Origin of the sequence: Pseudomonas frederiksbergensis, assembly GCF_003732275.1 — a bacterium.
Lineage (GTDB): Bacteria > Pseudomonadota > Gammaproteobacteria > Pseudomonadales > Pseudomonadaceae > Aquipseudomonas > Aquipseudomonas frederiksbergensis_H.
Genome location: NZ_MOBM01000005.1, coordinates 1 through 56,100, shown reverse-complemented (window position 1 = coordinate 56,100; position 56,100 = coordinate 1). Strand labels below are relative to the sequence as shown.

General features: G+C 59.3%; 54 protein-coding genes, 1 tRNA gene and 2 pseudogenes (1 of these 57 only partly in view). 24 read left to right on the top strand and 33 right to left on the bottom strand.

Features of this window, described 5'->3' with window-relative positions; all coding sequences use genetic code 11:
* The 3 genes from BK662_RS03230 to BK662_RS03220 all read right to left on the bottom strand — a co-directional run.
* Nucleotides 1-1,729: the 5' portion of a fumarate reductase/succinate dehydrogenase flavoprotein subunit gene (locus BK662_RS03230; protein WP_123356840.1), read on the bottom strand. It extends 2 nt beyond the left edge of the window; the window shows 1,729 of its 1,731 coding nt (coding positions 1-1,729); it begins with the start codon at nt 1,727-1,729; the stop codon is cut by the window's left edge — 1 of its three bases falls inside, at nt 1.
* A gap of 20 nt (nt 1,730-1,749) precedes the next feature.
* Entirely contained in the window at nt 1,750-2,502 is a 753-nt protein-coding gene (locus tag BK662_RS03225; RefSeq protein ID WP_123356654.1) for a GntR family transcriptional regulator, read from the bottom strand.
* A 313-nt stretch (nt 2,503-2,815) separates the two neighbouring features.
* Entirely contained in the window at nt 2,816-3,703 is an 888-nt protein-coding gene (locus BK662_RS03220) for a Dyp-type peroxidase (RefSeq protein ID WP_123356652.1), read from the bottom strand.
* Between the two features lie 199 nt (nt 3,704-3,902).
* On the opposite strand from BK662_RS03220, the gene BK662_RS03215 reads away from it, so the two are divergent.
* Nucleotides 3,903-5,528 (top strand): NADP-dependent glyceraldehyde-3-phosphate dehydrogenase, encoded by a 1,626-nt coding sequence (locus BK662_RS03215; RefSeq protein ID WP_123356650.1) that lies wholly within the window; start codon nt 3,903-3,905, stop codon nt 5,526-5,528.
* Nucleotides 5,529-5,572: 44 nt separating this feature from the next.
* Nucleotides 5,573-6,616 carry an FUSC family protein gene (locus BK662_RS03210; protein ID WP_123356647.1) on the top strand — a complete coding sequence of 348 codons (1,044 nt, stop codon included), beginning with the start codon at nt 5,573-5,575 and terminating at the stop codon, nt 6,614-6,616.
* Nucleotides 6,617-6,624: 8 nt separating this feature from the next.
* Here the strand turns inward: BK662_RS03210 and BK662_RS03205 are convergent, their stop codons facing one another.
* Nucleotides 6,625-7,518, bottom strand: a complete 894-nt coding sequence (locus BK662_RS03205; RefSeq protein ID WP_123356645.1) for a DMT family transporter — start codon at nt 7,516-7,518, stop codon at nt 6,625-6,627.
* 135 nt (nt 7,519-7,653) lie between these two features.
* Here BK662_RS03205 and BK662_RS03200 point away from each other — a divergent pair, with 135 nt between their 5' ends.
* From BK662_RS03200 to BK662_RS03190, 3 genes are read left to right on the top strand one after another with little or no spacing between them, the layout of a single operon-like run.
* Nucleotides 7,654-8,091: an Lrp/AsnC family transcriptional regulator gene (locus BK662_RS03200; RefSeq protein ID WP_008006559.1), complete on the top strand. Its 438-nt coding sequence runs from the start codon at nt 7,654-7,656 to the stop codon at nt 8,089-8,091.
* Between the two features lie 57 nt (nt 8,092-8,148).
* Complete coding sequence (locus tag BK662_RS03195) at nt 8,149-8,478, top strand: YceK/YidQ family lipoprotein (protein WP_123356643.1); 330 nt, start codon at nt 8,149-8,151, stop codon at nt 8,476-8,478.
* 11 nt (nt 8,479-8,489) lie between these two features.
* Nucleotides 8,490-8,882, top strand: coding sequence for a VOC family protein (locus BK662_RS03190; RefSeq protein WP_123356641.1), 393 nt, complete (start codon nt 8,490-8,492; stop codon nt 8,880-8,882).
* Between the two features lie 72 nt (nt 8,883-8,954).
* Here BK662_RS03190 and BK662_RS03185 read toward each other — a convergent pair whose 3' ends face one another.
* Nucleotides 8,955-9,626, bottom strand: coding sequence for a Bax inhibitor-1/YccA family protein (locus tag BK662_RS03185; protein ID WP_034147218.1), 672 nt, complete (start codon nt 9,624-9,626; stop codon nt 8,955-8,957).
* Nucleotides 9,627-9,749: 123 nt separating this feature from the next.
* On the opposite strand from BK662_RS03185, the gene BK662_RS03180 reads away from it, so the two are divergent.
* Nucleotides 9,750-9,837 (top strand) — tRNA-Ser (locus tag BK662_RS03180).
* Nucleotides 9,838-10,248: 411 nt separating this feature from the next.
* On the opposite strand, the gene BK662_RS03175 is transcribed toward BK662_RS03180, so the two are convergent.
* Nucleotides 10,249-11,142 carry a DMT family transporter gene (locus tag BK662_RS03175; protein WP_123356639.1) on the bottom strand — a complete coding sequence of 298 codons (894 nt, stop codon included), beginning with the start codon at nt 11,140-11,142 and terminating at the stop codon, nt 10,249-10,251.
* 155 nt (nt 11,143-11,297) lie between these two features.
* On the opposite strand from BK662_RS03175, the gene BK662_RS03170 reads away from it, so the two are divergent.
* Nucleotides 11,298-11,879, top strand: a complete 582-nt coding sequence (locus tag BK662_RS03170) for a helix-turn-helix domain-containing protein (protein ID WP_123356637.1) — start codon at nt 11,298-11,300, stop codon at nt 11,877-11,879.
* Nucleotides 11,880-12,058: 179 nt separating this feature from the next.
* A pseudogene (locus tag BK662_RS35125) lies at nt 12,059-12,160 on the top strand (IS110 family transposase); the annotation flags it as partial.
* 115 nt (nt 12,161-12,275) lie between these two features.
* Here BK662_RS35125 and BK662_RS03165 read toward each other — a convergent pair.
* Together BK662_RS03165 and BK662_RS03160 are read right to left on the bottom strand one after the other, a co-directional pair.
* Nucleotides 12,276-12,917 carry a LysE family translocator gene (locus BK662_RS03165; RefSeq protein ID WP_123356635.1) on the bottom strand — a complete coding sequence of 214 codons (642 nt, stop codon included), beginning with the start codon at nt 12,915-12,917 and terminating at the stop codon, nt 12,276-12,278.
* Nucleotides 12,918-12,974: 57 nt separating this feature from the next.
* Entirely contained in the window at nt 12,975-14,654 is a 1,680-nt protein-coding gene (locus BK662_RS03160) for an MFS transporter (protein ID WP_259695873.1), read from the bottom strand.
* Nucleotides 14,655-14,797: 143 nt separating this feature from the next.
* Here BK662_RS03160 and BK662_RS03155 point away from each other — a divergent pair, with 143 nt between their 5' ends.
* Nucleotides 14,798-15,709, top strand: coding sequence for a LysR family transcriptional regulator (locus BK662_RS03155; protein WP_123356633.1), 912 nt, complete (start codon nt 14,798-14,800; stop codon nt 15,707-15,709).
* 63 nt (nt 15,710-15,772) lie between these two features.
* Here BK662_RS03155 and BK662_RS03150 read toward each other — a convergent pair whose 3' ends face one another.
* From BK662_RS03150 to BK662_RS03135, 4 genes are all read right to left on the bottom strand, one after another.
* On the bottom strand, nt 15,773-16,102 hold the full coding sequence (locus BK662_RS03150; RefSeq protein WP_038983683.1) for a DHCW motif cupin fold protein: 330 nt from the start codon (nt 16,100-16,102) through the stop codon (nt 15,773-15,775).
* A gap of 200 nt (nt 16,103-16,302) precedes the next feature.
* Nucleotides 16,303-17,202 carry a DMT family transporter gene (locus BK662_RS03145; RefSeq protein WP_123356838.1) on the bottom strand — a complete coding sequence of 300 codons (900 nt, stop codon included), beginning with the start codon at nt 17,200-17,202 and terminating at the stop codon, nt 16,303-16,305.
* Nucleotides 17,123-17,620 (bottom strand): fatty acid desaturase family protein, encoded by a 498-nt coding sequence (locus BK662_RS03140; RefSeq protein ID WP_259695872.1) that lies wholly within the window; start codon nt 17,618-17,620, stop codon nt 17,123-17,125. Before BK662_RS03140 ends, BK662_RS03145 begins: the two co-directional genes overlap by 80 nt.
* Nucleotides 17,621-17,957: 337 nt before the next feature.
* Nucleotides 17,958-18,839, bottom strand: coding sequence for an EamA family transporter (locus tag BK662_RS03135; protein ID WP_123356631.1), 882 nt, complete (start codon nt 18,837-18,839; stop codon nt 17,958-17,960).
* A gap of 109 nt (nt 18,840-18,948) precedes the next feature.
* Between BK662_RS03135 and BK662_RS03130 the strand changes: the two genes are divergently transcribed.
* The 4 genes from BK662_RS03130 (at nt 18,949) to BK662_RS03115 (ending at nt 22,534) form a co-directional block, all read left to right on the top strand.
* Nucleotides 18,949-19,791, top strand: coding sequence for an AraC family transcriptional regulator (locus BK662_RS03130; RefSeq protein ID WP_123356629.1), 843 nt, complete (start codon nt 18,949-18,951; stop codon nt 19,789-19,791).
* A 297-nt stretch (nt 19,792-20,088) separates the two neighbouring features.
* Nucleotides 20,089-20,880 carry an XRE family transcriptional regulator gene (locus tag BK662_RS03125; protein WP_123356627.1) on the top strand — a complete coding sequence of 264 codons (792 nt, stop codon included), beginning with the start codon at nt 20,089-20,091 and terminating at the stop codon, nt 20,878-20,880.
* Between the two features lie 155 nt (nt 20,881-21,035).
* The gene (gene yecR / locus BK662_RS03120) at nt 21,036-21,560 is read left to right on the top strand and encodes a YecR family lipoprotein (protein ID WP_123356625.1); all 525 of its coding nucleotides are present in this window, start codon (nt 21,036-21,038) and stop codon (nt 21,558-21,560) included.
* A gap of 299 nt (nt 21,561-21,859) precedes the next feature.
* On the top strand, nt 21,860-22,534 hold the full coding sequence (locus BK662_RS03115; protein WP_123356623.1) for a polysaccharide lyase family 7 protein: 675 nt from the start codon (nt 21,860-21,862) through the stop codon (nt 22,532-22,534).
* Between the two features lie 75 nt (nt 22,535-22,609).
* On the opposite strand, the gene BK662_RS03110 is transcribed toward BK662_RS03115, so the two are convergent.
* Nucleotides 22,610-22,855, bottom strand: coding sequence for a DUF3079 domain-containing protein (locus BK662_RS03110; RefSeq protein ID WP_123356621.1), 246 nt, complete (start codon nt 22,853-22,855; stop codon nt 22,610-22,612).
* Between the two features lie 158 nt (nt 22,856-23,013).
* Here BK662_RS03110 and BK662_RS03105 point away from each other — a divergent pair, with 158 nt between their 5' ends.
* From BK662_RS03105 to BK662_RS03085, 5 genes and pseudogenes are all read left to right on the top strand, one after another.
* Nucleotides 23,014-23,373 (top strand): hypothetical protein, encoded by a 360-nt coding sequence (locus BK662_RS03105; protein ID WP_123356619.1) that lies wholly within the window; start codon nt 23,014-23,016, stop codon nt 23,371-23,373.
* 87 nt (nt 23,374-23,460) lie between these two features.
* Nucleotides 23,461-23,991: an iron transporter gene (locus tag BK662_RS03100; protein WP_123356617.1), complete on the top strand. Its 531-nt coding sequence runs from the start codon at nt 23,461-23,463 to the stop codon at nt 23,989-23,991.
* Entirely contained in the window at nt 23,992-24,324 is a 333-nt protein-coding gene (locus tag BK662_RS03095) for a cupredoxin domain-containing protein (protein WP_038982869.1), read from the top strand.
* A 22-nt stretch (nt 24,325-24,346) separates the two neighbouring features.
* Nucleotides 24,347-25,200 (top strand): annotated as a pseudogene (locus BK662_RS03090) (FTR1 family iron permease).
* On the top strand, nt 25,188-26,567 hold the full coding sequence (locus BK662_RS03085) for a 4Fe-4S binding protein (RefSeq protein ID WP_123356613.1): 1,380 nt from the start codon (nt 25,188-25,190) through the stop codon (nt 26,565-26,567). The pseudogene BK662_RS03090 and the gene BK662_RS03085 overlap by 13 nt, the downstream one beginning before the upstream one ends.
* A 15-nt stretch (nt 26,568-26,582) precedes the next feature.
* Here the strand turns inward: BK662_RS03085 and BK662_RS03080 are convergent, their stop codons facing one another.
* The 11 genes from BK662_RS03080 to BK662_RS03030 all read right to left on the bottom strand — a co-directional run bounded on the left by BK662_RS03080 (nt 26,583) and on the right by BK662_RS03030 (nt 41,238).
* Entirely contained in the window at nt 26,583-27,278 is a 696-nt protein-coding gene (locus BK662_RS03080; protein WP_185047072.1) for an anaerobic ribonucleoside-triphosphate reductase activating protein, read from the bottom strand.
* Nucleotides 27,275-27,442: an anaerobic ribonucleoside-triphosphate reductase gene (gene nrdD, locus BK662_RS03075; RefSeq protein ID WP_017338867.1), complete on the bottom strand. Its 168-nt coding sequence runs from the start codon at nt 27,440-27,442 to the stop codon at nt 27,275-27,277. The genes BK662_RS03080 and nrdD overlap by 4 nt, the downstream gene beginning before the upstream one ends.
* 32 nt (nt 27,443-27,474) lie before the next feature.
* A complete protein-coding gene (locus tag BK662_RS03070) occupies nt 27,475-29,490 on the bottom strand; it encodes a ribonucleoside triphosphate reductase (protein WP_123356609.1) in 2,016 nt (671 codons plus the stop codon).
* Between the two features lie 266 nt (nt 29,491-29,756).
* A complete protein-coding gene (moaA, locus tag BK662_RS03065) occupies nt 29,757-30,749 on the bottom strand; it encodes a GTP 3',8-cyclase MoaA (RefSeq protein WP_123356607.1) in 993 nt (330 codons plus the stop codon).
* 25 nt (nt 30,750-30,774) lie between these two features.
* The gene (locus BK662_RS03060) at nt 30,775-31,734 is read right to left on the bottom strand and encodes a peptidylprolyl isomerase (RefSeq protein WP_123356605.1); all 960 of its coding nucleotides are present in this window, start codon (nt 31,732-31,734) and stop codon (nt 30,775-30,777) included.
* A gap of 10 nt (nt 31,735-31,744) precedes the next feature.
* Nucleotides 31,745-32,425, bottom strand: a complete 681-nt coding sequence (gene narI, locus BK662_RS03055) for a respiratory nitrate reductase subunit gamma (protein ID WP_123356603.1) — start codon at nt 32,423-32,425, stop codon at nt 31,745-31,747.
* Nucleotides 32,418-33,173 (bottom strand): nitrate reductase molybdenum cofactor assembly chaperone, encoded by a 756-nt coding sequence (gene narJ / locus BK662_RS03050; protein ID WP_123356601.1) that lies wholly within the window; start codon nt 33,171-33,173, stop codon nt 32,418-32,420. The genes narI and narJ overlap by 8 nt, the downstream gene beginning before the upstream one ends.
* Before the next feature lie 2 nt (nt 33,174-33,175).
* Nucleotides 33,176-34,714 (bottom strand): nitrate reductase subunit beta, encoded by a 1,539-nt coding sequence (narH, locus tag BK662_RS03045; RefSeq protein WP_038982852.1) that lies wholly within the window; start codon nt 34,712-34,714, stop codon nt 33,176-33,178.
* Between the two features lies 1 nt (nt 34,715).
* On the bottom strand, nt 34,716-38,489 hold the full coding sequence (locus tag BK662_RS03040) for a nitrate reductase subunit alpha (protein WP_123356599.1): 3,774 nt from the start codon (nt 38,487-38,489) through the stop codon (nt 34,716-34,718).
* 69 nt (nt 38,490-38,558) lie between these two features.
* Nucleotides 38,559-39,956, bottom strand: a complete 1,398-nt coding sequence (locus BK662_RS03035; protein WP_123356597.1) for a NarK family nitrate/nitrite MFS transporter — start codon at nt 39,954-39,956, stop codon at nt 38,559-38,561.
* Complete coding sequence (locus tag BK662_RS03030; RefSeq protein ID WP_123356595.1) at nt 39,934-41,238, bottom strand: MFS transporter; 1,305 nt, start codon at nt 41,236-41,238, stop codon at nt 39,934-39,936. Before BK662_RS03030 ends, BK662_RS03035 begins: the two co-directional genes overlap by 23 nt.
* 304 nt (nt 41,239-41,542) lie before the next feature.
* On the opposite strand from BK662_RS03030, the gene BK662_RS03025 reads away from it, so the two are divergent.
* The 4 genes from BK662_RS03025 (at nt 41,543) to BK662_RS03010 (ending at nt 45,223) form a co-directional block, all read left to right on the top strand.
* Nucleotides 41,543-43,345, top strand: coding sequence for a HAMP domain-containing protein (locus tag BK662_RS03025; protein ID WP_123356593.1), 1,803 nt, complete (start codon nt 41,543-41,545; stop codon nt 43,343-43,345).
* Nucleotides 43,342-43,989, top strand: coding sequence for a two-component system response regulator NarL (gene narL / locus BK662_RS03020; RefSeq protein ID WP_123356592.1), 648 nt, complete (start codon nt 43,342-43,344; stop codon nt 43,987-43,989). The genes BK662_RS03025 and narL overlap by 4 nt, the downstream gene beginning before the upstream one ends.
* Nucleotides 43,990-44,075: 86 nt before the next feature.
* Nucleotides 44,076-44,750: a Crp/Fnr family transcriptional regulator gene (locus BK662_RS03015; protein WP_123356590.1), complete on the top strand. Its 675-nt coding sequence runs from the start codon at nt 44,076-44,078 to the stop codon at nt 44,748-44,750.
* 74 nt (nt 44,751-44,824) lie between these two features.
* Nucleotides 44,825-45,223 carry a putative zinc-binding protein gene (locus BK662_RS03010; RefSeq protein ID WP_123356588.1) on the top strand — a complete coding sequence of 133 codons (399 nt, stop codon included), beginning with the start codon at nt 44,825-44,827 and terminating at the stop codon, nt 45,221-45,223.
* Nucleotides 45,224-46,139: 916 nt separating this feature from the next.
* Here BK662_RS03010 and ubiT read toward each other — a convergent pair.
* The 7 genes from ubiT to norR all read right to left on the bottom strand — a co-directional run bounded on the left by ubiT (nt 46,140) and on the right by norR (nt 52,981).
* Nucleotides 46,140-46,607: a ubiquinone anaerobic biosynthesis accessory factor UbiT gene (gene ubiT, locus BK662_RS03005; RefSeq protein ID WP_123356586.1), complete on the bottom strand. Its 468-nt coding sequence runs from the start codon at nt 46,605-46,607 to the stop codon at nt 46,140-46,142.
* Entirely contained in the window at nt 46,601-47,491 is an 891-nt protein-coding gene (locus BK662_RS03000) for a U32 family peptidase (protein WP_123356584.1), read from the bottom strand. Before BK662_RS03000 ends, ubiT begins: the two co-directional genes overlap by 7 nt.
* A 10-nt stretch (nt 47,492-47,501) precedes the next feature.
* Nucleotides 47,502-48,497 (bottom strand): ubiquinone anaerobic biosynthesis protein UbiU, encoded by a 996-nt coding sequence (gene ubiU, locus BK662_RS02995; RefSeq protein ID WP_052964423.1) that lies wholly within the window; start codon nt 48,495-48,497, stop codon nt 47,502-47,504.
* A 214-nt stretch (nt 48,498-48,711) separates the two neighbouring features.
* The gene (locus tag BK662_RS02990; protein ID WP_123356583.1) at nt 48,712-49,947 is read right to left on the bottom strand and encodes a molybdopterin molybdotransferase MoeA; all 1,236 of its coding nucleotides are present in this window, start codon (nt 49,945-49,947) and stop codon (nt 48,712-48,714) included.
* Entirely contained in the window at nt 49,944-50,498 is a 555-nt protein-coding gene (gene moaB, locus BK662_RS02985) for a molybdenum cofactor biosynthesis protein B (protein WP_123356581.1), read from the bottom strand. Before moaB ends, BK662_RS02990 begins: the two co-directional genes overlap by 4 nt.
* A gap of 227 nt (nt 50,499-50,725) precedes the next feature.
* Nucleotides 50,726-51,373 (bottom strand): pyridoxamine 5'-phosphate oxidase, encoded by a 648-nt coding sequence (pdxH, locus tag BK662_RS02980; protein ID WP_123356579.1) that lies wholly within the window; start codon nt 51,371-51,373, stop codon nt 50,726-50,728.
* Between the two features lie 78 nt (nt 51,374-51,451).
* Nucleotides 51,452-52,981 (bottom strand): nitric oxide reductase transcriptional regulator NorR, encoded by a 1,530-nt coding sequence (gene norR, locus BK662_RS02975; RefSeq protein ID WP_052964427.1) that lies wholly within the window; start codon nt 52,979-52,981, stop codon nt 51,452-51,454.
* A 154-nt stretch (nt 52,982-53,135) separates the two neighbouring features.
* Here norR and ytfE point away from each other — a divergent pair, with 154 nt between their 5' ends.
* A complete protein-coding gene (ytfE, locus tag BK662_RS02970; RefSeq protein WP_008075057.1) occupies nt 53,136-53,810 on the top strand; it encodes an iron-sulfur cluster repair protein YtfE in 675 nt (224 codons plus the stop codon).
* 119 nt (nt 53,811-53,929) lie between these two features.
* Here the strand turns inward: ytfE and BK662_RS02965 are convergent, their stop codons facing one another.
* Nucleotides 53,930-54,367, bottom strand: coding sequence for a CopD family copper resistance protein (locus tag BK662_RS02965; protein WP_123356577.1), 438 nt, complete (start codon nt 54,365-54,367; stop codon nt 53,930-53,932).
* Nucleotides 54,368-54,395: 28 nt separating this feature from the next.
* Complete coding sequence (locus BK662_RS02960; protein ID WP_123356575.1) at nt 54,396-55,586, bottom strand: NnrS family protein; 1,191 nt, start codon at nt 55,584-55,586, stop codon at nt 54,396-54,398.
* Between the two features lie 320 nt (nt 55,587-55,906).
* Between BK662_RS02960 and BK662_RS35025 the strand changes: the two genes are divergently transcribed.
* Nucleotides 55,907-56,100 (top strand): hypothetical protein (locus tag BK662_RS35025; protein WP_148057907.1); only part of this gene is annotated, 194 nt, incomplete at its 3' end.

The window sequence follows — 56,100 nt, the reverse complement described above, 5'->3', positions numbered from 1 at the left end:
AGGCGGCAAAGGCACCGACCCGCAGCCGGTCGTAGGCCTGCATTTCTTCGGCGTCCAGCGGGATGATGTAAGGCTCGACGGTTTTCTTGAAACTGGTCATCGCGCCGTCATCGCCCTTCTTCAGGTGGCAATGGCAGAACCACTCGTTGTCGTTGCGTTGCGGGTGGTCGACCCGATAGTGGTAAAGCCCCCAGCGACTTTCGGCGCGGAACAGCGAAGCGCGGGCGGCCATTTCGGCGCAGTCACGGATCATGCTGACTTCCATGGCGCGCATCAGCTCATGGGCGTTATGGGCCTTGATCTGATCCAGATCGCGCTGGATATCACTGAAACGTTGCAGGCCGATCTGCATCTTCTTGGTCACTTTCGGCGGTTGCAGGTAGTCGTTCACAAAACGCCGCAGCTTGTACTCGACCTGAGCCGGCGGCAGCCCGTGTTCGCGCTCCAGCGGTGCGTAAACCCGAGCCTTTTCCATTTCGATCTGATCCGCATCCAGCGCCGAAAACTCGCGCTCGGCCACAAAGTCTGCCGCGTTGGTGCCGGCAAACCAGCCATAGGTGAACGCGCCGAGCATGTAGTTGTGCGGCACCGCCGCCATGTCACCCGCCGAGTACAACCCCTTCACCGACGTCTCGGCTTTCTCGTTGACCCACACACCGGACGCCGAATGACCACTGCAAAAACCGATTTCGGAGATGTGCATCTCGACCATCTGCGTGCGGTAATCGGTGCCGCGATTGGCGTGAAACTGACCGCGACTCGGGCGTTCGTTGCTGTGCAGGATCTCTTCGATGTTCTGGATGGTTTCTTCGGCCAGGTGATCGAGTTTGAGGAACACCGGGCCATTGCCGCTTTCGAGTTCCTGGTGGAACTCCCACATCATCTGCCCGCTCCAGTAGTCGCACTCGATGAAGCGCTCGCCCTTGTTGTTGGCGGTGTAGCCACCCAGCGGGCCGGTGACGTAGGCACAGGCCGGACCGTTGTAATCCTTGATCAGCGGGTTGATCTGAAAGCATTCCAGGTTCGCCAGCTCGGCCCCGGCGTGATACGCCATGGCATAACCGTCGCCGGCATTGGTGGGGTTTTCGTAGGTGCCCATCAGGTAACCCGAGGACGGCAAACCCAGACGCCCGGCGGCGCCGCAGCAGAGAATCACCGCTTTGGCCTTGATCACATGGAAGTCGGCCGTGCGGCAATCGAAGCCCATCACACCGTTGACCGCGCCCTCCTCGTCCGTCAGCAAGCGCGTGCAGACCAGCCGATTAGTGATGCTCACCCGCGCCCGTTTCAACTGGCGGTACAGGACTTTTTTGATGTCGTGCCCTTCCGGCATCGGCAACACGTAAGCGCCCATGTGATGGACTTTCTTGACCGCGTAATCGCCGGTTTCGTCCTTCTCGAATTTCACGCCCCAACGGTCCAGTTGCTCGATCGTTTCGAAACTGTGGGTCGCGTAGGCATACACCGCCGCCTGATTGACGATGCCGTCGTTGGCGATGGTGATTTCCTTGGTGTACTGCTCCGGTGTCGAATGGCCGGGAATGATCGCGTTGTTCAACCCGTCCATGCCCATGCTGATTGCGCCGCTGCGTTTGACGTTGGCCTTGTCGATCAGCAGCACGCGCAAATCGCGGTTGCGCTCCTTGGCCTTGATCGCCGCCATCGGCCCGGCAGTGCCGCCGCCGATCACGACGATGTCGTATTCCTGTTCCAGAGTCTTTCTAATCATGGAACTGCTGGAGCTGTGGGTCATACCTGATCCCCTTTTTGCCGGTCGATCCGCAAGCGGTACTGGAACGCATCGCCGCGGTAGTAAAGGTGTTCGAAGTCCAGAGGCTGGCCATCGGCGCTATGGGTCAGACGCTCGATGCGCATGATCGGCGAGCCGGGTTCGACGTTCAGCGCCTGGGTCAGGTCGCTGTCGGCCAGCACCGCGTCGATGGCCAGATCGGCGTGCCCGAGGGCCAGGCCGCAGTCGTTTTCCAGAATCAGGAAAATGTCGCGAGTCACCAGGTCGGCCTTCTCCAGCCGCTCACCGATGGCCTTGGGCAGATACGTAATTTCCAGCGAGATCGGTTCGCGATTGATCAGCCGCACGCGTTTGATTTGCGCCACGGTCTCGCCTTCAGTCACCTGTAAACGTTCGGCGACGAGCTTGTCGGCGGCAATGTATTTGAAGCTGCGCAGGCGGTTGATCACCTCGTAGCCGCGACCGGTCATGGACTCGGCCAGGCCTTGCAGGGTGCTGACGTTCTGGAAGGTTTTCGGTTTGGCCACGAACGTGCCCTTGCCGTGAATCTTGAAGATCAGCCCTTCTTTTTGCAGATCGCCGAGGGCCTGGCGCACGGTGATACGGCTGACTTTGAACAAGGTGCCGAGCTCGCTTTCGGACGGCATTTGGCTGTCTTGCGGGTATTCGCCGTCGAGAATCCGGGCGCGGAGCACATCGCGCAGTTGTGTGTGCAGCGGAATGCTGCTGAGGGATAGAACGTTATCGGTCATGGAAGATCACTTGTTATAACGAGTTATGACGTGATCTTAGAGAGGCCTTGCGAGGGCTGAGAAATATTGTTTGGGCATAAGGTTAGATTCGCGCAAAACGCGAAAATCAAAAGATCGCAGGCTTCGCCAGCTCCTACAGGGGGTTGCGCACATCCGCAGGAGCTGCCGAAGGCTGCGATCTTTTGATCTTTTCTCAGGGTTTCGGCGTCGGTGTACACCCGGGCGCCTTGTAGAACGCCGGCCCGCTCGTTCGCTCGGCCACACTGCCGCATCCAATCATGCCCAGCGCACCACGCTCATAGACACTGCAGGTTCAACCGATGCGCAGTGCGCGCAGGTCGAGGCGACCGTCCTTGAGCGGTGGGCACCAGTAGTAGCCGCCGGTGATCGGTCGGCTGATGCGATACAGACCGTCGGTGATGCCGTCTTCCAGACCGCTCATGCGCCGCAGCTGGGATTCGAACGCGTCGAGGGAAAAACCGAAAGCCAGGAACATCAGGCCGGCACGATCACCTTCAATCCATGGCATCGAGCGACGGACCACGAAGGCTTCGGGTGTGAAACTTTCCTGGGCGGTGCGTTTGACATGGGCAGAAACCGGCGCGTCGTCGAGTTCTTCGTTGTCGCTCAGGCGACGGCCCATGATGTTGTCTTTCTCATGGGACGGCATCGCGTGAAAGCCTTTCAAGTCATGCTGCCATTGCTGGATCGCGGCGAAGCTGCCACCTACCAGACCCTCCGCGCCTTCGCTCAATAATGCGGCGGCCACAGCGGCTTCGTCATGAGGGTTTTCGGTGCCGTCTTCGTAACCGGTCAGGTCATGGCCGGTCATGTGGCGGAAGGTTTCGTTCATCTGCACCAGACGCAGGGCCGGTGCCAGCACGGCTTCGATCGCATGACTGCGATTGAGCAGTTCGCCACGATCAACACCGTGCAGCCAGCACCAGAGCGCGTGTTGGGTCGAGGGGTTGTCGACGCCGACACCGACCAGCGCAGGAAAGGCGCGCAGCCCGTCGATCTGCGCGTGCAGCGCCTTGACCAGGGATTCACCGAAACCGACGACCGCCGACTTTCCGTCCACCAGGCGCATCAGGTTATCCAGCGCAGCCGGCAGTGCCTCGGCGGATTCAAGGGCGAAGAACATATGACGAGCTTGAGGCGGAACAGGGGTGGCGAGAATGCCCGGCTGGTAATAACTCATATGAACTCCTTCAGAAAGAGCGTGAAGTTTAACCGGGGGATGCTCAGTTGTGTGCGCTCAGGTCAAAAGATCAGCGGGTCATGACAATGTGTTGCGATCTTGGTAAAACGATTCAGCTATGCTGATCAGGCCTTGACCTAATAACGGAACGTAGCGATAACACCTTATCCGCATCACCCAATCCAGACGGGGTAGCGACATGACCACAGCACAAATCCTTGGCAACCTGTTTCCCACCGCCGACAACGTCCCGGAAAAGTACCGCCTCAACGGCCAGACCGAACAACGCGAATACCTGGTCGACGGTGAACTGAAAACCTGGTCCGGTCCCCTCGCCCAAGTCCGCAGCCCGGTGTACCTGAGCGGCGCGAATGGCGATGAACAAGTGATCCTCGGCAGCACACCGCTGCTCGATGCCGACACCGCACTGACCGCGCTCGACGCCGCCGTGCGCGCCTATGATCGGGGCCAGGGCCTGTGGCCGACCATGCGCGTGGCCGAGCGCATCCAGCACGTCGAAACCTTCCTCGGGCGCATGCGCGAACAGCGCGAGGCGGTGGTCAAGTTGCTGATGTGGGAGATCGGCAAGAACCTCAAGGACTCGGAGAAAGAGTTCGACCGCACCTGCGATTACATCGTCGACACCATCAACGCTCTCAAGGAACTCGACCGCCGCTCCAGCCGCTTCGAACTGGAACAGGACACCCTCGGCCAGATCCGCCGCGTTCCGCTGGGCGTGGCGTTGTGCATGGGGCCTTACAACTATCCGCTGAACGAAACCTTTACCACGCTGATTCCGGCGCTGATCATGGGCAACACTGTGGTGTTCAAACCGGCCAAGCTTGGCGTGCTGTTGATTCGCCCGCTGCTCGAAGCGTTCCGCGACAGCTTCCCGGCCGGGGTGATCAACGTCATTTACGGCAGCGGCCGCGAAACCGTCAGTGCGCTGATGGCCAGCGGCAAGATCGATATCTTTGCGTTTATCGGCACCAACAAGGCCGCCAGCGACCTGAAAAAACTCCACCCAAGGCCTCACCGCCTGCGCGCGGCGCTGGGCCTGGATGCGAAGAACCCCGGCATCGTTCTGCCGGAGGTCGATCTGGACAATGCTGTGAACGAAGCCGTCACCGGTTCCCTGTCGTTCAATGGTCAACGCTGCACCGCGCTGAAGATCCTCTTCGTCCACGAAGACGTAGTCGAGGCGTTCATCGAGAAATTCAACGCCAAACTCGCCAGCCTCAAACCCGGCATGCCGTGGGACAGCGGCGTGGCCCTGACGCCATTGCCGGAGTCAGGCAAGGTCGATTACCTGCACACGCTGGTGGCGGACGCGGTCAGCAAAGGTGCAGCCGTGGTCAACCCCAATGGCGGTGAGTCCCGCGCATCGTTCTTCTACCCGGCCGTGTTGTACCCGGTGACACCGCAGATGCGCGTCTATCAGGAAGAACAGTTCGGCCCGGTCGTGCCGATCGTGCCTTACCGTCATCTGGATACTGTGATCGATTACGTCCTGGAATCCGACTTCGGCCAGCAACTGAGCATTTTCGGCACCAACCCGGTGGCGGTCGGCAGGTTGGTGGACACGTTCGCCAACCAGGTCGGGCGGATCAACCTCAACGCCCAGTGCCAGCGCGGCCCGGACACCTACCCGTTCAACGGTCGCAAGAACTCCGCAGAAGGCACGCTGTCGGTACATGATGCGCTGCGAGTGTTTTCGATTCGGACCCTGGTGGCGACCAAGTTCCAGGAGAGCAGCAAAGAGCTTCTCAGCGAGATCATCAGCGGACGAAACTCGAGCTTCCTGACCACCGACTACATCTTCTGAGGACACCGAGCCTGAGCATCATCAGAGGCCTTCGACTGCCACCGCTGTTGCGCCGGATACTGCGTCCGTTGCTGGACCCGTACCGGCGCTACCGCCACGCCAAACTGATCCATGCGGTGCGGGTTTCGTTGGGCTTGCTGGCGACGATCCTGCTGACCACCGGCATCCACCTGCCCCACGGTGAATGGGCGTCGGTGACCATGCTGGTGGTGATCGGTGGCTTGCAACACCACGGTAATATCGGCAAAAAAGCCGCCGAGCGAGCCATCGGCACCTTGATCGGGGCCGGTGTCGGCTTGTTGCTGGTGGCGCAACAGGCCTGGCTCGGGATGCCGTGGCTGACCTATTTCGCGATGTCGGTGGTGTGCGGATTCTTCTCGTACCACGCCATCGGCAAGGGCGGTTACACGGCGCTGTTGTCGGCGATCACCGTGTTTATCGTCGCAGGGCACGGTGACAACCCGGTCACCGATGGCCTGTGGCGCGGGGTGGATATTCTGATCGGCATCGCCTTGGCACTGGCCTTCTCCTTCGCCCTGCCGCTGTATGCGGTGTACTCCTGGCGCTATAACCTGGCCGACGCGTTGCGCGACTGCGCGGCAATCTACGGCCGCATCATCAAGGGTGAGTCCGTCACCGCTGACGAACATCTGAAACTGATGAATCGCTTGAATACGGTGATGGTGCAACTGCGCTCATTGATGCCCTCGGTGTCCAAGGAGGTGCGAGTTTCCATGACCGAACTCGATGCGATTCAGCGCAATCTGCGGATGTGCGTGAGCATCCTGGAAATCCTCGGCAATAGCCGGCCGAATGCCGATGACTCCGAGGCAATGGCCCATCTGCAATCGGCATTGAAAGCCGAACACCGACAGATTCGGGTGCAACTGATCGGGATGGCTCGGGCGTTGAAATCGGGCGCGTCTCAACGGCTCAGCCGGCCAGCCGAATCGCCATCGGTTTCAACGCTCGGTGCGCCGGTCTACAGTCCGCTGGATGGCTATCGATTGCTGACCCGACAATTGACCGCAAACATCGGCGAGATGCGCCAGCGCTTGGCGAAGACCGCACCGCGCTGGAACATCTGAGACGCTGCTTATTGTGTAGCCACCCGCCGAAGTTTCAGGCCCCAACCCTGTTGCATCCCGGCGGCGGCCAACAGAATCGCGGCGACACCGATCCATTGCAGCAGCTCCAGGCGATGGCCGAAGGCGAACCAGTCAACGAAAATCGCCGCAATCGGGTAAATGAACGACAGCGCGCCGGTCAGCGCTGTCGGCAGTTTTTGAATCGCGCCGTAGAGCAGCACATACATCAAACCGGTATGCACGATGCCCAGGGTTACCAGGCTGGCCCAGGCACTGGGCGTTTGCGGTATCGCCGAGAAATGCGCAAAGGGCGCGAGCAACAGCACGCCGGTGCAGACCTGGATCAACGCGATCAGATGCGGTGGCGTGCCGGTCAGGCGTTTGATGATCAACGCGGCAATTGCGTACAGAAAGGCAGCGCCCAGCGCCAGACCAATCCCCATCAGGTAATCGTTGCCGCCCTCGCCCTGCTCACCATGTGCGCTGACAATCGCCAGCATCCCGAGAAACGAAATACCCAGCCAGAACAGTTTCTGCAGGGTGATTTTCTCCCCCAGAAACAGCGCGGCCAGCCCCACCAGCATGAATGGCTGGACGTTATAAACCGCCGTGCCAATGGCAATCGAGGCGCGGGAATAAGACGCGAACAACAGCACCCAGTTACCGACAATCGCTACGCCGCTCAGCACGGCCAGGAGGAAAGTGGTGGACGTCAAAATGCCAGGGCGCAGAAAGCCAAATGCCGCGCAGATCAGCAATAAGGTGGCGGCACCGAACACGCAGCGCCAGAACACCACGTCCAGCACCGGTTGCCCGGACACCAGCACGAACCAACCAATGGTCCCGGAAATCAGCATGGCGGCGGTCATCTCGAATGACCCGCGACGTAGTGCTTTGTCCATCATCAACCTCCTGTGTTTGAGCCCAAAGTATGCCAATCCATCGGGGGGCTTCTCCAGCGCAAAAAGCAGGCTAAACTCGGCTTCTGCCTTTTTTATCAAGGCTTATTCAGCCGATTGCCTAACAGGGGATTCGCCATGACCGACGACATCGACCAAGTGCTGATCAGCGCATTGATGGAAGACTCACGCCGTTCGCTCAAGGCCTTGGCACAAATCAGCGGCCTGTCTTCGCCCAGCGTCGCCGAGCGTCTGCGCCGCCTCGAAGAACGTGGCGTGCTCAAGGGCTACACCGTCGAGATCGACCCCAAATGCTTTGGCTACCAACTTCAGGCCATTGTCCGCATCCGCCCGTTGCCGGGCCAGTTGCAGGAAGTGGAGCGACAGATTCAAGCCATCCCAGAATTCACCGAGTGCGACAAAGTCACCGGCGACGACTGTTTCATCGCCCGCCTGCATGTGCGCTCGATGGAACAACTGGACACCCTCCTCGATCGCCTCAACAGCCACGCCGAAACCAACACCGCTATCGTCAAGAAGACCCCGGTCAAGCGCCGGCTACCACCGATGGCGTGAGTGCTGTTTTGTTCGCAAAGGCGTAGATTGATCTTTTTCCGACGAAGGATTGGCGGTATGAAAACTCAAGTCATGTTACTGGCGGCTATGGCGCTCGCCGGTTGCGGCACGCTCCAGACCGTGGTGCGCAGTGACGAGGCAGCGGTGAAGAGTCTCAAGGAACAGAAAACCTACTGCGGTGCGGTTCCACGGATCTATAGCGGCGTGACTTATGACTTTTGCAGGCTGCATGCGCCTCCAGGCCCGGGCATCGATGAGTATCAATACAACAATGCCACGCCCTTTGTGCTGATCGACGTAGTTATTTCGGGCGCACTCGACACCATGCTGCTGCCCTACACCATTTATCGGCAGCAGGCTGATGGCAGCATCATTGTGGCCGAATAAGGAGCAGGTGAATGTTGTCCCACCTTTTTATCGGCATCACCGACTTCGATCGTGCATTGGCGTTCTACCAACCGATCATGGATGCACTGAAGCTGCAGATGAAATTTTGCGACCCCGACAAACCTTGGGCTGCTTGGATGAGCAAGGATGCACCACGTCCGCTGTTTGTCATTGGCACTGCGTTCGACGAACAACCGGCCACACCGGGGAATGGACAGATGATCGCCCTGCTTGCGTCGAGTCGCGAGGTCGTCAACTGCTGCCATGCACTGGCCATGGCTCATGGTGGATCCTGCGAGGGGCCACCCGGCCTGCGTCCGCACTACCATCCCGACTACTTCGGCGCTTACATGCGCGACCCGGACGGCAACAAACTCTGCGTGTGTTGCCACGAACCTGGTTGAAACCAACGAGCTGAGCCAAATCACAGACAATAAAAAACCCGCCTACGCGGGTTTTTTACTCAAGGCCGACGATCAATCATCGCGGCTCATGATGCCAAACAGCTGCAGCAAGCTGATGAACAGGTTGTAGATCGATACATACAGGCTGATGGTCGCCATGATGTAGTTGCGCTCGCCGCCGTGAATGATGGCGCTGGTCTGGAACAGAATGCACACCGAGGAGAACAGCACGAAACCTGCGCTGATCGCCAGTTGCAGTCCGCTGATCTGGAAGAAGAAGCTCGCCAGCGTTGCACCCAGCAGCACGAAGAAGCCCGCCGTGATGAAACCGCCGAGGAAGCTCATGTCCTTGCGGGTAATCAGCACATAAGCCGACAGACCACCAAACACCAGCGCTGTCATCGCGAAGGCCGAACTGACCACCTCTGCGCCGCCCTGCATGCCCAGGTAACGATTGAGGATCGGGCCGAGCAGGAAACCCATGAAACCGGTCAGCGCGAACGCAGAAACCAGGCCCCACGCCGAGTCACGGAGTTTGTTGGTGAGAAAGAAAAGGCCGTAGAAGCCGATCAGCACCACGAAGATATTCGGGTAGCCGACACGCATCTGCTGCGCGACAAACGCCATCACGCCGCTGAATGCGAGGGTGAGGGCGAGTAAGCCGTAAGTGTTGCGCAGGACGCGGCTAACCTCTAGCTGCTCAGCCTGCACGCTGTTATTAACTGCGTAATCCTGTTCGCGCATGGCGACACTCCTGTTGGTTTGAAACGTTCAGTCGCAAAGATCATAACAGACGCTCTGTAACAAGCTATGCAGAGAGTTTGACAGTGTGTTTCATTCAGGTATTATGGCGCCCGCAACGCAAACGGAGGTGTGGCCGAGTGGTTTAAGGCAACGGTCTTGAAAACCGTCGACTGTAACAGGTCCATGAGTTCGAATCCCATCGCCTCCGCCATCTTATGTATGACAAAGCCCTGATTATTCAGGGCTTTGTCGTTTCTGTTGTCTGACAAATAACCCCAGCCCATACTTCAGCCCATGCCTTGGATGAAGCATTACTTTTCGACAGCGGCTATTTTTCGTATGGGCTCTTGCCTGCACCTGCAGCCCTGAAGAACGGGTTTGGCATCAGCTTCCGCAGGAAGCGCCGGAATGAAAACAGAGGTGTCACCTCACTGCGATGCAGTCAAACAAATTACGCACAAACAAAAACGCCGCTCAGTGAGCGGCGTTTTTGCGTTTCTGGAGCGGGAAACGAAACTGAAATCCGCGCTCTTTCTCCTTGAAAACATTGATATTTTTTTGAGTTCAATGCCTTCGATGTACCGGATAATGTACAGATTTTTCGCTGGTGTCGCGCCAGGCCCTACGTCACTTCCTGACGCGGGGCGCGGCCCAGCGACCAACCGAAGTTCATGCCCGCAGCCGCCAGCAGGATGGCGCTCGCGCCAATCACTTGCAGGACACCGAGCGTGTGGGCGAAGGCAACCCAGTCGACCAGGATGGCGACGATCGGATAGATGAACGACAGTGCGCCGACCAGCGCTGTGGGGATTTTCTGGATGGCGCTATACAGCAGGGTCGACATGAGCCCGGTATGGACCACGCCGATAATGATCAGGTATGTCCAGGCGCCCTCGACCGTATCGACCCTGCTGAAATCCACGAACGGGGCCAGGACCAGCACGCCTACCACCATCTGAATCAGCACGATCAGTTGCGCGGGTAAGTCCTTGAGGCGCTTGGTGATCGCCGCCGCCACAGCGTAGAAGAAGGCTGAAGCCAGGGCCAGGCAGATGCCCAGCAGGTAGTCGGCACCGGCGGCCTGCCCACTGCCTTTGGCGGACACGATCAGCATCAGACCGGCGAAGGCCAACAGCAACCAGCCGACCTTGGCGGCGCTGAGGCGCTCGGCGAAGAACAGCACACCCAGACCGACCAGCATGAACGGCTGAACGTGGTAGACCACCGTCGCAATGGCGATGGAGGAATGTTTGTAGGCACTGAACAGCAGCACCCAGTTGAGAATCAGCGCCACCCCGCCCAGGCACACCAGAATGAACTGCCGGGCGGTGATCCGGGAGCGGCGCAGCACCCCGAGCACCAGGCACGCGATCAGCATCGCCATGGCGCCGAACAAGCAACGCCAGAACACCACGGCCTCCGGGCTCTGTCCCGACATGATGACGAACCAGCCCACCGTGCCGGAGATTACCATGGCCGAAATCATTTCGAGCGTTCCACGGGTTTGCGACTTCATCACTCACTGCTTCCTTGCTGCTGGCATTGCCATAACCTAAGCCGCCATTCGCAGGGGTTGGTTCGGCAAAACGAACTTTATAATGAACTAATGACCACTATACTGAACAAGGCGCCAGAGAGCGTCAACCCACTCCAGGATGATTTATAAAACAAATGACCGACATAAAGAACACGCTACTGAAAAATAACCCGAGCCGAATCGATCTCCTGGCCCTTTCAATCAAACGCGAGCGCCTGGCCGCCGGGCTTTCCTTGACCGAGCTGGCGAAGCGCGCCGGGGTGGCGAAGTCGACCTTGTCTCAGTTGGAGTCGGGAATCGGTAACCCCAGCATCGAAACCTTGTGGTCGCTGGCGATGGCAATGGGCTTGCAAGTCACCCGGTTCTTCGAGCAACCCCAGCAGACCCTGCGGGTGATTCGCGCCAACGAGGGTATGACGACCTACGCCGAGACTGCCAATTATGCAGCGACACTGCTTGCTGATTGCCCGACGGGAGTACAACGTGATATCTACCGGCTCAAAGTGCAACCCGGCGAAATTCGGCTGTCTCAGCCCCACCCACTGGGCACCGTAGAGCACGTGGTGCTGTGCAGTGGCAGTGCCCATATCGGCCCGGCAACTGGACCTGTATTGCTGAACGCTGGCGACTACATCAGCTACCTGGCGAATGTGCCGCACGTGTTCGAAGCACTCGAGGCGGACACCATTGCGGTGATGGTGATAGAGCATTCCTGAGGTGGGTGCCATCGACACGGCGGGTACCCACGTGTTGAATCGCCCTGAATTTTCTAGACGCCCTCACAGCTGCGCACGATGCCCCTAACTCCAATGTGAAGTTAATAGAAACCATTAGCACCCTAATGGAGTTCTGCCAGAAGTGCGAACCATAGTCAACGGTGAGAAGGAGTCCACACATGAAGCTTATGCGAATTGGGGTCGACCTGGCCAAGAACGTGTTTCAGATCCACGGCGTGGATTGTCATGAGCTACCCGTCTGGCGGCAGCGCCTACCGCGTGAGCTTCCCCCATGATGCGCCGTTTAATCTTCCTTGAAGCGCTTACTGGGTAGGTTCGTACAGAGTTTCACAGTCCCCGGCCTTCCTGTTACCGGAGTTACAAGCCCGACTCCCCTTACGCCGCCTGCCGCCGCATGGTCAGAATGGCAGCACCGAAACCGATGAATGTCGACCCCACCACCCGGCTAACCCAGCGGGACAGCGCAGGCCGGGTTAGCACACCCTTGGCCCGCGAGGCGAGCGCGGCATAGAGGCTCAGGGACGACACCGACAATGCCATGAAGATCGAGGTGAGGATCAGAAATTGCGGCAGCAATGCCGCACTCTGATCGATGAACTGCGGGAACAACGCGGTGAAGAACATCGTCGCCTTGGGGTTGGTCACCGCCGTCAGGAAGGCCGCTTTGTACAGTTTGGAACGAGTCGGCCGGCTTTCCTTCAAGTCGTCCTGAATCCCGTCCGGGAGCATCGGGCCCTTTTTGAACAATTGTCTGATGCCCAGGTAGAACAAATAACCGGCACCGATGAACTTCACCGCGTTGAACAGCCATTCGGAACTGGCAAGCAGCGCCCCCAGCCCCAGCATGGCAGCGGACGACAGGCAGAGCAGGCCACTGGCGTTGCCGAGCGATGACCATATGGCGCTGCGCTGCCCATGGGCCAGGCTATTGTTGATCGCCATCAAGGTCGCAGGCCCTGGACTGGCGATAGCAATCGCGGCGACCAAGGTAAAAGTCAGAATCGAGTGAGAATCCATTTTCAAAGCTCGTGGTGGTGAGGGCTGGCATATTACAGGAGCGAGCGGGACAACGAGTTAAGTGGTGCTCGGTTTCCCAGGCGGTAATTGGATTGAAAGCGCTCCTTGCCCACCGACAGCTATTGTGGATTCAACCCCGTCGTGACAGGCAGTAATCGGCCAATGCCCGCTAGAATCAGCGGCGTGAAGTGTGTGTTGGGCGACATCGGGCGTGGATTCGGCGCCGACGCAAATCTCGCTTTGACGTCCCAGGAATAGAAAGACCACGAAGGCAGTGAACAGCGTGAACATCGCCAGCAGTTGCAACAAGGTGTTGAATCCTGCGGTATAGGCCGAGCGCAGCATCGTCAACGGGATTTGGCTGGCGTCGGTGCTCGCGTGCTGGATATCACCCATCACCAGGCGTTGCGCGATAGTTGAATAGTCAACAGCGGACAGTTTGACCGAGTCACTGATGCTCAGATGGTGTGCGACCAGGGCCGTCAGCGCCGCAACAGTGATTGCCAGGGCTACACCTTCGCTGGCCACCCGCGTCGTGTTGAAAATACCAGCGGCCATCCCCGCCCGTTCCTTGGGGATCACGCTGATCGACAAACCATCCATCAAACCCCAGGGCAGGCCTGTACCGATACCGGTCAGCAGCATGGCCGCGATGATCTGCGCATGCGCGCCGACCGGGATCGTACTCAGCCAGTAGAGCCCGGCCGCTGCTATCACGAAGCCGATTGCGCAGAGTACGCCCGCCGACAACCAGCGAGTTAGCGACGCGGCAATGATCGGGACAATCAGCATCGGGGCAGAGAGTGCCAACATCATCAGCCCCGCTTCAAAGGCACTGGCCCCTTCTACGCCGATAAACCGAAACGGCAGCAATACGATCAAGACGATGTAGCAATAACAGGTACCGATCGGCAGGATCTGTACACCGACAAAGCGCGGAAACAGAAATAGCCCCAGTTCCAGCATCGGATGTTTTGCCCGATTCTCAACAATGATAAACAGCAGCAAAAAGACCGCCGACGTTCCAAGCAGTGCATGGATGACCGGCGAGCCCCAGCCTTGCTCAGGTGCCAGGATCACCGCCGTGGTGAAGGTGATCAACAGGCCGGAAAACGTCAGCACGCCGGGCGTATCCAGACGTTGTGCTTGCGGGTCACGGCTTTCGCGCATTTTCGGCAGGGCAAATATCAAAGAAAGGATGGCGATCAGGGCCGTGAAAAGAAAAATTGCGCGCCAGCCCATGTACTCGATCAGCAACCCCGATAACAACGGACCGAAGGCCAGGCCAACCCCGAAAGTGGTGCCCAGAAGGCTGAAAGCACGAGTCCTGGCATGTCCATCAAACTCCTGCGCAAGTGCCGCCGAACCGCTGGCCAGGGCTGCCGCCGCCGCAATGCCCTGCACGCCGCGCAACAGGTCCAGCCAGAAAATATCGGGAACCACCACCAACAGGGTCGACACCAGTGCAAACAACGCCATGCCGCACATGAACAGGCGCTTGCGTCCGTAGAGGTCAGCGAGGGTACCGGCGGCCATCAGCAGGCTGCCGAAGCTGAGCATGAAGGCATTGGTGATCCAGGCCAGTTCCGTGGGCAGGGCATCAAAAGTTTGACCAATGAACGGCGTAGCCACTGCCCCGCCGGTAAAACTCATGGGCAATACCAAGGCTGCCAGGCAAATTGCAGCCAAGATGGAGTGCCGACCATGGGCCGGCAGCGGTTCGGTAGCTGAGTTCATTAAGTCATTCCCTGCATGTCTATGAAGTATCCGTGCTGTCCAGGCCGAGGCGTGCGATCGTTCGTACACTCTAGTTAGGATACAATCGAAGATAAACGGGCTTTTATTCCACTTATAGTGAACCAAAAGGATGTAATCGAGTTGTGGACAGTCTTAGTGGGGTGATCTCATTCGTAAAAACCGCCGAGGCGCTCAGTTTCATCAGCGCCGCCAGGGCGTTGGGGATTTCTGCCTCGGCCGTGGGCAAAAACGTCGCCAAACTTGAGGCTTCGCTGGATGTGCGGTTATTGCACCGCAGCACCCGCAAAGTCAGCCTGACTGCGGAGGGACAGTTGTTCTATGAACGCTGCCGTAAGATCCTTGACGATCTTCAAGATGCCCGGGCGATGCTTTCCCATGCAACACAGGAACCTCGTGGAAAGTTACGCGTCAGCTTGCCCACCATCGGTTATCGCTTTCTCTTGCCCCATATGGCGCGGTTTCGCAAAGCCTACCCGGAGATTGAGCTGGAATTGGACTTCAACGACCAATTGGTGGATGTGATCGATGAAGGCTTTGACGTAGTGATTCGCAGCGGTGGGCAGGCCGACTCCAAGCTGATGGCACGCAAGCTGGGGCCTTTTAAGTTTGTCCTGTGCGCATCGCCTGACTATTTGCAGCGTAAGGGACGGCCCGTCACTATCAGTGACCTGGAGCATCACGAGTGCTTGCGTTACCGATTTGTCACGACGGGTAAAATAATGGACTGGAGTATGTCTTCGGCCCCCCAGTTCACGCAGTTACGCCTGCCAACCGCCCTGACATTGAACAACATGGAAGCCATGCTGATGGCCATGGTGGATGGGCACGGTATCGCATTTGTCCCGGACTTCCTGGTCCGCGAAGCTATCGCTCAGGGGGACCTGGAAACGGTGCTCGACGGTCACAGCGAAGATCAAGGGCAGTTCTGGGCGTTGTGGCCGTCCAGTCGCCATCTTTCACCGAAGATCCGCGTATTCGTGGACTTTGCTGCCGAGCATCTGTTTGCCATCCCTTCCGTCGACAGCCAGCTGTAACTCGCTCATGAAGCAGGTAATCGCTAACCGTCCGTTGTGGGTCGATAGCGATCAACTCCAGCGTTAATCCACTACGAACAACTTGGCACCCGTAGTGCTGAAAGATCGATGCCCCTCAGCGTTGCTGCCCACCTGATAGCTCATCCCCGCGGTGAGTGTGAACTGACGACCATCCTCCAACTCCGTGTGCAACTCGCCTTCCAGGCACAACAGGATATGACCTCTCCAGCACCAGTGATCGGCCAGATAGCCAGGACTGTATTCAACCATCCGCACACGCGTCGAACCAAACTGGCAGGTTCGCCAATAGGCGGTACCCGTCTGTCCAACATACTCCAGAGGTTCGACAGTCGACCAATCGGTCGTACCAAAGGGAACAGCGGTTAGGTACATGGTTGCCTCATCAATGAAAGGGTGTCTGTGGACCGTACCCATCAAGTGATCCTTTCGATAGACACAGATGCCCCGTATTTATGAGATACAGGCGCCCGCTCAAGCGTGTAAGCCAGAGGAAGCTCTCGGCCAGAAGCGGTCAGTCGCTCAAAACACTTTAAAACCACTGATTGCTAAAGCAATGAGGATCCGAAAATAGCTCACTCGGTCGACGGGACGGACGCTTTGCTGCCCAAGCGGATCAGTTCATTGGAGAAACACAGCCCGACGATAATCAGTGCCGCCCCCGCATACAGGCTTTCGCGCGGAACTTCATTGAGCGCCACAAACGCCAGCAGCGCGGCGAACAGCGGCTCGGTCAGCTCCAGCGCCTGCACTTGGGATGGCTTGAGATACTCGATGGCCTTGGTGGTGCAGAAGAAGCCAAGGATTGTCGGCAGCGCGGCCAGCGCCAGCAGTGCGGCGATCGCCAGCGGCGACAGCTCGCCGATCACGAAACCATCGGCTGCAGCCGGCATCAGCAGGTACAGGCTGCCAAAGAACAGCAATTGCCGGGTGAAGTGCAGTCCCCCCGACACGCCCATCCGCTTCATGGCAACCGAAAAGGCCCCATAGCCGCAGCCGGCCATGGAGGCTAGCGCAGCACCTTGCAGGGTAAAGCCCTGCTGCAGGTCGGCGCCGAAGATCACCGCGATCCCGGCGATAGCCAGTGCGGCGCCCACGGTCGCGTTCGCGGTGATGGCATCCTTGAGAAAAATGCGCCCCAGAATGATCGAGGAAATCGAGGCACTGGCCATCAGCACCACCACCACACCTGCTGCAGCGTAATGTCGATAGGCGGACGTTTCGAAGTGGAACAGTACAAAGATGCCAAGGAACGCGCAGATAGCCGCCTGAGTCCATTTGGTCGTCGACGCCGGGCGCTTGAGGAAAAGCAGTAAGATCGAGAGAAGCATGCAACCCAGTACGGTCTTGATGACGGCAACACTGCTGGCGGTGAAGCCATTACTCATGAGTACTTTACTGAGTACACCGATCGTTGCGTTCAGTGCCGCGGCGGAGAGTGCAAACATGACGCCTTTGCTGAAAGTAGATTGCATTGATGACGATCCCTGTCGGTGATTTGTCGTTCGATAGAATGCCGCCCCACATCGACGGCGCAAAGTTCGAGGATACGAAGATCCCGCCAACCCCCGCATTCATTGTGGCATAAGCAGGATCCTGTAGGCCTTCTTGAAGTTCCAGTACGGAATGGCAGAAAAGAGAGGGTGGATCAGGTGGAAGTTCACTCCCATGCATCGCCGTGAAGTAGTGCTCAAGCGGATGGCTGAGGCGATTGCGGGTGACCTGAAAATCGACTTTGGCCTTGGCAATCATCGGAAAATGCTCGGCGAGCTCGATGAACCAAGTCAAGGCCTTGAAGGTAGTCAGATACGGCAACAGCCAATAAAGCAGGTAGCCTTTGGCTCTGAGGACCAGCGCCAGGCACAACGCGAGAAAACCCTGACAGACCAGCACTGGAATCAGCTCGCCCTTGCTGGGGCTATCGAATGCACAACTCCTGCAACGCCTGTCCCCGGCACCGCACTCGCCGCCGGCGAGAGGCCGAATGTCGGCTTTGGTCGTTTTCAGCCCTTCGTGACAGGCAGAAATCGGCCCAGAGTGTGTAAAAACGCTTCGCCAAAATTGAAGTGTGCGCGTCTACGTTAATTCTGAAATTTATTGGCCCGTCAGCAAATGTGGATTTCGCATAGACGAGCAAACTTCAATGGTAATGAAGCATTTTTACACCCTCTGGGCCAGAAGCGGACGGCCGCATAAATCGCACACTTTCTGACCCTTCAAGCCCGCCCAATCAACGCGTGCGATGGCGGATGAGCAGTACCTTTACTTTCCCTGAACCTAAGGCTAGCGCCAGTAGAACCAGCAAAATCAAGGCCCAATTAGAGGGGCTTGGGTGTTGGCCGAGGATGACCATTGAGCTGACGATGCCAAATACCGGAATCAACAGCGATAACGGTGCCACGCGCGACATTGGGTATTCACGCAACAGCAGGTTCCACCCCCAGTAACTGAAGTGTGTCGCTGCGTAGACCTGGAAAGCGAGTGAAAAAAGCGTCATTGCATTGAGCTGCGAAGGTAGCGCGTTGAAGGGTGCCGAGCCATGCAGCAGCCACGTCAATAGCAAGAGCGGGATGGGTGGAAACAAGCTGGCCCATACCACGAAGGCGAAGATCTCACGTACCTTGGATACTTTGATGACAACGTTGCCAATGCTCCATGCCAATGCGCTGGCAATTACGAGTGCAAAACCTGCCCTCGACGCATCGCCGGGACTGCACAGTACCATCCCCCCCAACCCTGCGGCCGCCAGCAAGCTGCCAACCAATTGGGGCTGACCCAGGCGTTCTCCGAAAAAGAGCACTCCCCAGCCCAGCGTGAAGAATGCGCTGAACTGGATCAACAGCGATGCACTACCAGGTGGCACACCCCAAGCGATCCCCTGGTTGATCAAGGCCCACATGGCTACGCCAAAGATCAGCCCGTAGGCCGCCAACCACCGGAATGCAACGCGTGGACGCTCCACGAAAAATACCCAGGGCAAGGCGGCCAGCGTGAAACGCAACGCTGTCAACAACAGCGGGTCGATGCCGGCAAGCCCAAGTTTGGTCACGGGAAAGTTCAATCCCCAGACGGCCGTGACCAACACGACTAGTACAAGATGCTTCTTCTGCATGGTCAGTCTTTTCCCAGAGCTGAGCGGAAATGCTCGTGCCTGAAGAAATATGCAAGCAATCGACCTGGCCCGCTTTCAGTCATAGGCCAACTTTCATTAGAATCGGGCCATGCGAGAAATAACCATACCTCCCTACCAGAACACATCGCGCGATGCTGTCGTGACCGCACATGACTATGTGGACGGAACGCTGTTCCCGGTACACAACCATCAGCGTGGACAGTTCGCGTATGCCGCAAGGGGGGTCATCACCGTGTTTACCGATGACGGCAACTGGGTCGTTCCGCCCCAACGCGGCATATGGGTCCCGGCGCAGCTCCCCCACGCCATGCAGATGCGTGGCCCTGTCACCATGCACAACACCTATATCCGCAAACAAGCTGCACAGCGACTCGGGCTACCGGGACAATGTCAGGTATTGGACGTGTCTCCGCTGTTGCGGCATTTGCTGTTGAAAGCAATGGATGTACCCGCGCACTATTCCACCCAAGGACGCGATGGCCATTTGATGGGATTGCTGCTGCATGAAATTGCCGGGATGCCTGCGCTTTCGCTCAATGCCCCATTGCCGGCGGAGCCGCGTCTTGCGATGGTGTGCCGCGAGTTCCTGGCCCAGCCGTCGCTGGAAGTTGGTATCGACGAAATGGCTCAACGCGCGGGGATGAGCCGCCGTACCTTTACCCGACAGTTTCGATTGCACACAGGCATCAGTTACATCGAATGGCGACAACAAGCCTGCCTGCTCGCAGCGATTGTTCGGCTCGGAAAAGGTCAGTCGGTCACACAGGTTGCAATGGTGTTGGGTTATAGCAGTTCAAGTGCATTCGCGACGGTTTTCAAACACCTGCTGGGAGAAGTGCCCAGCCGATACTTCGCAGATCAACAAGCCTGGGAGTCCGCTCGATCTCGTGCCTGCCAAGCCAACCACGACGAAAGTCCCGGATGGCAGTAAACGTCTGAGCATCGTGTCTTGCAGGGCACTACCTGTACACAATAATGTGGCAACACTTGATCAATAGCGGTAGCTGCCAGCACAACGGCCGGTCGTCTAACAACCGGCTCACCTGGAGCCTGCCACTCTGCATCTCAGAGTGATCGCCCGCAGCGGCGAGCCGCGCCACTCCCACTGAGATGATCCTGCAGTCACACTTGGGATCATCAAGATCTGCCACACATAGCAGCAGAGCTGCTTTTATTGGCCGCAAATTACTAGCAGCGCTATTTGCTGAAATATCATACTCTTGTCGCCATGAAAACACGCCGTCCCCTTACCCCTGAAGAAGTCGCCGAAAGCACCAGGCTCAAGGCTATTTACGACCAGCGAAAGTCTGCTGCCAAAGCGGCTGGATCAAATCTCACTCAAGCGGATGTGGCTGAGGCTTGCGGCTGGTCTGGCCAAAGCGCCTTCAGTCAGTACGCAACCGGCAAGGTTCCACTGAACGTCGAGGCCCTCCTGAAACTGGCAAAAGCCTTGCGCTTCGATGCCAGTGAAGTGAGCCGGCGTCTGATGTCGACCGTTGCCAGCGTCCAGCCTTCCGAGCGCATCCAGCCAAGCGTATTGATGTCGGACATCCAGCCTTGGGATGACGACACTCCCCTGGATGACGATGAGGTCTACGTTCCCTTCTTGCGCGAAGTGGAACTGGCGGCCGGATCAGGCCGTTTCGTGATTGAGGAAAGCGACAGTGCCCGGCTGCGCTTTTTCAAGAAGGACCTTCGCCATAACGGCGTTCAGTTCAGCAACGCGAAGTGCGTGGTTGTCAGCGGCAACAGCATGCTGCCAGTACTGCGTGACGGCGCAACCGTAGGCATCAACGTCGGCAAGAGTTCACTGGGCGATATCGTTGACGGCGACATGTACGCCATCAACCACAGCGGTCAGCTACGTGTGAAACAGGTTTACCGCCTACCGACGGGCATCCGCCTGCGCAGTTTCAATCGCGACGAGCATCCGGATGAGGACTACACCTTCGCAGAGATCCAGGAACAGCAAATCGTGATCCTGGGCCATGTGTTCTGGTGGGGGATGTTTGCCAGGTAGTCCCCCCCTACACAAGCGCCAGAAACGGCGCAAAGACAGAATGAAGAAAATAGCCTCCGTTTGTTGTTGAAGACTACAGAATGCTCGGCATCCGCCTACAGTACAGGAAGGAGCCGCGGTGTTTGCGGACTGCACCAAAATGAACGGAGTCCACTATGACCTTTTCAGCATCGAACCCTGTTGCGCGCAAGTTATCGGTAGCTCTCGCTTTCGCATTGTCAGCAACCCTCGTTGGTTGCGCCACTAACAAGGACTTTTACGCCAAAGGGGGAAGCCGATCTGATGGCGTCGTTGATATGGCGTACGACTTCCAGCAGTTTGAAACCCCTGTGGTTCGAGTCGAGCAGGCCCAAAGTATTGCTAAATCAAAATGCGCGATGTGGGGTTACACGGATGCAGAGGCATTTGGAGGAAAAACCCAGCACTGCAACCAGATGAACGGCTACGGTACCTGCATCGCAGGTCAGATGGTTGTCCAATACCAATGCTTGGGCAATATCAACACCTCCAACACTTCCACTACACAAGCCGCACCCGTTGCCGATGCTGCAGCAACTTCTGCTTCGGGCGGGCCGCTCAACAAGGATCAGTGGAAGCTGCAGCAAATTCAGCAGTTGAACAAATCTGCACCGTCGTATGAGGAGTACGAAAAGCGGTACCGGGCCATCATGGAGCAATAACAAACCTTCCCCTTCGGCGCGCATTTAAAATGTCGACGACCCGACTTCGGGCGCAGCTCGACACTCTGTAGAACGCGTTCATCGATTAGAAGCCCGCCAAGCGCGGGTTTTTTGTGCCTTCTAAAAATATTATTAGCAGCGCTATTTACTTTAAATATCAGCACTGCTACTTTTTTTTTCAAGCAACAAAAGCATCACTTCTGCCCATTCATTGAGTGGGCAGTGGGATGTAGGCCTGCATCAAAAGCGAAAGGCTCAATGGAGCAAAAGGTGACATCCATGAATTAAGGAAAATGACCATGACCGTAGACATCAGCAACTACACAATCGCTACACCGCTTCCTATTTCCGACACCAACCCCATCGCACTTGAGCTCATCGGCTGGCGGGCACTGCTTGAATGCCCGGAAGTCATTTCGATGCTTCCAGATGGCTCGCTGCAAATGACAGCGCCGACGCTCGGCGCTTCGAGCAAAAGCACGCAGCGGACGCGCTGCGAGTGGAAAGAGCCGGGTTATTGGCTGTTCGCCAGCGCTGCTGACCACTGGAACCGACAAGAAATGCGGCTAACGAAGGTCAACTCGCTGCAGAAGGTCGTGATCAGCCAGATTCATGTGCAGGGTTCAGAGCGACCACCGGTGAAAGTGTTCTGGAACAAAGGCCGGATCACCATGGGGTTCCGGTCGAGCTATCTTCAAGAAGACCCGGTGAACACGACGGTTCTGGAAGATGTGCCGCTCGGGGCACTGTTCAAAATCAACATTCACGCCAATTCGAGCGGCGCTGTCTCCGTTTCGGCGAGCTGTAACGGGGTCAAATCGACCTCCGCAATCATGCGCCTCGACAACACCTGGGACACGAAAACGCTGGCCTTCCACGGCGGTGTGTACAACCAGATCGATTACTCCGACACCACCGACCCCGAAGACGGTTCGGTGTGCATCATCAGTGACCTTTCCATCACCCACACTTGATATTAAATCGGACCTGTAGGAGCCAGCGGTGCGGCAAGTCGGATCGCCGCACCGCTGGCTCCTGCGAAAAGCGGATCAACGCTTTACGTGCAGCGCATCATCGGGCAGTGATTGGAAGTCATCCACCACCTTGTCTGTAGTAATGACAGCATCAAGGCCCCAATCGCCGGGCAGGTGCCAATCCTCTCCAAACATCTCCGCCGGATGCATCGTCCGTTCGGAACCATTGCCGCACGCCAGGGACTTCGCCGGGCAATACAGGTCACATCCCCAACAGATCCGCTCGGGGTGCTTGGGGTTGACGGGGAAGTTCTTGGCCATGCCGATCTCCGATCATTGAGTGGCGTCGTTCCAACCTATAGCCCTTGCGCAATGCCAGCCTTGATACATATCAAGAATCGACATCAAGCGACTTCCCTCCCCCATCGCGATCCTGCAGCTAAGCTTCCAACGGCTGAACAGACCTGGAGACGTCGCTCATGCTCAATAAAAATCCTTTCCCAAGCGCTGGGGCCCCGGACCATCCAACCCTGTCGACATGGGACGATCAAAACGCCGCAACATCCATCGATGGCGACGCGTTTACCGCCCCGCCCGCCCTGACCAACGCCGAACTGGTTCACTTGCGTGTCCGAGTGATTGCCTTGGAGAACCTGGTCATCGCGCTGCTGGCAGAAGGTTCGAAACGTCAGCTCGCCATTGCCCGGGAAATGGCCGACTACATTTCCCCCAGACCCGGTTTTACCCAGCATCCCTTGACCGTTCATGCGGCGGCACAGATGACCCACAGCGTTGAGCGCGCCCAGCGATTTCGCCAACGTGACGAGCCATCGGTTTAATTGCTCAAAACTTGATAACAATCATTATTGTTCGCAGCAAAGCTTCCTAGACTCGGACGCCTACTCGTCAGTGTTCAGGAAGCTATTATGCGTACCCCTTTTTCACTATCCCTCGCCCTGCTCTTGCTTACACCACTGGCTCACGCCAAAGAATACCCAATCGGGGAACCACAGTTGTGTCCCGGGCTGGAAGTCGGGGCGGTGTATTTGCAGCCAATCGAAATGGCACCTGCGGGGATGATGCGCGCGACCGCGGATTCCGACGTCCATCTGGAAGCTGATATTCGGGCCACTGCGGACAATCGGCAGGGCTTTCAGGAAGGCAGTTTCGTGCCCTACCTGAACGTCTCTTTCAACCTGAAAAAAAACGGCAGCGACCCCGAGATCAAAGGCGATTTCCACGCCATGGTGGCCAATGACGGCCCGCACTATGGCGACAATGTGAAGCTGCTTGGCCCCGGTAAATATCAGCTGACGTTCACCGTCCTGCCACCCGGCGGGCATGGCTCCCTCGGGCGCCACACCGATAAGGAAACCGGTGTCGCTCCCTGGTTAGAACGCTGTGAACTGCACTACGAATTCATCTACGCCGGCATCGGTAAAAAAGGCGGCTATTGAATGAAGCGCCTGCATCTTGCCTGGCTGATTGTGGCCGGAACAGTTGCACCGTTGACGGCCCATGCCGAGTTGCCGAGCTTTGAGCTGATCCTGCGCGATGGCCACTTCACGCCGGCCTTGCTGGAAGTGCCGGCCGGACAGCGCTTCAAGATCGTTCTGAAGAACGTCGGCCAAGGACCGGCCGAGTTCGAGAGCACGCCGTTGCGGGTTGAAAAAGTCTTGTCGCCGGGGGTGACGACCTTCGTGGTCATTCACCCTCTGAGACCCGGTCACTACCCCTTTTTCGACGAGTTCAATCCGCAATTGCCCGAGGGCGGCATCCTCGCGAAATAACCTGTTAGCGCACGGAGCTTCCATGAATCAATCAATGTTCATCGTCTGGCGCGAAAGTGTCGAGGCGTTACTGGTGATCGGTATTCTCCAGGCCTGGGCCAGCCAGCAAGGCCAAGCTAATCGTCTGGTCAAATACCTGTGGGCGGGTGTGGTGCTGGGGTTGATGCTCTCGGGCCTGCTGGCGGTGTTGATTCTGTTTGCCGGTGAGGCCATGAGCGGGTCGGCCAGTGAATGGTTCCAGGCCGCACTCGCGCTGGTTGCCAGTCTGTTGATGGTGCAGATGGTGGGCTGGATGCACCGCCACGGACGCAGCCTCAACCACGATTTACGACGACACGCCGATAGCCACCTGGCCCGACAAGGTGGCGCAGGTCTGTTGCTGCTGGCCATGCTCGCGATCAGCCGCGAAGGCAGCGAAACGGTGGTCTTTCTCTATGGCGCCGGCGCCCGGTTGCGAGGTTCGCAGCTCGGTTTGTTTGCCGTCGGCGGCGTATTGGGACTGGTGCTGTCGGCGCTGACCATTACGCTGCTGCACAGCAGTCGCCGATTCATTTCATGGCAACGATTCTTTGCCATCAGCGAAGCCATCTTGCTCATGCTCGGCGCGGCGTTGCTGGTCAGCGGCACCGAGCGAATCGGCGGCCAATTGCTCGCCCTGGATTTGCCGGACATGGTTTACAGCCTCGTTGGCGAAGCGCTTTGGGACAGCAGCACGTTGCTGAGCGACAGCCATGGATTGGGTGGCTTTCTTGCAGGGTTCACCGGTTATCGGGCAAGCCCCAGTGGCCTGACCTTGTTGGTGTGGATCGGTTATTGGCTGGCCGTCGGCGGCTGGCTACGGCAACGGACTGCGGAAACCTGCCATGCCTGACCTGAGCCGGTGCAATCGATGGCTCCAACGACTGGGCGACGGGATGCGTCGCCATGCGCCCGTCATCCGTGGGGTGCAGTGGGCTGTTGTAGTGTTTTACGCGGTGCTGTTGGTGACCCCGGCGCTGTTGCCGCTGCCAGACAGCCAGGCACGGATACTCGACAACCTGACCTTGCTCGCGCAGTTTCTATTCTGGGGGATCTGGTGGCCGTTCGTGTTGCTGTCGATGGTGTTCTTCGGCCGACTCTGGTGCGGCGTTCTGTGCCCGGAAGGCTCGCTCAGCGAATGGGCCAGCCATTACGGTAAAGGCCTGGGTGTGCCGCGCTGGTTGCGCTGGGGCGGCTGGCCTACCTTGGCGTTCTGCCTGACGACCCTCTACGGCCAGTTGATCAGCGTCTATGACTACGCCCAGGCCGCGCTGTTGATTCTGGGCGGTTCGACCGTCGCAGCGGTCGTCGTCGGGTTGTTGTTCGCCCGGGGCAAGCGAGTCTGGTGCCGTTACCTGTGCCCGGTCAGCGGTGTTTTCGCCCTGCTCGCAAGGCTGGCTCCGGTGCATTTTCAGATCGATGAACAACGCTGGCTAGAAAATGCCGCACCGCGCCTGCCGCCACCCAACTGCGCTCCCCTGCTCGATATCCGCCGCCTGCAAGGTGCCAGCGATTGCCACGCCTGCGGACGCTGCAGCGGGCAACGCGGTGCCGTTCAGCTGATCGCCCGCTCCAGCAATCAGGAGATTCTTCACGCGACGGCGCAGACCCTGCCCCCCTGGGATACGCGCTTGCTGCTGTTCGGCGTGATCGGCTTGGCCATGGGCGCGTTTCAGTGGACGGTCAGCCCATGGTTTATCGCCCTCAAACAACACCTGGCCGAGTGGCTGGTCGAACACAACCAACTCTGGGCCCTGCAGGACAATGCTCCCTGGTGGCTGCTGACCCATTACCCGCAGCTCAACGACAGCTTCAGCTGGCTCGACGGTTTCAGCATCGTCGCTTACCTGAGTTTGAGTTCGATCGTGCTCGGCACGGCGTTGATGCTGCTCCTGCGCCTGACGGCCCGACTGGCGCGGGATAGCACACTGTATTGGCCCCTGGCGCTGACACTCACGCCCCTGGGGGGTGCCGGACTGTTTCTCGGGCTGTCGGCTACCACCGTCAAATTACTGCGTTATGAAGGTCTGCTGCTGGAGTGGGTGCAACCGGCCAGGGCCTGTCTGTTACTGGCCGCGATGGGCTGGAGCCTGCTCCTGGGTTGGAAACGGCTGAGTCGCGAAAATCTTTCCCGGGTGCGACGCGGGTCCGCCGTCGCTTGCCTGCTCCTGGCCGAAGGCATGGTGGGATTTGGCTGGTGGTTGCAATTCTGGGGCTGGGCTTGAGTTCCCCAGCCCCCGTTACCCCCGCAACACGAAGGCTGGAAACAACTCGCGCATGGCCTCCCACAACTCTGGCAGCAACGCTTGAGCCGACACGCTCGGCAACAGCGGATCGAACATCCGTTCGGTGCGAACCAGTTGCACGGAGAAGCGTTTAACACCAAGCGCATTCAAGCGTTTGGCCAGGATCAGCAGACGCGCCGGCTCGAACAGATGCCAATGCACGGTGGTGCGACATTCGTAGTCGACACCACTGGCCAGCAGATGCTCGAGGCTGCGCCAATTGGCAGTTCCACTGCCCTCGACCCGAGTGATGGCCTCGCAATCTTCAGGCAACGCCTTGACATCGAAACCGACCCAATCCGCGCCGGTCAGCGCCTTGGCGAATGCAGCAGGCTTGATCCCGGCGCTGTGCAAGCCGATGCGAAATCCCATGCCCCGCACTTCGTCCATGGCACCGAGCAAACCATCCTGTAAGGTTGGCTCACCGCCGCTGAACACCACGGCATCGAGCAGGTCCTGACGACGTTGCAGAAACGCCAACACCCGCCGCCAATCCACTTCCTCACTGCCACGAGGGGGAATCAGCTGCGGGTTATGACAATAACGACAACGCCAGGCGCAACCCTGGCAAAACAGCACGCAGGCGAGCTGTCCCGGATAGTCGATGGTGGTCAGGGGCACCATACCCCCGACCCGAAGCATTCGACTCATTGGCGCCCGGCCAGTGCCGCGCTTTCAGTGAAATGCACCCGCTCACGGTGCTCCGACTGTTTACCCGGATTAAACGCCGACACAGGACGATGATAGCCCATCACCCGGGTCCAGACTTCGCAGCGTTGACGTTGAGCCTGGGGCAGTGTTTGCGATGCAGTCATGGTGAAGCTCCTTGCGGTTGAGTGGATTGAAATCAATGAACGGCGCCGGTTTTCTGCTCTTGCAGCAGCAGGACCTCGTCGCATTTGGGGCAGAACTCATGTTCGCCATCGAGGTAGCCATGCACCGGGCAGATGGAGAAGGTCGGGGTCACGGTCAGGTACGGCAGGCGGAAGCGGCCAAGGGCCTTGCGCACCAATTGCTTGCAGGCTTGGGTCGAAGAAATCCGCTCGGCCATGTACAGATGCAGGACCGTGCCGCCGGTGTATTTGCATTGCAGTTCGTCTTGAAGTTCCAGCGCCTCGAAGGGGTCTTCGGTGTAGCCCACGGGCAGTTGCGAGGAGTTGGTGTAATACGGCGCCTGCACACTGCCGGCCTGGAGAATGTCGGGATAGCGCTTGAGGTCTTCCTTGGCAAAGCGGTATGTGGTGCCCTCGGCCGGAGTCGCTTCCAGGTTGTAGAGATGACCGGTTTCCTCCTGGAAACGCAGCAACGTGGCGCGCACATGGTCCAGCATATTCAGGGAAAACTTGCGGCCCTGTTCGGTGTGCATGCCCTCCTCGTCGCCGGTGAAATTGCGCAGCATTTCATGTAGACCGTTGAGGCCGATGGTGGAAAAATGGTTGCGCAAGGTGCCCAGGTAACGCTTGGTGTACGGGTACAAACCGGCATCCATGTGGTGCTGAATGACTTTGCGCTTGACCTCCAGACTCTCCATCGCCAGCTCCATCAGCGCGTCCAGGCGCTGCAACAAACCACTGGTGTTGCCCTTGAACACATAGCCCAGACGCGCACAGTTGATGGTCACCACGCCGAGTGACCCGGTCTGTTCCGCCGAGCCGAACAAACCGCCGCCGCGCTTGAGCAACTCGCGCACATCGAGTTGCAACCGGCAGCACATCGAACGCACCTGATTGGGCTGCAGATCCGAATTGAGGAAGTTCTGGAAGTAAGGCAAACCGTAACGCGCCGTCATCTCGAACAGACGGTCGGCGTTTTCACTGTCCCACGGAAAGTCATGGGTGATGTTGTAGGTCGGGATCGGAAAGGTGAACACTCGCCCTTTCGCATCGCCTGCCTGCATCACCTCGATGTAGGCGCGGTTAAGCAGGTCCATTTCGACTTGCAGGTCGCCATAGGCAAACGGCATTTCCTCCCCGCCGATGACGGGTATCTGCTCACGCAAATCTTGCGGGCAAACCCAGTCAAAGGTCAGGTTGGTAAATGGCGTCTGGGTGCCCCAGCGTGACGGCACGTTGAGGTTGTAGATGAACTCCTGAATCGCCTGGCGCACCTCTTGATAACTCAGCTGGTCCTTGCGCACATAGGGCGCCAGGTAGGTGTCGAACGAGCTGAATGCCTGGGCACCGGCCCATTCGTTTTGCAGGGTGCCGAGGAAGTTCACCATTTGCCCCAGGGCGCTGCTCAAGTGCTTCGGCGGACCGGCTTCGACACGCCCCGGCACACCGTTGAGCCCCTCGTGCAACAGGGTGCGCAGCGACCAGCCGGCGCAGTAACCGGCGAGCATGTCCAGGTCATGCACATGCAAATCCGCCTCGCGGTGGGCCTGGCCGATGGCCTCGCTGTACACCTCGTCCAGCCAGTAATTGGCAGTGACCTTGCCCGACACGTTCAACACCAGCCCCCCCAGGGAATACCCCTGATTGGCGTTGGCCTGGACCCGCCAGTCTTCACGGTCCAGGTATTCGTTCATCGAGGTCGCCACTTCGACCATGGTCCGACGATCGCGACGCAAACGCCCGTGCTGTTCGCGGTAGACGATGTAGGCGCGCATGGCGAAGAAGAAACCGGCGTCCATCAACACCCGTTCGACACGATCCTGGATCTGCTCGACATGCAGCCTTGGCAGTCCGTCCAGCCGAGCGAGTACCGCCTGAAGCAAACCTTCAACCTCAACCTCGGTGTACTCCCCGGTTGCCTTGCCGGCAGCGATTAATGCCTGACGGATTTTGTCCGCATCGAAGGCGACCAGACTGCCATCGCGCTTGTGCAAGCGGTTAAATCCTACTGAGATCAGCGTGCTCTGCATTCGGCCTCCAGATACTACATATAGATGTTTATAGACAAGCAAACACAACATGCAGTAAAGACTACGGACAAAGGGCTGATCTGCAATTGATCGACATCAAGATTTGGCGGTGAAAAAAACCACCCGATGACGGCAAAAGAAAACCTAATGTGGGAGCGAGCCTGCTCGCGATGACAGCAGCACATTCAACATTGATGTCGACTGTTCTACCGCTATCGCGAGCAGGCTCGCTCCCACATTGGATTTGTTGTGTTTTACAGATCAGCTCAACCACCGCTCATGTTCATGAACCGCACTATCTGCACCTCCCCTTCCGGACTGAAATCGTGGCGCAACGGCTTGCCGCGCAAGGCCTTCTGCACCGCATTGATCAGCGGCTGATCATCCAGTGGATATCGCCGCAACAACCCTCTTAAATCCAGCGCGTCCTCCTGCCCCAGACAAAGCAACAGCTTCCCTTCAACAGTCATCCGCACCCGATTACAGCTGCCACAGAAGTTGTGGCTGTTGGGTGAAATAAAACCGATCCGGGTATCGGGATGGCGCTCCAGGCGCACGTAGCGTGCCGGTCCGCCGCTGTTCTCAGTGCTGTCGAGCAACCGATGCTGGCTGGCGATCAGCGCTCGTACCTCGTCACTGGAACAAAACGATTCGCCCCGGGAACGCCCAACGTCGCCCAAGGGCATTTCTTCGATAAAACTGATATCGATGTGCTGATCGATGGCGTATTGCACCAGTGCCGGGACTTCATCGAAGTTGCGCCCCTTCATCACCACGCAGTTGAGTTTGATCCGCTCAAACCCCGCGTCCCGTGCCGCCTCAATGCCGTTGAGCACCTGATCGAGATCGCCGATGCGGGTGATCGCGCGGAATTTCTGCCCGTCCAGGCTATCGAGGCTGATGTTCATCCGCTTGACCCCCGCCTCTGCCAATGGCCGGGCCAGGCGACTCAGTTGCGAGCCGTTGCTGGTCATCACCAGTTCGCGCAAACCGGGTAGCGCGGCGATGTTGCGGCACAGTTCGACAATGCCCGGACGAATCAGCGGCTCGCCGCCGGTCAGCCGGATTTTGCGTACGCCCAACCCGACAAACAGCGTTGCCAGACGCTGCAACTCTTCCAGCGTGAGCACCTGCTGACGCGGCAGGAAGGTCATGTTTTTCGCCATGCAATACACACAGCGAAAATCACAACGGTCCGTCACCGACATCCGCAGATAATCGATCTGCCGTCCAAAGCCATCCTGCATTACAGCGTTCATCACATCTCCCGGTTTGCCTCGATGCTCACTGCACCAGCGGTGAATCGGCGCCCTGCAAGTGGATGCCGCGAATATCCGCCGCACCGATCAGGGTTTGCAGGTACTGCACCAGGGCTTTTTGCCAGACGCCTTGCTGCAACTGCGTACGAATTGCCGTCGACACCACTTCATAGGGCAACGGCATGCCTTCGATCCGTTGATCGACACTGACCACATGCCAGCCGTAGCGACTTTCCAGCGGTTTGCTGGCCAGGCCCGGCGCCAGAGTGAACAGCTGACGTTCCAGTTCGGGCACGGTCTGGCCCTTGCTGATCTGCCCCAGAGAACCGCCCTGGGCCTTCGACGGGCAGGCCGAATACTTCACGGCCAGATCGGCGAAACTGCCCGGAAAGTCTTCCAGACGTTGCAGCAGAACTTCCGCCTGATCATGCGCAACGGCGCGCGCCTCGACATCATCCGGCGCGCATTCGAGCAGAATGTGCCGAACCGCCAGCAACGGTGCGCTGTGAAAGCGCCCACGATTGTTTTCGTAGTAACGCAAACTGGTTTCTTCGTCGCACTGCGGCACATGCACCTCGCGTTCGAGCAACAAGCGCGTGGCCGCTTCTTCTTCGTTCTCGCCGGCACCGATCTCCATCGACACGCCGAGTTCGGCAATGCGCTGCTGCAACAACTCGCGGATCACCAGTGCCCGGGCGGCCAGATAGACCGCTTCCTCGCGGCTTTCGGCCGGGTGATATTGCAGCTCCCGGGCCATCGCTTCCGGGGTGATCGACACCTCGTTGACGCTGATGATCGGCCACTCCTGTTCGCTGCTGGCGATCAACTGCGCCGGGGCGTCATCGGCAGCCACCGGCTCAACCGGGAGTGCTTCAAACTGCGCCTCTGCGACCGGCGCGATGTCGAGAACGTCCTCGGCTTTTTTGGAAGACCCGCAGCCACCGCTGCCGCCGTTACCACCACCACATCCACATCCACCTGACATGATTGTCTCCTCAGTACTTCTGACGAACGATTTGATAACGACGCCCCAGGTACCAGATCGGTGCGCTGATCATGTGTACGAGACGGGTGAAGGGGAACAGCACAAACAGGGTCAAACCGAGAAACACGTGCAGCTTGTAGGTCAGCCCGACCGGCGCAATAGACGCCGCCGCTTCCATTGGACGCAACAGCACGGTGTTCTGCGCCCAGTCGGCGAGCATCACCATCACCGAGCCATCCATATGCGCGGTGGACGCCGCAATCGTCAGCAGACCGAGCAGTAACTGCGCCAGCAGCACCAGCAGAATCAGGATGTCCGAAGGGCTGGAGGTGGCACGTACCCGAGGATCGGTGAGCCGCCGATTGACCAGCATCAGCAGGCCGATCAGGCACAACAAGCCGAAAAAACCACCGGACACCATCGCCAGCAACTGCTTGTTCTCAGTGCTGATCACGTGGTGATAGACCGACGCAGGCGTCAGCAGCCCGACGAAGTGCCCGGCCAGCACGAACAGCACACCGATGTGAAAGAGGTTGCTCGCCACGCGCATGCCGCGTTGGTTGAGCATCTGGCTCGAACCTGCTTTCCAGCTGTATTGCGACAGGTCGAAGCGTGCCCAACTGCCGATCAGGCAAATGGCTAACGCGACGTAGGGATAAATCCCGAATAACAACAGATTCCATTTAGACATTACCGACCTCCTTGGCTGGCGCGGCGGCCAACCCTTCATGCTGAAAATCCACCCAGTGCAACGGCACTGCGCTTTCTTCCCGAGCCTTGCCCGGTGCGCTTGGCAGTCCACTGCAACGGTCCTGCTGTTCGGCCTGGAGGAAGTCCACGGCCTCCTCTTCCCAGATCTTGTCGAGGGCTTCGAGGGAGTCGTCGCGCGGTTCGGCAGCCACCTGCACCCGCAGGTCGGCCACCGCCTGATGCGGTTCGGCCCCGGCGATTTGCAGCAGCGCGCGGAAGCAACTGGCATAGGCGCTTTCGCGCTCTTCCAGGCGTGCGGCGAGCAAGGCGAGCAAGTGCGAAACATCTGCCAGGCCCTCGCGGGCCTCGATGTCTTCGCGGGTGGACAGGAACTCCAGGTACAGCGGGATATAGTCCGGCAGCTCTTTGACGCCGATGGCAAAACCGGCGGCTTCGTATTGCGCCATCATGTCGACCATGGCCTGGCCACGGTCGCGGGACTCGCCATGCACATGTTCAAACAACAGCAACGACAGCGAGCGACCCCGGCCGAACAGCGCACCGTAATGCTCCTGCCCGTCCATCAGGTCATTGGCGCAGATCAGCTCGAGCAATTCGAACAACGCGCCGCGCTGTTTAGGGCTGATTTCCCGTGACTGGATAATCGCCTGCTCCAGTTCGTCGCGACCGCCAATCAGCGTCTCGGTCGGGTAATCGAGCAGCAGCGAAATCACTTTGAGAATTTGCATGCTCATTCCTCCCATAACTGGACGGTTTTCAGGATGTCGCGGCGGTTGGCTTTCTTCGCACCGAACATGTTGGTGTCGGAGCTACCGCTGCAGCCGCTACCGAAACTGAAACCACACCCGGAACGCTCGGCGAAGGCATCGCTCATGGCGTCTTCACGGTGCGCGCTCGGTACCACAAAGCGGTCTTCATAGTTGGCAATCGCCAGGTAGCGATACATCTCCTCGACCTGGGCCACGCTCAAACCGACATCCTTGAGCACTTGCAGGTCCTGAACGCCATCGACTTGCTCAGAACGTTTGTAGGCACGCATCGCCAGCAAGCGTTTAAGCGCACGCTTGACCGGTTTTTCATCGCCCGCCGTCAGCAGGTTGGCCAGGTACTTGAGTGGAATACGCAGGCTGTCGACATCCGGGATCACCCCGTTCATACCGACGGTGCCGGCAGTGGCGGCGTTCTGGATCGGCGACAGCGGCGGTACGTACCAGACCATCGGCAAGGTGCGGTATTCCGGGTGCAGCGGCAGTGCCAGTTTCCAGTCCACGGCCATTTTGTAGACCGGCGAACGCTGGGCAGAATCGATCACCGACTGCGGTACACCATCGGCCAGAGCCTGACGAATCACTGCCGGGTCATTCGGATCGAGGAAGATCTCCAGTTGTTTCTCGTACAGGTCCTGCTCGTTGGCGGTGCTCGCCACTTCGCTGATGCGATCGGCGTCATACAGCAGCACACCGAGGTAACGGATGCGCCCGACGCAGGTTTCCGCGCAAACGGTCGGCATCCCGGCTTCGATCCGCGGGTAGCAGAAGATGCACTTCTCGGACTTGCCACTTTTCCAGTTGAAGTAGATTTTCTTGTACGGGCAACCGCTGATGCACATCCGCCAGCCGCGGCATTTTTCCTGGTCGATCAGGACAATCCCGTCTTCTTCACGCTTGTAGATCGCCCCGCTCGGGCACGACGCCGCGCACGTCGGGTTGAGGCAGTGCTCGCACAGGCGCGGCAAATACATCATGAAAGTGTTTTCGTATTCGCCGTAAATGTCCGCCTGGATCTTGTCGAAGTTCTTGTCCTTGCGGCGCTTGGCGAATTCGGTGCCGAGGATTTCTTCCCAGTTCGGGCCCCACTCGATTTTTTCCATGCGCTTGCCGGAGATCAGCGAACGCGGACGTGCAGTGGGCTGATGCTCGCCCAGCGGCGCGGTGTGCAGGTGCTGATAATCGAAGTCGAAGGGTTCGTAGTAATCGTCGAGGCTCGGCAGGTCCGGGTTGGCAAAAATGTTCGCCAACACACGGAATTTACCGCCGATGCGCGGGTTGATCGTGCCATTGGCGTTGCGGATCCAGCCGCCCTTCCACTTGTCCTGGTTTTCCCATTCTTTCGGGTAGCCGATCCCGGGTTTCGATTCGACGTTGTTGAACCAGGCGTATTCCATGCCTTCGCGGCTGGTCCAGACGTTTTTGCAGGTGATCGAACAGGTGTGGCAACCGATGCACTTGTCCAGGTTCAGAACCATGCCGATTTGTGAGCGAATCTTCATCTCAGTTCTCCTCGATATCGGTCGGCAGCGGACGTGGCAGGTCATCGCCACTTGAACCATCGAGCCAGTCGACTTTGGACATTTTGCGCACCACGACGAATTCATCGCGGTTGCAACCGACCGTGCCGTAATAGTTGAAACCGTAGGCCTGCTGGGCATAGCCGCCGATCATGTGGGTCGGCTTGAGCACGACGCGGGTGACCGAGTTGTGGTGGCCGCCACGGGTCTTGGTGGTTTCCGAACCGGGTACGTTCACGATCCGTTCCTGTGCGTGATACATCATCACCATGCCGTCCTTGACGCGCTGGCTGACCACCGCCCGGGCGGTCAGCGCACCGTTGACGTTGAAGCATTCGATCCAGTCGTTGTCCTCGATGCCGGCGCGTTTCGCGTCGTTCTCCGAGAGCCACACAATCGGCCCGCCGCGGCTGAGGGTCAGCATCAGCAGGTTGTCGCTGTAGGTGCTGTGGATGCCCCATTTCTGGTGCGGAGTAATCCAGTTCAGGACGATTTCGATCTCGCCGTTGCTGCGCTTGCCTTTCACCCCTTCGATGGTGCGGGTGTTGACGGGCGGGCGATAACTCATCAGTTGCTCGCCGAACGCCTGCATCCACGGGTGATCCTGGTAGAACTGCTGGCGACCGGTGATGGTGCGCCATGGGATCCCTTCGTGAACGTTGGTGTAGCCGGCGTTGTAGCTGACGTGATCGTCTTCGAGACCCGACCAGGTCGGACTGGAAATGATCTTGCGCGGCTGCGCCTGAATGTCGCGGAAACGAATCGCCTCGTGGGCCTTGGACAGCGCCAGGTGGCTGTGATCGATGCCGGTGAATTCCGACAGCGCGGCCCAGGCCTTGACGGCAACATGGCCGTTGGTTTCCGGCGCCAGGGACAGAATCACTTCGGCGGCATCGATTGCCGTGTCGATTTTCGGCCGGCCGTGGCTGATACCGGCATTGCCTTCTTTGTGATTGAGTTCACCGAGGAATTTCACTTCGGTTTCGGTGTTCCAGTTAATGCCCTTGCCACCGTTGCCGTGTTTTTCCAGCAATGGCCCGAGGGACGAGAACTGTTTGTAGATGTTCGGGTAGTCACGTTCCACCACGTGCAAGTTTGGCGCGTTCTTGCCCGGCTCCGGGGCCACGCCGGCGCTTTTCCAGTCGGTGCCGCCAAACGGTTGGGCCAGTTCGCCAACGCTGTCGTGCATCAGCGGGATGGTCACCAGGTCCTTCTCAACGCCCAGATGCCCTTCGGCCATGCTGGAAAACGCCTTGGCGATGCCTTTGTAGATTTCCCAGTCGGAACGCGATTCCCACGCCGGGTCGATGGCAGCCGACAACGGGTGAATGAACGGGTGCATGTCCGAGGTGTTCATGTCGTCTTTTTCGTACCAGGTTGCGGTCGGCAAGACGATGTCGGAATAGACGCAGGTCGACGACATGCGGAAGTCCAGCGTAGTGACCAGATCGAGCTTGCCGATGGCGCCCTCGTCCACCCATTCGGCTTCTTCGGGTTTGCAATCGCCGACCTGGCCGATGTCTTCGTTCATCACCCCGTTCTTGGTGCCGAGCAGGTACTTGAGCATGTACTCGTGGCCCTTGCCCGAGGAGCCCAGCAGGTTGGAACGCCAGATGAACATGTTGCGCGGGAAGTTGACCGGGCTGTCCGGCTGTTCGCAGGCGAAGCGCAGCGAACCGTCCTGCAGCGACTTGACCACGTAGTCTTTCGGGTCCATGCCGGCAGCAGCCGCGTCGCGGCAAATGTGCAAAGGGTTAGTGTTGAGTTGCGGTGCGCTGGGCAACCAACCGGCGCGTTCGGCGCGGATGTTGTAGTCCAGGGCATGCTCGGGAAATTGTGATTTATCGGCCAAAGGCGAGAGCACGTCGTGCATGCTCATCTTCTCGTGGCGCCATTGCGAACTGTGGGCGTAGAAGAAGCTGGTGCCGTTCATTTGGCGAGGCGGACGGTTCCAGTCCAGGCCGAACGCCAGAGGCAGCCAGCCGCATTGCGGACGGAGTTTTTCCTGGCCGACGTAGTGCGCCCAACCGCCACCGGTCTGGCCGACACACCCGCAGAGCATGAGCATGTTGATCAGCCCGCGGTAGTTCATGTCCATGTGGTACCAGTGGTTCATCGCCGCGCCGACGATGATCATCGAGCGCCCCTTGGTCTTGTCGGCGTTGTCGGCAAACTCACGGGCAATCTGGATGGCTTTCTCGCGGCTCACGCCAGTGATCTGCTCCTGCCAGGCCGGGGTGCCGGGCACGGAAGCATCGTCGTAATCCTTGGCCACGTTGGCGCCGCCGAGGCCGCGATCAATCGCCAGATTGGCTGCCGACAGGTCGAACACGGTGGCCACTTTGGCCACGCTGCCGTCCGCCAGCACCACGTTATGCACCGGCACGCGGCGGTATTGCACGGCATCGCCGGCCACGTGCTGGAAGTGTTCCTGGGACTCGCCGGCAAAATACGGGAACGCCACTTCGGCAACGTCATCGCCGATCAGGCTCAGCTTCAGATCGATCTCACGGCCTTCGCCACCTTCACGAGGCAGGATGTTCCACTTGCCCTTCTCGCCCCAGCGATAACCGATGGAGCCTTGAGGGGACACCAGTTCGCCGCTGACATCCAGCGCGATGGTTTTCCATTGCGGGTTATTTTCCTGGCCGAGGTTGTCGGTCAGGTCACTGGCGCGCAGGAAGCGGTCCGGCTGGTAACCGGCGCCCGGTGCCTTGTCGACCATTTGCTTGAGCAGCACCAGCACTGGCAAATCGGTGAAGCGCTTGGCGTAGTCAGTGAAATAAGCGCTCGGTTTGTCCAGGTGGAATTCTTTGAAGATCACATGGTTGAACGCCTGGGCCAGCGCCGCGTCGGTGCCTTGCTTAGGGTTCAGCCACAGGTCGGTGAGCTTGGCGACTTCCGAGTAGTCCGGGGTGATCGCCACAGTCTTGGTGCCCTTGTAACGCACTTCGGTAAAGAAGTGCGCGTCCGGGGTACGGGTCTGCGGGACGTTGGAGCCCCAGGCAATGATGTAGTTGGAGTTGTACCAGTCGGCCGATTCCGGCACGTCAGTCTGCTCGCCCCAGACCATCGGCGAGGCCGGTGGCAAGTCGCAGTACCAGTCGTAGAAGCTCAGGCACGCGCCACCGATCAGCGACAGGTAACGCGCACCTGCGGCGTAGCTGACCATCGACATGGCCGGAATCGGCGAGAAGCCGACGATCCGGTCGGGGCCGTACTGCTTGATGGTGTAGACGTTGGCCGCGGCGATGATCTCGTTGACTTCCTCCCAGTTGGAACGAATGAAGCCACCCATGCCACGCTTGCTTTTATAGGAGTCGGCCTTGGCCTTGTCCTCGACGATGCTGGCCCAGGCTTCGACCGGCGCCATGGTCTGCCGCGCATCGCGCCAGAGCTTGAGCAACGGCTTGCGGATTTTCGGGTACTTGAGCCGGTTGGCGCTGTAGATGTACCAGCTGTAACTGGCACCACGCGGGCAGCCACGGGGCTCATGGTTCGGCAGATCGTTGCGGGTACGCGGGTAGTCGGTCTGCTGGGTTTCCCAGGTGATCAGGCCGTTCTTGACGTAGATTTTCCACGAGCAGGAGCCGGTGCAGTTCACCCCGTGGGTGGACCGTACGATCTTGTCGTACTGCCAGCGGGAACGGTAGACGTTCTCCCAGTCGCGCGACTCTTTTCGGGTCTCTCCATGACCGTCGGAAAACTCGTTTTGCTTACGGTTGAAAAACCGCAATTGATCCAGTAAATGACTCACGGTGTAGTCCTCTCAGGCTTTGTCGCGGAGTCTGTGCCCCGCCCACGCAATGGTTGAGTTCGGGTTTTCTCAGCAGGGTGTCGCGGCGCCTTTGCGCGCGTACCACCACCAGGTCACCACGATGCAGCTCAGGTAAAAGACGACGAACATGTAGAAGGCCATCTCCGGGCCGCCGGTCTGGGCCATCGAAGTGCCGAAGGATTTGGGAATGAAGAACGCACCGAAGGCGCCCATGGCCGAACTGAAGCCCAGGACCGCAGCTGATTCCTTGCCGGCATCCTTGAGCGCTTGTTCGCGCACTGCCGGTGGTTTTCCGGCCGAGGCTTTTTCATGTTGGGTGCGGAAGATCACCGGGATCATCCGGAAGGTGGAGCCGTTGCCGACGCCAGTGGTGATGAACAGCAGCATGAACAGGCCGAGGAAGCCGTAGAAATTGCCGCCGGTACCGTTCTGCGGCAGGAAGTGCATCACCCCGAAGACCATCGCGATCATCGCCACGAAGTTCCACAAGGTCACTTTCGCGCCACCGAGCTTGTCCGCCAGCCAGCCGCCCAGTGGACGTACCAGCGCACCCACCAACGGGCCGAGAAAGGCGAATTTCAAGGCAATCACGTCAGGGAAGGAGGTTTTGATCAGCAACGGAAACGCGGCGGAAAAGCCGATGAACGAACCGAAGGTCGCCAGGTACAACCAGCACATCAGCCAGTTGTGTTTGCGCTTGAAGATCACCGCCTGTTCGCTGAACGAAGCGCGGGCACTGGACAGATCATTCATGCCGAACCAGGCCAGCACGGTCACCAGGACAATAAACGGCACCCAAATGAAACCGGCGTTCTGCAACCACAACTGACCACCGTCCGGCAGGGCTTGCGGTTTACCGCCCATGAAGCCGAACACACCGAAGGTAATCACCAGCGGCACGCAGAACTGCATCACCGAGACGCCCAGGTTACCCAACCCGGCGTTGAGGCCAAGGGCCGTGCCCTGCTGCGACTTGGGATAGAAGAAGCTGATGTTGGACATGCTCGAGGCGAAGTTGCCGCCACCGAAACCGCAGAGCAAGGCAATCAACACGAACACGCTGTAGGAGGTGCTCGGGTCTTGCACGGCGAAGCCCATCCAGATCGATGGCAACAGCAGCGACGCGGTGCTCAGGGCGGTCCAGCGACGGCCACCGAAGATCGGCACCATAAAGGAATAGAAGACGCGCAAGGTTGCACCGGACAACCCCGGCAACGCCGCCAGCCAGAACAACTGGTCAGTGGTGAAGGTGAAGCCGATGGCGTTCAAACGCACAATCACCGTGCTCCAGACCATCCATACTGCGAAGGCCAACAACAGCGCAGGAATGGAAATCCACAGGTTGCGAGTGGCGGTCTGTTTGCCGCTACTTCCCCAGAACGCGGGGTCCTCGGGGCGCCAGTCATGAATGACCGGGCCTTTGTCAGGCTTTTGCAGAACGGACATGTTCTTCTCCTAGGGCAATACTGGAAATCGGGGACGGGGTCAGCAGCGGCGCTTTACCCAGCACCGGGCTTTTGCGTATTTCGCTGAAGTACATCCAGGTGAGGGAGACCCAGACCACGCCGTACATCAACATGAAGCAGGAAGAGCGCACGCCGGTGAGGTCCACCAGGGCGCCAAACAGGATCGGCAACACAAAACCACCCAGGCCACCGGCGAGGCCGACGATGCCGGACACCGCACCCATGTTTTTCGGGTAGTCATTGGCGATGTATTTGAAGACCGAGGCCTTGCCGAACGCGAAGGCGATGCCCATGACGAACAGCAGCACGGTGAACAGCGCGGGATTGAGGCCGATGTGGAAATCCAGCGGGCCGTTGATGGTCTGCACTTGCAATTGGGTCTGGGGATACGAGAGCAGGAACAGGCAGATCGAGCTGACCCACAACACCCACCAGGTCACGCTTTGCGCGCCCCAGCGATCCGACATCCAGCCGCCGACAGCGCGCAGCACGCCACCGGGCAGGGAAAAACAGGCCGCCAGCAGCGCCGCGCTTTGCAGGCTGAAACCGTATTCCTGCACGTAGTACTTGGTCATCCACAGTGCCAGGGCGACGTAGCCGCCGAAGACGATCGAGTAGTACTGGCAGTAGCGCCACACCGCAGGGTCTTTCAGCGAGCGCAGTTGCTCACGCAAACTGGCGCCGGTGGCGCTGCGGTGGTCCTTGTTTTCGGCACTGAGGAACCAGAACAGCAGCGCGGTAATGAAGAGAATCGCGCTGAAGACTTTCGGCACCAGTTGCCAGCTGCCGGCGGCAATCAGTGCCGGCGCGAGAAACTTGGTCACCGCGGCCCCGGCGTTACCGGCGCCGAAGATGCCCATGGCGAAGCCCTGGTTCTCCTTGTCGAACCATTTGGCGACGTAGGCAATCCCCACCGAGAACGAACCGCCGGCCAAGCCGACGAACAAGCCCAGCACCAAAAACTGCCAATAGGCGGTGGCGTGGCTGATCAAGTACAGCGGTGCGACGCAGGCCAGCATCAGCAGGAAGAACACACTGCGCCCGCCAAAACGGTCGGTCAGCAACCCCAGCGGCAAACGCACCAGCGAGCGGGTCAGCACCGGAGTCGCGGCCAGCAGGCCGAACTGGGTTTCGTTGAGCTGGAGAAGGTCCTTGATCGGCACCCCGAGCACGGCAAACATCATCCAGACCATGAAGCACACAGTGAAGGCCAGTGTGCTCATGCCCAGCACCAAGCCTTGTCGTACACGCGGTGGGTTCACAATGCTCTCCAGTCAATTAGCCATGGCGGCAGACTAGAGAGGCCAACCCCGCAAAAACTTGATCCATGTCAACGAAGCCCTAGGGGGCATAGGCCTATGCTTGTGCGGTCTACCTCTAAGGAGGTAGTGCAAGAAAGCCTTGAAACCCTTTATTTATCAACTAGTTAATGGTTTTAACCGATGTTTTTGCTGACAAGGAACCGTCGGCAACTCTTTAGAGGTAGCGCGCCCGGGATCGGCGGCAAAAACCCACTTTGGTGCTGCACATGCTCTGTTTTCCTGATTTCTTCCGGGACCTGCGCTGATGATGCGCTGGTTGCGCAGCTCCCTGCCCGCTCGCGCCGGGCTGGCGGTGATCCTGATCGCCGTGCTGGCGCTCGCCAGTTCATTGAGCGCCGGGCTGATCGCCTGGTTCAGCCAGGGCGATGCCGCCGCCATCAACACCGCAGGCTCGGTGCGCATGGAGACCTATCACCTGAGCTGGAAACTCGCCGCAGGTGCAACGCCCTCAGAAATCGCCGCCATCACCGACAGCCTGCAAACCCGTCTCACCAGCCAGTCACTCAAGGCCGTGCTGGAAGATGGACCGACCGCCGCCCTGCAAGTCAGCTATGCGCAAATCCAGCAACAATGGAACGAGGATTTACGCCCGGCACTTGAGCGCGGCGATGCGGCGGCCTTTCAAGTCCAGGCTCATTCCTTCGTTGAGCAACTGAACCAGTTCGTCAATCTGTTGCAGCGTCAAAGTGAACAAAAGCAGGGCTGGCAACAGGCGATCCAGGGCATGGCCTTGTTCACCACCATGATTGTCCTGCTGATCGGGTTGTACGAGTTGCAGTACGGTGTCGTCACGCCCCTCAAGGAGTTGGTGGACGCAACCCAGCGCTTTCGTCGTGGCGATTTCAAGGTGCGGGTCAACCATCAGTCCCAGGACGAACTGGGCCAGTTGGCCACGAGTTTCAATGCCATGGCCGAGACGATTGAAGACTCGCATCGCACCCTGGAAAGTCAGGTCCAGCAGAAAACCCTGAACCTGCAACAAGCCAATGCCGCCCTGGAGCTTCTGTATCAAAGCAGCCGAAGCCTGGCCACACGCCTGGCCAATGCCGAAGGCCTGGATGAATTGATTCGACGCTTCCAGCAACGCCTGCCCGGCTTGCGCCTGTCGCTGTGCTTGCAAGGCCAACTGCAGGCACCGGCCCAACAGCTACTGGCCCTGCACGGCGCGAACATCCGCGAAGTCTGCGCCAGCAGCGACTGCGCCACTTGCCAGAAGCACCACAAAGCCAATCCGAAAGCCTTCAGCATCAGCAACCAGGGCAGTGAACTGGGTGAGCTGAAGGCGCACTTTGTCGACGGCCATCCCATGCAAGCCTGGGAAACCCAACTGATCCAGGCCCTGGCCAACCTGATCGGCACCTCACTGTCGCTCAAGCGTCAACGGGAACAGGATCATCGCCTGCTGCTGCTCGAAGAACGCACGATCATCGCCCGCGAGCTGCACGATTCACTGGCCCAGGCCCTGTCTTACATGAAGCTGCAAGTCAGCCGCATGCAGACCCTGATGCGTCGGGGCGAACCGGTCCAGACCCTGGAAACCGTCACCGCCGAATTGCGCGAGGGACTGAACAATGCCTATCGCCAGTTACGCGAGTTGCTGACGACTTTTCGTTTGCAGATCCACGACGCGGGACTGGTGCAGGAACTCAAGGACACCGCCGAGGAATTTTCACGTCGCGGGGAGTTTCAGGTGCATCTGCACGTCGACACGCTGGCCTTTCAGCTATCGGCCAGCGAACAAATCCACATTCTGCAGATCACCCGCGAGGCGCTTTCCAACTGCTTGCGCCACGCCCATGCGCAAAACGCCTGGCTACAACTGCGCCAAGACGGCGAGACAGTCAGGTTGTCGGTCGAAGACGACGGTCGCGGCTTCAGCGGCAACGTCGACCAACGCGAACACCACGGCCTGAACATCATGGATGAGCGGGCTCGCAGCTTGCACGGCCAGCTGCAGATATCTTCCAGGGAACCCCAAGGCACCCGTGTCCAACTGGAATTCCATCCGGAATTTCTCGGGCAGCAAACAGAAGGCAACACCCTATGACCCCGTCCCCGCAACACAGAATCCTGCTGGTAGACGACCACCCGATGATGCGTCACGGCATTCGTCAGATGCTCGAACTCGAAGATGATTTCCTGATCGTCGGCGAAGCCAGCCAGGGTGAAGAAGCACTCGGCCTGATTGAGCCGCTTCGACCGGATCTGGTCTTGCTCGACAACAACATGCCGCAAATGAATGGCATCGAAACCCTGCGCCGATTACGGGCGATGAACTACACCGGCAAAGTGCTGCTGTTCACTGTGTCGGACGCCGAAGACGATATTCGCGATGCACTACGGCTGGATGCCGACGGTTATCTGCTCAAGGACATGGAACCCGAACTGTTGATCCAGTACATCCGCGATGCCTTGAACGGCGCCTTGGTGATCAGCCCGGGCCTGACTCAAGTCATGGCCCAGGCGCTACGCTCGCCGCCGCGCCAGGCCGTGGTGGAATTGACCGAGCGCGAACGCCAGGTGTTGAAAACCATCGCCAGCGGCTTCAGCAACAAGGTCATCGGGCACAAGCTGGGCATCACCGAAGGGACGGTCAAGGTCCACGTGAAAAACCTGCTGCACAAACTCGGCTTGCGCTCGCGGGTAGAAGCGGCAGTGTGGGCCATGGAACATCTGCGCAGTGCGGGCTGACGGGCATCCCTCCTTGGAGGTAGGCCTGCAGAGGCATAGGTCATTTGGCCTGCGCTCTCTACTATGACGGTCAGCGGAGGTACGCCATGCTGACCCACCCTTCCATCGTTTTAACGTTGCGCCGTCATCATCTGTTCAGCCAGCTCCCGGAGAAAGTCTTCGAGGAAGTCTGCAGCCTGGCCATGCTCAAGCGCCTGGCCTGTCACAGCACCCTCATGCATCAAGGGGATCCGGCCAGGCGTTTTTTCCTGTTGGTCAGCGGCCAGGTCAAGTTGTACCGGCTCACCGGTGAAGGCCAGGAAAATCTGGTGGAGATCATCCAGCCCGGCCAGACCTTTGCCGAAGCCTTGCTGTTCAGCCAGGCCCGGCTCTACCCGGTGAGCGCCACAGCGCTGAAGGACAGCGTGCTGGTGAGTATCGAGGGCAACCATTACCGCAATGCCCTGGAGGACCAGCCGAAAGTCTGTCTGGCGATCCTGGCGAGCATGAGCGTTCACCTGCACCTGCGTCTGCGTGACATCGATACCTTGACCATGGCCAGTGCGAGTCGTCGGGTGATCAATTTTCTGTTCCAGGAACGCCACCCGGTTACCGGCCAGATTGTCTTGCAGGTGTCCAAACGTCTGGTGGCGTCGAAGCTTGGGATTCAGCCGGAAACCTTCTCGCGGATTTTGCATCGCCTGGTGGAGTGCGGCCTGATCGCCATGGAGCGTCGCCATATCAGCATCCTCGCTGAAGAGGAGCTGGCGGCTTTCCAATAGCCGGAATTGACCGCCATCAAGGCGCAATGCCACGCGCCTTGCACACTGGCAGAGTCCATCCACGGAGAGTGCAAATGCCCCGTTCAACCCTGCCTTTGGTTTACTCCTGCTCAGGCTGCTCCAACGTCGCCCAACTGGCCAATACCCTGGCGGTGCGACTGGACCGCAGCGGCCTGGCTGAAATGTCTTGCATCGTCGGTGTTGGCGGGCATGTGGCGGCGTTGGTCAACAAGGCACGCTCAGGGCGCCGGATCTTCGCGCTGGACGGCTGCCCGTTGCAATGTGTTGAAAACTGCCTCAAGCAACATGGTCTGCATGCTGATGTGCATCTGATTCTGAGTCAGTACGGGCTGCGCAAACGCCATGGCGAGGACTGCACGCAGGCGCAGAGTGATGAGTTGTTTGAAGGGATCAGTCAGTTGATTGCCAGTGATGCTCGGCAGCATGAAAGCCGGCAGGAAACGATGGCCTGAAGAACAATAAGAACCCTGCGGGAGCGGGCTTGCCCGCGATGTGGCAGGTACACTCGCCTCGGCAGGGTGTATATCCGTTTCTTCGGTAACGGCGGCTTAGGGTTCCGCCCTTACGGCGGGTTACTTTGAAAAGCGCAAAGTAACCAAACGCTTTCGCCCCTGACGTACGGTGGCTCGCCTAGGCTCGCCATACCCTCACTCCGGTCCTGCTCCGTGGGCCCGCCGCCATCGGCCATCCATGGCCGGGGGCGGCTAACCCGGCATCCATGCCGGGTTGCCCACTGCGCAGAACCTGCGTTCGGCCTTCCGACGGGGCAGGTCAAGATCAAAAGCCAGATCAAAAGCCAAAAGCGAGGCGGCCTGATAGCCGACCTGATGTTGGTTCGGTCACGTCTGGTCAGCGGCGGTGTACCCAAATGCCATGCCTAACAAATTTTAACTGTGGGAGCGGGCTTGCTCGCGAAGAGACCGTGTCAGTCGACATAAATGTTGAATATAAGTTCGCCTTCGCGAGCAAGCCCGCTCCCACAATTAATCAGTGTTGCTTCCAGAGGATGTGAACGATCAAGTCAGCGAAGCGCGCCCGCTTGATGCCTAGGTCGGCCCAGAGGCCGCCTCGCTTTTGCTGTTGCGGTAGTCGCCCCCTCGAGAGGCCGAGAGGAGGTTCTGCGCAGTGGGCAACCCGGCATGGATGCCGGGTTAGCCGCGCACGGCCATGGATGGCCGATCGCGGCGGGCCCACGGAGCAGGACCGGAGCGAGGGCATGGCGAGCCTAGGCGAGCCACCGAACGAAAGGGGCAAAAGCGCTTTGGTTACTTTCGCGCTTTTCGAAAGTGACTCGCTGTAAAAGCGAAACCGCCAGCCGCCGTTACCGCAGAAATGGATATGTACTCCGACCAAAAAACAGATAGCCTATCAGGCCGCCAACCCCTTCCCCGCCCGCTCCAGATTGCGCCACAACCAAACAGGCAACACATCAGGATCCAGACTGTCGATCAGGTTCTTCAACGCCAACCCCAACTCCGTATCACCCTCAATCACCAAACGCCGACGAAAAAACAGCGTATCCGGATCCTCCTGACGACTCGCCAACAGTAAAAACTCCCGCCAATTACCACTGATCATCACATGCGCCACGGCATGCTCGGCAATCCGCAACCCTTTACCACTGAAAGTCAAATACCAGGACAACCCCAGATCGGGAATCCGCAAACCCAACCAACGCCCACGCAAAACCTCGAACTCACCATCGCGCAACGGCTCAGCGAGGCACCGATTCAGCGCCTGCTGCAACGCCAGTCGCTGCACGGCAAAAGGCACCCGGCGCACCAACGGCAACAACCGGTCGGCACCTTTCAACAGCCACTTTTTCCGATTCAACACAGGCCGACCTCCTCGACGCGCAGCATGCCGGCCTGGCCATGCCAATAACCGTTGCACCCTTCGACGAACAACGGCGGTGTCTCGCCCAGACGAACCCGTTGATAGGCCGCGATCACCTCGGCCATGCCCTGAGCACGAGGACTCAAGCGCAACAGATCGGCACCGCAAGCCACCAGCCCGGCGTAATCGGCCAACAGATTGGTCACCTCGGCCGACATCGTTTGAATACCGTTGATGGTGAACAGCGCCTGCCCTTCCTGGCTGGTCAGCGCCAGGCCGTCGGGGTAGTTGATGCAGCAAAACTGGCAGTCGTCCTTGGGCCGGTTTTCCGCCCGAGCCGTAAAGCAGCGTGCGGAATAGGCCAACGGCAAATGCCCATAGGCGAAGATTTCAACTTCAGGCACCGCACGGCCCAGTTCGCGCACCTGCCCGATCACGTCACTAATCAGCGCCGCCGAACATTCCACGGGCGGCACCCAGCGGGTCATGCCGCTGTCGAGCAATTGCGCCAGCGCATGACCGTTGTACAGATTGAGGGCCGGGCCGCCCACGAACGGCAATTTGCGCTCGGTCAGGAACTGCACCGCGCCCATGTCGTTGGCTTCCACCAGCAATTGGCCGTTGTCGCACAGCCGACGCAGGCTGGAGAGCTCAGACGCCGCTTCGATCAGCGTCAGGCTGGAAAGCACCAGTTGTGCCTGGCTGCACTCCTGCAACTCACGTCCCAATCCCAGCCATTGATCCAGTGAAAATGCCCGGCGTTTCGAGCACACGGTTTCCCCCAGATAAATCACATCCAGGGGCAAAGTCGACATCTCGGCGTAAAAGTGGCTGAGTTGCTCTTTGTCCCAATAAAACAGGACCGGTCCCAGGCTGAGTTTCATGTCGAATCCCTCATTGCCATGATCGATGATAAGCACCCAGAGTGGTCTGGCTGCCTTCGGACAAACCGGCCAGCACCTGACGCCATTCCTCCTTGACCCGAAAACTGCCCGGTGCGCCACGATGGGCGTCCAGTGCCGCGCGCCAGACACGGGTGACTTGTTCGACATAGGCCGGGCTGCGTTGGCGGCCCTCGATTTTCACGGCTTCGACGCCGATGGCCGTCAGTTCCGGCAGCAAGTCCAGGGTGTCGAGGCTGGTGGGCTCCTCCAGCGCATGAAAGCGTTTGCCGCCGACCAGGAAACGGCCCTTGCACAAGGTCGGGTAACCGGCCGGTTCGTCAGGGGTGTAGCGATCGATCAGGACTTCGCTGAGACGCGCGCTCAAGCCTTCGGCGTCCTCGCTCCAGCGCACCGCCTTGGCCGGCGAACAGACACCGCACAGGTTCGGCGACTCGCCGGTAATGTAGGAAGACAGATGGCAACGCCCTTCGGCCATGATGCACAAGCTGCCGAAGCCAAACACTTCGATGGGCACCGGGCTGCTGGCAGCGACCTGGCGTACTTGCGCCAACGACAACACTCGCGGCAGCACCGCGCGTCGAATGCCGTAGCGCTGCGCATAAAACTCCAGCGCGGCGGCATGGGTCGCCGAGCCCTGGACCGACAGGTGCAACGCCAGTTGCGGGTGGCGCTGACTGGCGTAGTTGAGCACCCCGGGGTCGGCGGCGATCAGCGCATCCACACCGAAATCGGCGGCACGATCCACCGCCCGCTGCCAGCGCTCCCAGCCCTTGGGTTGCGGGTACGTGTTGACCGCGACGTAGAGTTTGCGTTGATGCTGGCGAATGTGGGCGACCGCGGCGTCGAACTGTTTGTCGTCCATATTCAGCCCCGCGAAATGCCGGGCGTTGGTGTCATCGCGAAAGCCGACATAGACGGCATCGGCGCCTTGGCGCACCGCCGCTTTAAGCGCAGGCAGGTTCCCTGCCGGGCAGACCAGTTGCATGGGTAATCCTCATCAAAAAGCGCAGTTCGGGGCCTAATCAGTCATGGTTGGAATGCGCTTGTGGCGAGCGAGCTTGTTCCGGGCGGCGTTCCGACGCTGGACTGCGCAGCAGGCCTAAATAACAGGGCCGCTTCGCGACCCAGCGGGAGCAAGCTCCCCCGCCACACAGTCTAGCGAGACCGGCAGGCACGGCCTTGACGGCAATCAATTGCCATCAATGCATCAGGTCGGCGAAGGACAGGAACATCACGTTGTCGTGCTTGAGCACTTGCTGCTCGCACTCGATCACCGCCAGCCCATCGGCCCAGCACGCGGCGGTCAACATGGCCGAGCTTTGCTGAGGGTGCAGCTGCACGCTCAACTGGCCGTCGGCGCCGGGCGTCAATCTGGCCCGCAGGTACTGCCGACGCTTGTTACGCTGCAACCAGTCGAACCCGGCTGGCACGGCCAACGGCACCGGCAGTACGTCAGTCACGCCTTGGGCCCTGAGCAGGAACGGACGCACCACCACCAACGCGGTGATCAGCGCCGCCGACGGATTTCCCGGCATGCCGATCCACGGTTTGCCGGCCACTTCACCAAAGGCCAGTGGCTTGCCCGGCTGGATGGCCAGCCGCCAGAAATCGACGTTGCCCAGTTCCTCGATCGCCTGTTTGAGGTGATCTTCCTCGCCCACCGATACGCCACCGGAACTCAACAGCAAGTCGCATTCCGAGGACGCCAGACTCAAGGCATGCCGGCTGGCCGCCAACTCATCGACCATGACGCCATAGTCGTGTACCTCAACGCCCCAGCCGCGCAATAACGCGGCGAGGCAATACCGATTGCTGTTGTAAATCTGCCCCGGCGCCAAGGGATCGCCCGGCTCACGCAGTTCATTACCACTGCTGAGCAGGCACACCTGCAACGGCCGATAGACCTCGACCCGCGCGATACCGGCACCGGCCAGCAACCCCAGTTCTTGTGCGCGCAGGCGTTTGCCGGCCTTGAGCAGCAGATCCCCGCGGCGAACTTCCTCACCCTCCTTGCGTACATGGTCGCCAACGGATACAGGCGGGAACCAGACGCGCTCGCCCTCGACCCGACAGCGCTCTTGCGGCACGACGGTATCGGCGCCCGGTGGCAATGGCGCGCCGGTAAAGATCTGCACCGCCTGCTGCGCGAGCAAGGGCATGCACGCTTGATCCCCTGCCGCAATGCGCCCGCCAATCGACAAAGAGCCTCCCGCCTTGGGCAAGTCAGCCGCCCTGAGGGCATAGCCGTCCATGGCACTGTTGTCCCAGGCCGGCAGGTTCACCGGGGAATGAATGTCCGCCGCCAGCACCCGCCCCATGGCTTGATCCAGACGGACCATTTGCGCCAGGGGCGGCGGCGGTGCCTGATCCAGCAGACGGCTGATGGCCTCGTCCACGGGCATCAGGTTGCCGATGTCGCACACCCGGCCGGTCATGTGCGTGTCTCGCAGGCGTCGATGATCCGCTGCGCTTGCGCTTTCAAATGCGGGGCGAAATTGCACGGGCCGGTGCGACTGTCCAGTTGTTCGAGCAGGATCTTGTTCCAGGCAGTCCGACAGGCACCCGGCGAGCCTGGAACGCAACACACCAGTACGCCGTTACTCATGCCGGCCAGTGCCCGGGACTGCAGACTGGACATGCCGATTTCCTCCAGAGACACCTGCCGGAACAGTTCGCCGAAGCCTTCCACATGTTTGTCTAGCAATGGCAAGACCGCTTGCGGTGTGTTGTCGCGAGCGGTGAAACCGGTGCCGCCGGTCATCAAAACCACTTGCACTTTGGGGTCGGCGATCCACCGGGAAACGGTGGCGCGGATCTGATAAATGTCGTCCTTGACCAGATCGCGATCGATCAGCACATGCCCGGCTGTTTGCAGCAGATCCGTCAGGGTCTGCCCCGAAGTGTCGGTGTCAAAAGTGCGCGTATCGCTGATGGTCAGTACGGCGATGTTCAGGGGTTCAAACGTGCGTTGCGCCAGATGGGCCATATCCAGGTCTTCCCGTAGATGAGGGTATGGCCCGAAGCCTGAACCGGAATAGCGAGCGAGCCAATTCCTCCAAGGAGGTACCTCGTCGGGGACATAAGAAGATTGTGTCGCACACACAAAACCTGTGGGAGCGAGCCTGCTCGCGAAGGCGGTGTGTCAGGCCATTAGTTGCGACTGACACACCGCAATCGCGAGCAGGCTCGCTCCCACACTGGCCCCCATCGCTTTCAAGGCGCCAACCGGCTTCGCTTCCACAGACCATCACGCAACCGGTAATCGAGTCGATCATGCAAGCGGTCAGCCCGCCCCTGCCAGAACTCCAGACGTTCAGGGCGCAGGCAGTAGCCACCCCAATGCTCGGGGCGCGAGACGGCCTGGCCAACGAAGCGCTTGATGGTTTCAGCCAGCATGGATTCCAGCGCTGCGCGACTGGCCAGCGGACGGCTTTGCGGTGAAGCCCAGGCCCCCAGGCGACTGGCCATGGAACGAGAATCGAAGTACGCATCCGACAACGCCGGGTCGAGCCTGGACACCTGCCCTTCGATACGCACCTGACGCTCCAGCCCCGGCCAGAAAAACGTCATCGCAGCATAGGGATTGACGGCCAGTTGCTGACCCTTGTCGCTCTGGTAATTGCCGAAAAAAGTAAAACCTTCATCGCTCAACCCCTTGAGCAGCAGAACCCGACAGTGCGGCCGTCCTTCAGGGTCGACCGTCGCCAGCACCATGCTATTGGCCTCGACAGGTGCGCACTCGGTGTCGCGGGCCTGTTGCAACCACTGCCGGAACATCGCCAACGGATCGTCCAGCGCAGCCTCGTCTTGCAGGCCATTAAGGGTGTAGTTACGGCGCATCTGAGCCAGGGAAAGCGGCATGACGGTGATCTCCGGAAGGTTTTACGCAGTGTGCGAGGCACTGCGCGAGACCACCTTGACCGCCATCAACACTGTCGCCTACTTGAGACGCAGCCGCCGCGCCAGTTTGTGCAGGTTGCTGGGATCGACTTCGAGGATTCGCGCGGCGCTGGCCCAGTTTTCCCCGGACAGGCTCAGGGCCTGGAGGATTTTCTTGCGCTGGTAATCGTCGACGGCTTCGCCCAAGGGCTGGAACGGCAGATCAGCCGTAACGTCCGGGGATGGTTCGACCACCGTCCCCGATGCCGCCATCGCGCTGTCGAGATCGAGAATCTCAGGCTCCAGCGTCATGATCAACGCGCGACTCGTACCGCGACTGAGCTGCTTCAACGCGGCCCGACTGATCACGTGTTCCAGTTCGCGCACATTGCCCGGCCAGGTATAAAGCAGCAGCGCGCGTTCGGCCGCCGGCGACAGGCGCAAACCACGCAGGCCGAGCCGCGCCCGATTGAGTTCAAGGAAATGCCCGGCCAGCATCAACACATCATTGCCGCGCTCGCGCAGGGGCGGAATCGGCACTGGATATACCGAGAGCCGGTGATACAGATCGGCGCGAAAAAAGCCGTCGCGGATGCTGTCCGGCAGGTGCCGGTTGGTGGCGGCGATGATCCGCACATCGACGTGCAGCGGCTTGTCGGCGCCGAGGCGCTGGATCTCGCCGTTCTGCAGGGTGCGCAACAACTTCGCTTGCACGGCCAATGGCAATTCACCGACTTCATCGAGAAACAGCGTGCCTCCGTTGGCGGCATCGAAGCGTCCGGCACGGTCACTGGTGGCGCCGGAAAAGGCGCCTTTGACATGCCCGAACAATTCACTCTCTGCCAGCGACTCCGGCAAAGCGGCGCAGTTAACGTGTATCAGCGGTTTGTGGTGGCGCCTTGAAAGACGATGCAAGCGCCGGGCGAACAGCTCTTTGCCGACGCCAGTCTCGCCCAACAGCAACACCGGCAGATCGGAGTCGGCCAGTACATCCAGCTCATTGAGCAACTGATGCAATACCTCACTCTGCCCGAGGATCTCGCCCTCCTCGACCGGCATTCGAAAATCCTGGGGATCGCTGCGGGACAGGCGCAAGCTGCGGTTTTCCTGCTCGAGCCGGGTGACCCGCACGGCGGCTTCGATCTGCAAGGTGCAGCGCTTGAGCTCTTCCCGCGCGCGGCTGTCAAAGGTCCCGGCGTGCAGCGCATCGAGGGTGATCGCGCCCCAGATCCGTCCTTCGACATACAGGCTCACGCCCATGCAGTCATGCACCGGCAGCGGTTCGCCGACGTGGTTATCGAGCAAGCCGTCATATGGGTCCGGCAGGCGACTGTCGGGTTCGAACCAGGTCGGCTCGCGCGACGCCATGATTGCCGCCAGCCGGGGATGCTGGGCGATGACGAACCGGCGCCCCAACGCTTCATGAACCAGCCCCACCGTCGCAACGGGCCTCAGGCTATCGTCATCCAGACGCAACAAGCCCACGGCACCACTGTTGAAGTATTCGCGCAAGGTCTGGACCAATCGTTGCAACCGCACAGCATTGGGCAACTCGACGATCAGGTCGGCTGCCAGGCTTTCTCGCAGCATGGTAGTAATCACCCTCTATGGTTGGATTCACCCTAAAGCGTCAGGGTGCCTATCACCACAACTAAAAATTAATCGATGTTTTTCAATCACTTAAATATGGCATGCCGGATGCAATGAGCCTGGGGAACCGTTGAAACCCAAACAAGGAACCCTGATGAGCCAGACCCTATTGGAACAAAGCCTCGGCCAACTGGCCTGCGACATTCCCGGTGCCACCCGGATCTTCCATACCTTCAAACTGGACTTCTGTTGCGGCGGGCATAAAAGCCTGCGTGAAGCGGCCCTTGGCAAAAACCTCGATCCGGTCCTCATTGCCGACGCCCTGAACATTCTGCAAGACGCCGGCGAAACCCAGCACGACTGGCGCAACGAACCTTTGGAACTGTTGATCGCCCACCTTCTGGCGCGCTACCACGCCCGCCACCGCGAGCAATTGCCGGAACTGATCCGCCTGGCCCGCCGCGTCGAGCAGGTCCATGGCGCGCGCAGTAGCTGCCCCAACGGACTGGCCGATCTCCTGACCGACATGCAGCAAGAGCTCGAAGGCCACATGCTCAAGGAAGAACAAGTGCTGTTCCCGATGCTGCAACAAGGCATCGGTGCTCAAGCGGCTCCGCCGATCCAGGTGCTGCGCTTCGAGCATGATCAACATGGCGAAGCACTGGAGAAAATGCTCGCCTTGACCAATCACATCATCCCGCCTGCCGATGCCTGCAACACCTGGCGCGCCCTCTATCGCGGGCTGCTGGAATTCAAAGACGATCTGATGCAACACATTCATCTGGAAAACAACGTGCTGTTCATCAACGCCCTGAACCCTCGTCACTGATCGATTTTCGGAGGCCGCTTTCGCGCGCAGGCTCGCTCCCACATGGGGTGGTATTCCAATGTGGGAGCGAGCCTGCTCGCGAATGGCGTCACCCCGGATTTATGGGTTTTCCAGCACGATCAACCGTGCCAATAGAACATCGTCTTGGCCAGGATCACGATCAACACCATGTGCCCGAGGATGCTGCGGCGAATCCAGGTGGCGCGAGTCGCGGTCAGGCGCGCATGGGTCAGCCAATAGGCCAACAGCAAGTAATGACCGATGATGCTCAGGGCCAGGATGATCTTCAGGCTCAGCAACGTACCAAAGCTGCTGGCCAACGGTTGACTCAATGCGCCCCGGTACTGCCACGCCAGGCCGATGCCGGCGCCATACAACAGCAACACCACGCCATGCAGCACCTTGCGCGAACGCACGGCAATCGCCTGATCCGCCGTGGATTGCGCGGTATCCGCCAACTGCTGGCGTGCGCGATGCCAGATGACCACTTCAAAAAACAGCGTGCCGATGAAGGCAATCGCTGCCAGCAAATGCGTGACCAGCAAAAAGGGATACATCAGCGCCAGCCTCTGTCAGTTCGCGTGCTCATCCCGGATGACCGTCGACCCGGCCCCGCAGCAGCATCGGCCCATAACGCCAGGCGTACAGCGCAAACGCCAACGCCCAGCACATACCGGCCAGCCACAATGCAGGCAAGGGAAAGAACTCGATCAACACGACCCGGCTCAGGCACGCCAGGTTGAGCAAGATGAACGCCAGGGTCATGCCCGACGGCGGCTCCAGCGCACGGCCGGTGTGCCCGAGGCTGACCCGCGCAATCATCGCCAGCACCAGGCCGCCCATGGCCCCGATCGTCAGGCAATGCACCGCCAGACTCGGATTGATCGGCGCGCCGAAATGCCACAGCGCCATCCCGAGACACGCCACCGCCAACCAGCCATAGGCCAGGTGCAGCGCCCACAGCAACGGTACGTGCCACAGTGCCCGGTCATGCCAGCGCACCAGGCGCACCAGATGTCCCGCCGCCAGCACCGCGAACAGCAGGCCCACCCAGATATTGGGGTTGAGCGCTGGTCCTGCGGCATACAACAACGCCACCAGCGGCGAGCCCACCAACAGCAATCGATCCAGCCAGGGCCAGGCGGCCACGCCTTCCACTCGACCAAGGCCACGCTGGGTGAAGAACGGAATCACCCGCCCGCCGATCAACCCCATCATCGCTGCCACCAGCCAAATGCCGGTCAGCACGCCCTGGCGCTGCCAGCCTTCATGCCCCTCGACCAGGCCGTACAGGGACAACCCGTCGGCCACGGCCAACAACAGCAGAACCACCACAATCGGGTAGTTACGTTTCTGCCGCACCTTCCACAAGGTGAAACCCATGAGCACCGCCACCGCCAACGGGAACGCCATTTCCAGCACCGCGAGCATCGGCCACGGCACATTGCCCAGCCAGGCCACTCGCGCCAATAACCACAGCAGCGCCAGAGCGGCCAACGGTTTACCGCTGAGGCCGGGGCGACCGGTCCAGGTCTGCACCGCCGTCAGCAGAAAGCCCGCGATAATCGCCAAGCCGAACCCGAACAGCAATTCATGCCGATGCCAGCCCAGCCAACCGCCTGCCGGCTGCCAGTCGGAAATCGAACCGCTGAAGGCGGTCAGCCAGAGCGGAATGGCCAGCACCGCCAACAGGCAGCCGGCGAGGAAAAACGGCCGAAAGGCCAGCCGTAACAGCGGCGCGATTGCCATCGCTTTACGGCGGTCAAGCACTTGCATAAAGCCACTCCTCTACCTGTTTGCTGACCTGGCGCCAACCCGCACGCGCCGAGGTAAATCCAGGGCCAATCATCGGGTATTACCGATCCATTGCCTTTGTCACAGATCAAGTGTGCAAGGGACGTGCCCCGATGCTCATTCGACCCCCTGTAGAGAGAGGACTTACCCTTGTGGGAGCGAGCCTGCTCGCGATAGCGGCGGCACATTCAGCATCAATGTTGGCTGGCCCACCGCTATCGCGAGCAGGCTCGCTCCCACAAGGGTGATTGGTTCCGGGTACAAATGACCCTGTGATGGTCATTTAAACCCTAAAGATCACGGTGTTTTTTACCCTGATCACTGACACCCCCAATAAACAAGGCCCTCCAAGCCTGGCCCGCGTCTTGCTCTGCATGGGCAGCCTTTTAGAAATCCTGGATCCCTCTCGATTACCCGGAGTCGTCATGAAAAAAGTCATCCAGCCACTCGCCTGGTGTGTTGTGTTGACCTCAATCCTGTCCCTGTCCAGCGGCGT

What these genes read in the sequence shown, in the direction of transcription:
- BK662_RS03135 (WP_123356631.1), bottom strand. Translation starts at nt 18,839, where the DNA reads ATGCAGAAGAAGCATCTTGTACTAGTCGTGTTGGTCACGGCCGTCTGG.
- BK662_RS03125 (WP_123356627.1), top strand. Translation starts at nt 20,089, where the DNA reads ATGAAAACACGCCGTCCCCTTACCCCTGAAGAAGTCGCCGAAAGCACC.
- norR (WP_052964427.1), bottom strand. Translation starts at nt 52,981, where the DNA reads ATGCTGCGAGAAAGCCTGGCAGCCGACCTGATCGTCGAGTTGCCCAAT.
- BK662_RS03115 (WP_123356623.1), top strand. Translation starts at nt 21,860, where the DNA reads ATGACCGTAGACATCAGCAACTACACAATCGCTACACCGCTTCCTATT.
- BK662_RS03225 (WP_123356654.1), bottom strand. Translation starts at nt 2,502, where the DNA reads ATGACCGATAACGTTCTATCCCTCAGCAGCATTCCGCTGCACACACAA.
- BK662_RS03195 (WP_123356643.1), top strand. Translation starts at nt 8,149, where the DNA reads ATGAAAACTCAAGTCATGTTACTGGCGGCTATGGCGCTCGCCGGTTGC.
- BK662_RS03160 (WP_259695873.1), bottom strand. Translation starts at nt 14,654, where the DNA reads ATGAACTCAGCTACCGAACCGCTGCCGGCCCATGGTCGGCACTCCATC.
- BK662_RS03015 (WP_123356590.1), top strand. Translation starts at nt 44,076, where the DNA reads ATGCTGACCCACCCTTCCATCGTTTTAACGTTGCGCCGTCATCATCTG.
- moaB (WP_123356581.1), bottom strand. Translation starts at nt 50,498, where the DNA reads ATGGCCCATCTGGCGCAACGCACGTTTGAACCCCTGAACATCGCCGTA.
- BK662_RS03145 (WP_123356838.1), bottom strand. Translation starts at nt 17,202, where the DNA reads ATGCAATCTACTTTCAGCAAAGGCGTCATGTTTGCACTCTCCGCCGCG.
- BK662_RS03130 (WP_123356629.1), top strand. Translation starts at nt 18,949, where the DNA reads ATGCGAGAAATAACCATACCTCCCTACCAGAACACATCGCGCGATGCT.
- BK662_RS03185 (WP_034147218.1), bottom strand. Translation starts at nt 9,626, where the DNA reads ATGCGCGAACAGGATTACGCAGTTAATAACAGCGTGCAGGCTGAGCAG.
- ubiU (WP_052964423.1), bottom strand. Translation starts at nt 48,497, where the DNA reads ATGCAACTGGTCTGCCCGGCAGGGAACCTGCCTGCGCTTAAAGCGGCG.
- yecR (WP_123356625.1), top strand. Translation starts at nt 21,036, where the DNA reads ATGACCTTTTCAGCATCGAACCCTGTTGCGCGCAAGTTATCGGTAGCT.
- moaA (WP_123356607.1), bottom strand. Translation starts at nt 30,749, where the DNA reads ATGAACGCTGTAATGCAGGATGGCTTTGGACGGCAGATCGATTATCTG.
- BK662_RS03095 (WP_038982869.1), top strand. Translation starts at nt 23,992, where the DNA reads ATGAAGCGCCTGCATCTTGCCTGGCTGATTGTGGCCGGAACAGTTGCA.
- BK662_RS03010 (WP_123356588.1), top strand. Translation starts at nt 44,825, where the DNA reads ATGCCCCGTTCAACCCTGCCTTTGGTTTACTCCTGCTCAGGCTGCTCC.
- BK662_RS03200 (WP_008006559.1), top strand. Translation starts at nt 7,654, where the DNA reads ATGACCGACGACATCGACCAAGTGCTGATCAGCGCATTGATGGAAGAC.
- BK662_RS03100 (WP_123356617.1), top strand. Translation starts at nt 23,461, where the DNA reads ATGCGTACCCCTTTTTCACTATCCCTCGCCCTGCTCTTGCTTACACCA.
- BK662_RS03165 (WP_123356635.1), bottom strand. Translation starts at nt 12,917, where the DNA reads ATGGATTCTCACTCGATTCTGACTTTTACCTTGGTCGCCGCGATTGCT.
- BK662_RS02990 (WP_123356583.1), bottom strand. Translation starts at nt 49,947, where the DNA reads ATGACCGGCCGGGTGTGCGACATCGGCAACCTGATGCCCGTGGACGAG.
- BK662_RS03175 (WP_123356639.1), bottom strand. Translation starts at nt 11,142, where the DNA reads ATGAAGTCGCAAACCCGTGGAACGCTCGAAATGATTTCGGCCATGGTA.
- BK662_RS03105 (WP_123356619.1), top strand. Translation starts at nt 23,014, where the DNA reads ATGCTCAATAAAAATCCTTTCCCAAGCGCTGGGGCCCCGGACCATCCA.
- narL (WP_123356592.1), top strand. Translation starts at nt 43,342, where the DNA reads ATGACCCCGTCCCCGCAACACAGAATCCTGCTGGTAGACGACCACCCG.
- BK662_RS03000 (WP_123356584.1), bottom strand. Translation starts at nt 47,491, where the DNA reads ATGAAACTCAGCCTGGGACCGGTCCTGTTTTATTGGGACAAAGAGCAA.
- narH (WP_038982852.1), bottom strand. Translation starts at nt 34,714, where the DNA reads ATGAAGATTCGCTCACAAATCGGCATGGTTCTGAACCTGGACAAGTGC.
- BK662_RS03060 (WP_123356605.1), bottom strand. Translation starts at nt 31,734, where the DNA reads ATGTCAGGTGGATGTGGATGTGGTGGTGGTAACGGCGGCAGCGGTGGC.
- BK662_RS03025 (WP_123356593.1), top strand. Translation starts at nt 41,543, where the DNA reads ATGATGCGCTGGTTGCGCAGCTCCCTGCCCGCTCGCGCCGGGCTGGCG.
- pdxH (WP_123356579.1), bottom strand. Translation starts at nt 51,373, where the DNA reads ATGCCGCTTTCCCTGGCTCAGATGCGCCGTAACTACACCCTTAATGGC.
- BK662_RS03070 (WP_123356609.1), bottom strand. Translation starts at nt 29,490, where the DNA reads ATGCAGAGCACGCTGATCTCAGTAGGATTTAACCGCTTGCACAAGCGC.
- BK662_RS03110 (WP_123356621.1), bottom strand. Translation starts at nt 22,855, where the DNA reads ATGGCCAAGAACTTCCCCGTCAACCCCAAGCACCCCGAGCGGATCTGT.
- BK662_RS03085 (WP_123356613.1), top strand. Translation starts at nt 25,188, where the DNA reads ATGCCTGACCTGAGCCGGTGCAATCGATGGCTCCAACGACTGGGCGAC.
- BK662_RS03190 (WP_123356641.1), top strand. Translation starts at nt 8,490, where the DNA reads ATGTTGTCCCACCTTTTTATCGGCATCACCGACTTCGATCGTGCATTG.
- BK662_RS03150 (WP_038983683.1), bottom strand. Translation starts at nt 16,102, where the DNA reads ATGTACCTAACCGCTGTTCCCTTTGGTACGACCGATTGGTCGACTGTC.
- BK662_RS03035 (WP_123356597.1), bottom strand. Translation starts at nt 39,956, where the DNA reads ATGTCCGTTCTGCAAAAGCCTGACAAAGGCCCGGTCATTCATGACTGG.
- BK662_RS02960 (WP_123356575.1), bottom strand. Translation starts at nt 55,586, where the DNA reads ATGCAAGTGCTTGACCGCCGTAAAGCGATGGCAATCGCGCCGCTGTTA.
- narI (WP_123356603.1), bottom strand. Translation starts at nt 32,425, where the DNA reads ATGTCTAAATGGAATCTGTTGTTATTCGGGATTTATCCCTACGTCGCG.
- BK662_RS03170 (WP_123356637.1), top strand. Translation starts at nt 11,298, where the DNA reads ATGACCGACATAAAGAACACGCTACTGAAAAATAACCCGAGCCGAATC.
- BK662_RS03220 (WP_123356652.1), bottom strand. Translation starts at nt 3,703, where the DNA reads ATGAGTTATTACCAGCCGGGCATTCTCGCCACCCCTGTTCCGCCTCAA.
- nrdD (WP_017338867.1), bottom strand. Translation starts at nt 27,442, where the DNA reads ATGACTGCATCGCAAACACTGCCCCAGGCTCAACGTCAACGCTGCGAA.
- BK662_RS03205 (WP_123356645.1), bottom strand. Translation starts at nt 7,518, where the DNA reads ATGGACAAAGCACTACGTCGCGGGTCATTCGAGATGACCGCCGCCATG.
- narJ (WP_123356601.1), bottom strand. Translation starts at nt 33,173, where the DNA reads ATGCAAATTCTCAAAGTGATTTCGCTGCTGCTCGATTACCCGACCGAG.
- BK662_RS02965 (WP_123356577.1), bottom strand. Translation starts at nt 54,367, where the DNA reads ATGTATCCCTTTTTGCTGGTCACGCATTTGCTGGCAGCGATTGCCTTC.
- BK662_RS03080 (WP_185047072.1), bottom strand. Translation starts at nt 27,278, where the DNA reads ATGAGTCGAATGCTTCGGGTCGGGGGTATGGTGCCCCTGACCACCATC.
- ytfE (WP_008075057.1), top strand. Translation starts at nt 53,136, where the DNA reads ATGAGCCAGACCCTATTGGAACAAAGCCTCGGCCAACTGGCCTGCGAC.
- BK662_RS03215 (WP_123356650.1), top strand. Translation starts at nt 3,903, where the DNA reads ATGACCACAGCACAAATCCTTGGCAACCTGTTTCCCACCGCCGACAAC.